We start from the raw sequence: 57,671 nt of genomic DNA, 5'->3' as shown, positions 1-57,671 counted from the left end.
GTCGCCGTCTTCGAGGACGAACTCGCTGTCGGGGTAGAACGCGTACCACGCGAAGAACATCGCGTCGAAGCTCGGGAGCCGCTGGAGTGAGAGGTCGCCGGCAGCGACTCGCTCGCCGCCGTCGACGCGGTAGCGGTCGCCGTCGGCCTCGACGCTCGCGCCGTCGGGGTTCGCGTACGCGACGCCCGCGGCGAACGCCGGGTCGTACACCATCACGACGTCGAGCGACCCGGCGGTCCCCGCCGCGACGCGCTGCCGGCGGAGCACGGCCTCGGACGCCGCGAACGCACCGTCGCTGGAGCGGACGCCGTGCACGACCGCCTTGGGCTCCAGCCGGTCGCTCTCCCGGATGGGCGCGAACAGGAAGTTCGTGGACTCGTAGTACCCGCGCGTCGGGTTGTAGTCGCCGTACGGGTCGCGACCGTAGTTCCGGACCGAACCGGTGTCCTCGGTGAGCACCAGGCCGTCGGGGTTCGCGACCTTCCACCGTTTCCACGTCGTCCACGTCGTCGGTACCTGCCGGAGGCTCGCACCCTGGAAGTCGCCCTCGATGGCGGTCCCGACGACCTGCGGCCACCGCGAGTCGGTCGCCCGGTCGTACATCACGAGGTTCGAGTTCACGAGCTTCCCGCTCACGCCGAACTCGACGTCACCGCGCTCGAACGCCATCGCGGTCCCGGTGAGCGGACAGTACGTCACCGCGAGCGGGACGCCGCCGACGACGTCGTTCGCGATCTCGTGCCAGACGAGGACGTACTGCGGGTACGCCTTCGCCTCGTCGTCCACCTCGACGCCGAAGACGGGCATGCCGGGGTTGATCCGATCTCCAACGTCGCGGACTGGCTCGAACTGGGGGTCGTCGACGCTCGGGATGCCGTCCTTCCCGGGGCCGCCGCCGACGACGTTCTCGCGGAGGCGCTTCGCGGAATCGGGAACGTGGAAGGGCGTGTCGCGCGTCGGGAGGCCGACGTCCGTCGGGGTCGTGGACGGCTCGGAGCCGCCGGACGCGGTGGCTCCGTCGCCGCCGGTGGTCCCGCCGCCGCGGGTCGAGGTGCCGCCGTCGCTCGAATCGAGACAGCCCGCGAGCCCACCCGCGGCGAGGCTCGCGGTCGCGGCGAGCACCGACCGTCGGGATATCGGTTCCATGCCACTCAGTACCATCCGGACCTGAAAAGCTCTACGCGGCTCGTGCGCGCCTCGCGCACGACACCGTCGTTCTGCCCGGTCCCGTGGCCGCCGACCCATCGCCATCGCGCCCCTGGCGCGTGAAGAGCACGAACGGGACGTCGGGGTCGCGCTCGCGAACGCGCTCGAGGAACGCCAGGCCGTCCATCCCGGCATCTGGTAGTCGCTCACGATGCAGTCCACGCGCCCGGCGTCGAGGGTCTCGAGCGCCGCCGCGGCACTCGTCTCGCAGTCGACGGAGACGCCTTCGATGCGGTCGCCGAGGGACCGCGCGACGAGGTCGCCGTACCCCGGTTCGTCGTCGACGTGAGGGACGCAGATCGGGTCGTCGATGCCGAGCGGCTCGGCGGACGTTCGCTTCACCGCGCCGACCAGCCCCTCAGGTATCGTGGTCGATACCGCGACGGAGGACGATGCAGTCGCAGTCGCGGACCGTCACCTCGAACCCCTCGTACTCGAAGCGAACCACCGGTCGCGTCCGCTGGCGGTCCCGGGGCGCGCAGAGCGCGTCGAGCGCGTCCGGGTCGACCGCATCGAACAGCGGCGTCAGGTCGGTCTGTGTCGTGTTCGTGACCGCACTCACTATCTCGGTGACGGCGACGCTCGTCGACCGACACCCGGGGTTGAGGTGGCCGTGGTACGTCCCGTCGTGCTCGTGGTACGTCAGGTCGTCGAGCGCCACCTTCTGGAACGGGACGGCCACGTGGCCCCCGTCGGAACCGTCCCCACGGATCGAATCGGCCATACTACGAATCATCGATGCGTTGGTCGGATAGCGACAAGCCACTTCCTACTGCACGCGCAGGGGTTTTAAGTACGAACGGGGGCGTGTCGTCCTCACTCCTCGACGAGCGTCTCCTCGACGAGGTGCTGGAGGCCGCGCTGCAGACGCGAGGACAGCGACTGGTGCGTGATACCGAGTTCGCTCGCGATCGCCGCGAGCGACGTCTCGTGGGGCGTCTCGAAGTAGCCGTGCTCGTACGCGAGGACGATCGCCTCGCGCTGCGCGTCGGTCATCCCGTACCCCTCGTCGCTGCTCGGGAGCAACCGATGGATGTTCGTCAGCTCCATCGCGACGTCCGACGCCGCGAGCTCGCCCAGGAACCCCGAGAGCTCCTCGTGCGTGTCGCTACGCACCTCGAACGCCCAGCCGTCGCACGTCCCGACCGCGGAGAGCAACGTCACGGCCCAATCCATGAGCGAACCGACCAGCGCGGACGCGGAGTCGCGATTCCACTGCACGCGCAACAGGTACGCGTCGTTCACGTGATCGACGACCTCGGCGTCGACGCGCTCGTCGTCCGCCACCGCGACGACCTGCTCCTCGTCGATGTCGGTCACCCAGAAGTACTGGACGACGTAGTCGTGCGTGGGGACGACGCGCTCGAACTCGACCGTCGCCGAGGGCGCCACCTCGAAGATACCGTCCAGGTGCAACTGGCCGGGAGCGAGCCTGAACGTCGCGACAGTCGTCATGACGACGGGTACGATGGCCAGTGGTGTAACTCTCGCGCGGACCATCCAGGGGCCTCGTCGGCCCAGACGAAGGAATCGTCGCCGCCCAGAACAGTATTGGGGCCGCACGCGAGACAACCCGGTAATGTTCGGTCACCAGGAGCAGGTGACGGTCCGCGAACTCATGACGCGGAACCCGGACGCGGCGGGCGCCGGCGCGAGCGTCGCGGACGTCCACGACTGGCTCGTCGAGAACGGGTACACCGCCGCCCCGCTACGGCGCGACGACCCGCCGTACCTCTACGTGACCCGCGACGACCTCGCGGCCGTCCGCGAGGACGCACCCGACGACAGGGTCTACGAGCACGCCGACCGCATCGACCTCTCGAACCTCCTCTCCCCGGACCTCGGGTTCGAGGACCTCCTCGTCGAACTCGAGGCCGAGCCGTTCTACTTCGTCGGCTGGCACGGCCGGGTCGCGGGCATCGTCACGCGCTCGGACCTGAACAAGCCCGCGGCGCACGCGTTCCTCTACACGCGCATCGGCGAACTCGAGATGCGACTCCGGGACCTCGTCGACGCGGCGGCGAACTGGCAGGGGACGCTCTCGATGCTGCAACGCGAGGGCGCCGGCGAGGACACCGAGTACGACGCGGTCCTCGAGGAGTTCGAGTCGTACGCGGACGCGGACCTCCAGCTCCGCGAGATAGACTACACGACGTTCTGGCAGCTCCAGCAGGCCGCCGTCGAGAGCGAGGCGGTCGTCGACTGCCTCGGGTACGACGACGGCGACGCGCTCGGGGACGCGCTCACGGACGTCCGCGACCTCCGGAATCAGGTCGCGCACTACGGGAACGTCGTCCACCACATGGGGACCGAGCTCCTGGATTCCGGGCGGAACGTCCACGAACTCGAGGAGACGTACGCGGCGGTCGCCGGGATGCTCGACGCGCTCAGCGAGTGGGCCGACGACGCGGGCGTCGACACGACGCGGCGCGCGCACGCCGCGCTCGAAGAGTGACCGCACCCTGACTGCCAAAGGACATTACTGCCGTCGGCCCGTCCCGACGGACGTGCCACCGACGCGTCCGCCGGCCGTACCGAACCGACCTCGCCGCGCGTCGCCGCGCGAACGACGCCCGACGAGCCGTCACGCGACGGAGGAGGGCGTGCAGCCGTGAGCGTCGACTACGCGGTCGAGACGGGACAGCCAGCGGTCGTCCTGGCGTCGGCGGACCTCGCGGACGCGCTCTACGACGCCGCGGTCCCCGAAGCCGAACAGCCACTGGACGCACGGCTCGTCGACTCGGAGACGCTCGCGGCCGCCGTCGCGGACACGACCGCGGAGTGCGTCGTCCTCACACCAGCGGACCCGCTCGACCCGCTCGAGGCCGCGGAAACCATCCCCGTCGTCTACTACGCGTCACGCGAGGAACTCTCCGGCGACCGCGTCCGCGCGCTCGCCGCGAACCCCGACGTCGACTACGTGCCGGCGAACGGCGACGTCGGCGACAACGCGCTCCTGCGGAGTCGCGTCAGCGAACGCGTCGCCGCGGAACGCGTCCGCGACGACCGCGACATCCGCGCCGAAGCGATGGACCAGGCGGGCGTCGGCATCACCGTCGCGGACGCCGACGACCCCGACGAAGCCCTCGTCTACGTCAACCACGGGTTCGAGACCGTCACGGGCTATCCGGCCGCGGACGCGCTCGGGCGGAACTGTCGGTTCCTCCAGGGCGACGACACCGACCCCGAGGCGGTCGCGCTCCTCCGCGAAGCCATCGCCGAGGACCACTCGGCGACCGTCGAACTCCGGAACTACCGCGCGGACGGGACGCCGTTCTGGAATCGCGTGACGGTCGCGCCCGTGTACGACGACGGCGACGTCACGCACTACGTCGGCATCCAGGACGACGTCACCGACGAGGTCGCGACGCAGCGAGCACAACGCCGGATGGTCGAACTCACGTCCAACCCCGAGATGGACTTCGAGGCGAAGGTCGAAGCGCTCCTGGAACTCGGCTGCGAGCGCTTCGACGTCGACGTCGGGTTCCTGTCGGCGATCGACGACGACTTCGAGGTCGTCGCCGCGGACAGCGCGCACCCGGGACTCCAGGCGGGGGCGACCGAGCCGATGTCGACGACGTACTGTCGACGCACCATCGCCGCCGACGAGCCGCTCGCGGTCGAGGACGCCGCCGAGGAGTGGGCCGAGGACCCGGCCTACGAGCGCTGGGAGCTCGCGTGCTACGTCGGCGCGAACGTCGAGGTCGACGGCGAGCTGTACGGGACGCTGTGCTTCGCGGACACCGAGCGCGCCCGGGAGTTCACGGAGAGCGAGAAGACGTTCGTGAAGCTGCTCGCGACGTGGGTTCGCTACGAGCTGGAGCGCCGCGAGCGCGAACGGCGACTGGAGCGCGAGAACGAGCGGCTCTCGGAGTTCGCGAGCGTCGTCAGCCACGACCTCCGGAACCCGCTCGGCGTCGCCCAGGGGCACCTCCAGGTGCTCGCCGCGGGCGACGCGAACGACAGAACGGTCGAGGAGATCGCAACGTCGCTCGACCGCATGGAGGCGCTCATCGAGGACGTCCTGACGCTCGCTCGCGACGGCGAGGTCGTCGACGACCCGGAACCGACCTCGCTGCCCGCGACCGCGACGGAGGCGTGGCGCGTCGTCGACGCCCCCGACGCCACGCTCGACGTCGACCAGGACGCCCCGTACCTGCTCGCGGACCCGGAACGACTCCGCACCGTCCTCGAGAACCTGTTCCGGAACAGCGTCGAGCACGGCGACGCCACGACCCTGAGCGTCGGCGTCGACGCCGACGCCAGCGTTCTCTACGTCGGGGACGACGGGGTCGGCATCCCCGAGAGCGAACGCGACGACGTCTTCGAGCACGGGTTCACGACGAACGACGAGGGCACCGGGTTCGGGCTCGCCATCGTCCGCGAGATAGCCGACGCTCACGGCTGGACGGTCTCCCTCACCGAGAGCGAATCCGGTGGTGCGCGCTTCGAGTTCGCGGGTGTCGACGTCGTCGACGACTGAGGACGCCATCAGTCGGTTCTCCGGGCGAACCTCGGCACCCGACGCGGCCCAACCACACCGACGCGCTTCCTCGGCAAGCGGACCGCCGATCCGGGTGGTCGAGACAGCGGACGTATCCAGCACGCCACCTGTCAGTCAACTGTCTGCCTTTCCGGGGCTGTTCACCCGAATCGGGAGCGTTCACCTCTCGGGATGAATGAGATGGGCGATGGGTTCGAACTCCTCCCATTCTTTGCCTACGAGCGTCTCCGCCAGGACCTCGTGGTGATCCGCGTCTATTCGATGCTCTTCGGCATGAGCGGTTCGTGGTTCGTCTGCGTCCGTCGTCTCCATCATCACGTAGAGATGCGACGGCCCGTTCTCGCTCGTCTGGATGAACGCCGACTCGGTGAGCGTGCCTTCGCTGATCAACGTCGCCGCTGTCTCCTCGAACCGTTCGTGTTCGAGCGTCTCATACCACTCCCGGAGCTCGTCTTCCTTCCCCGGCTTTATCTCGCACCTGGCCAGTTGGACGTCGGCCATCGATGCAGGGACGTTTGGTAATGGAGTTGAAGAGTCATTCGATGACTGAACTGGACAGTCGAGTCCCGTCCGATTCGGTGGCGTGTCAGCGACCGATCGGCGGGTGCGCGTACTGATTCGTTCGTCACCGCCGACCGCGACTGCCAGTCGGGGATTCGTCTCCTGCTCGGTCGGCACTCCTAGCGAGCGGTTGCGGCAGAAGCGTGGTGGCATGGGGCCGACCCGTGGCGGGGTCGACCGCGTGTGGTTCGCGGCCGCGGGCCGACGCGACGTCGGGGGTGGGCCGCGTGCGATGCGGTCGTGTTCGTTCGCGACGCGGTTCGGTGGCGTGGAAGGCCTCAGCCTTCGACGCCGCCGAAGCTCAGTCCGTCCTCGATGTACCGCTGCGCGCCGAGGTAGACGAGCATGATCGGGAGCGCGAACGTCAGTGCGAACGCCGAGAACTTCGGCCACGGCGTCGAGTACTCGCTCACCAGCAGGAACAACCCGACGGGGAGCGTGTACTGGTCGGTCGCCAGGATGGTCTGGGCGACGATGAACTCCGTCCAGCCCGCGAGGAACGTGAAGATGAACACCGTCGCGAGTCCCGCCTTCGACAGCGGGAGGACGACCTCCCAGACGACGCGGAGCGGGCTGGCGCCGTCGACGTACGCCGCCTCCTCGTAGGACTTCGGGATGCCGTCCATGTACGTCTTCAGCAGCCACGTGTTGAACGGGACCGCCGTGGCGGCGTAGTACACGCTGAGTGCGAGCTTGTTCGCGTCCAGCCCGACCTGCACGAACAGGGCGTAGAGCGCGATGAGGCTCGCGATACCGATGCCGCCGCCGACCTGCGTGAACAGGACGTACCCGTAGAGGAGCTTCCCGCGACCGATGAACTGGCGCCGCGAGAGCGCGTACGCGCCCGGGACGATGAGGCTCATCGCGAGCAACACCGTGGGGACGGCGACGGTCATCGAGTTCCAGAGGTAGCGCTTGAACTCGCTGGGGTACTCGACGCCGTGCGCGCTCGCGTCCAGGAAGACGAGTTCGGGCGTCCTGACGAAGACGTCGTACCCGACGCCCGGTATCGTCAGCGAGAGCTTGTACCCGGGGAGGATGAGGTCGCCGAGCACCCAGACGAACGTCTGGAGGCTCGGGTCCGTCGGGAGCAGGTTGATGTTCGTCGCGAACAGCGACGCGCTCCCGCCACTCAGCGCGAGCTTCAGCACCCAGTAGATGGGGAACAGGAGGAGCGTGACGACCGCGAGCGCGGTTATCGTCGACACGACCGACATCGCGACGTCCGCCGGGTCGACGTCACCGGTCCGCATCCCCGTCACCGTGTACCGCGTGTGCTCGTACGCCGCTATCGGCGAGTACGCGACCGTCTTCACGTCGCCCGCCACCGACCGCGCTATCCGGGAGAGGAGGCTCATCGGTCACCCACCCCGTCCGCGAGCTTGCCCTTCTTCACGTTCAACCACATGAACGCGCCGATGAACAGGAGCGTGAGCATCATGATGGATGCCGCCTTCCCGTACGCGGGCGACGTGTTCCCGAACGCCTCCGTGTACCCGTAGTGGATGAGGAGCGAGTTCGCCTCGCCGGGGCCGCCGTCGTTGAAGATGAACGGGATGAGGAACTGCTGGAAGGACGCGGCCGCGGTCAGGATGCCGCCGAACATCACGGGGCGCTTGATCGCGGGTAGCGTGACGTGCCGGAACCGTGCGAGGTAGCCGGCGCCGTCGACCTTCGCCGCGTCGTGCAGTGCGTCCGGGACGTCCTGGAGCGCGCTCACCGTGATGATGACGATGAAGGGGTACGCGAGCCACACCTCCGTGACGTTGTACGTGAGGAAGGCGAGCCAGCGTTCGGTCATCCAGGAGACCTTCTCGAACCCGAGGTTCAGCAGGACCTTGTTCGCGAGACTGTACCGGGCGTTGTCGAAGATCTTCGACCAGACCGTGATCGAGAAGACCGCCGGCAATCCCATCGGGAGGATGACGAGCGACCGCATGAAGCGCTTCCCGCGAGCGCGGTCGCTCGTGAGGACGAGCGCCACCGCGATACCGAACGCGAGCTTGAGTGCGACGCTCGTGGCGACGAACAGCCACGTGACGCCCATGCTGTTCCAGAAGCTCGGGTCCGCGAGGATGGTGACGTAGTTCTCGAGCCCGATGAACTGCTCGTTGCCCGCGTGGATGCTCGTCGGCGGGGCGTTCGTCGCCCGCATGAACGAGAGGTAAAGCAGGTACAGGATCGGGTAGAACATGAACGCCGAGAACAGGAACAGGCCCGGGAGGACCAGGAACAGCCCGGCGTTCTCGCGCACCCAGCGCTGGACGCTACTGGTGCGTTCTCGGAGGTCGGTGCGGTTGGCGTTCTCCATCCCTCTAGCTGTTCCAGTTCTCGCGGACTTCCTTCTCGGCCTGCTCCAGGGCCTTCTTCGGGGTCTGCTGGCCGTTGAACGCGCGCTTGAGCGCGCCGTCGGTCGGCCCCCAGACGCCCTGCATCTTCGGGTTCGTCGGCATCGGGATGCCCTGGGCGACGGCGCTCGCGTACCCGCTCACGGTCGGGGAGAGGTCGTCGCTCTCCGCGAGCTCCTTGTGGACGGGGATGTACGCGTGCTCGTCGGCGAGGCCCTTGAGGACGTCGGGGTTCGTGGTGTACCACTCGATGAACTCGCGGCTCGCGACCGCGTTCGCCTCCTTGCCGTCACCCATCTGCTTGGAGAAGAACAGGAGCTTGACGCCCGTGTACGGCGACGGTTCGTCGCCGTCGACGGTCGGGAACGACGTGACGTCCAGGCTGACGCCGGCGTCGCGCGCGCCGCCGAGGAACCACGGGCCGTTGATCGCGAACGGTGCGCGACCCTGCTTGAACGCCTCGGCTTGCGCGCCGTAGTCCGGCGAGTCCGGCATGTACGGCGCGAGCTGGTTCACGATGAACTCGAGGCCCTCGACGGTCTCGCTGTTCGTGAGGCCGAGTTCGTCGTTGGCGTCGTCGTAGTAGAACCCGCCGAAGGCGTGCATCCACGCGCTCTGGAAGTACGAGTTCACGGGGTAGCTGAGGCCGTACTTGCCGTCGCTCGGTGCGTGGTACTCGTCCATGATGGCCTTCATGTCCTCGAAGGTCTCCGGTGGTTCGTCGACCATGTCGGTGTTGTAGACGAGGCCGACGGTCTCGGCGGCGTAGGGGAGGCCGACGGTCGCGCCGTCGAACTGCGTCGCGTCCGCGCCGGTCGAGGTGAAGTACTCGTCGGGGTCGACGCGGAGTTCGTCGCTACGGTCGACGACCCAGCCGTTCTGGTAGTACTTGCCCGCCCAGTCGTGGGCGTGGTCGAACGAGTGCGGGCCCTTGCCGGCGGGGATGGCGGTCTCGGTCTTCGTGCCGAGTTCCGCGATCTCGCTGGGGTTGACCTGCTGGTCGTACTCGCCGTTGAACGTCTCTAACTGGGACTCGAGGCTGCGCTTCTCGGCTTCGCGGCGGGCGTGCCAGAGTTCGGCGGTGCCACCGGAGTTCTCGGGTTCGACGACGCTGAGGCCGTCGTCCTCGGTGGTCGTGGTGGACTCGTCGCCGGAGCCTCCGTCGTCGGCGCCGCCGTCGCCGTCGCTCTCGGTCGGTGCGCTCGTCTCGGTCGTCTCGGAGACGCCCACGCAGCCCGCAACGCCGGTGAGCGCGGTCAGTGCTGCCGTCTTCTTCAGGAACTCCCGTCTCTGGTCACTCATGCCTGAATCTATGATGAAATATGTGTTCGCGTATTTAGTCCTTTGGGTGCGAACGTCTCACAACCTCGCGGTCCCTTCCCCTGGCTGTCAGCAACGCTAGAAACCGCCCGGCTCGACCCTCGATACTGGGGGTTCGCTGGCAACGGCGTCTGCCGCGGTCACACGTCGCGCTCTCACGCGCGCATCGACGCCCCGAAGGCGACGGCCACGCGGACGACGGCCGCGGCGGTGACGGACGCGACGCTACCGGACTCGAACGGCAAGGACACGCGAGCGAGGAACTCGCTATCGGGTGCGAGCTACTCGACGTAGGATATCGTCCGCTGGGCGGCTGCCAGGCCACGCTCGCGCGACGCCCCGTCGGCCGCGGCGACGACCGTGATGGGGTTGCGGCCGCTCTCCAGCGGTATCGTCGCCGCGAACGAACCGTCGCCCGGGTCGACACGTACCGTCTCCTGGGGAGTCCGGACCAAGAGCGTCACGGCTTCGGTCTCACCCGCGAGCTCGACCTCGGCGGTGTCGACGACGCTGTCGGGCCAGTCGACCGAGAGCGCGGGCGGTTCCGGCGCGCCACCGTCGTCGACGTACCGGCTCGCGGTCGCCCGCGGTCGCTCCACTGGCGTTCCCGCGTCGAGCGAGCGTGCGAGCCGCACGAACCCGGCCATGCTCCACGCGAGCGGCGTCGCGCTCGCGGTCCCCTCGCCGAACGCCCAGCCGTACGCGGTCGAGTCCTCGCGGTCCCAGACCTGCTCGGGTATCATCCGGCCGTCGTTCGCGAACGCGGCCATCGCGTCCAGGAGACGCTCCGGCGCGAGGTCCCCGGACTCGGTGCCGGCGAGCAGCTCGTACTCCGCGCGCTCGCCGGTGAGGATCGGCCAGAGACGCCCGCGGCCGGCGTGGGTCACCGACCACGGCGTCCCGGCGTCGACGCTGTCACCGTCGACCCCTACCTCGCCGTAGCCGTCGCCGTTGTACCGGTACCACGCGGGGCCGTTCGGCGTGTCGACGCGGATGGTGTCGTCGACGACCGACAGCGAGTTCTCGACGACGGAGTGGTCGTGCGGGAGGACGCCGAGGCGAACGAGTTCGAGGAACCCGGCGTCGACGATACCGCGCTCGTCGAGCGTCGGCCCGCCGTTCGCGAGCGACCGCCCCGCGCCGTCGTCCGGGTCCGCGTCGTCCGTGACCCGGAGGAAGTACGGCGTCGCCGCCTCCGGCGACGGTGCGCGTCCGGAGCCGCCGTGCTCGCGGTCGGCGGCGGCGAGGTCGCCGTCGGGGTCGACGCCGGTCGTGGTCGCGGTCCAGTCGACGACCGACCGCTGCCAGTGGTCCGCGACCGCGCGGTAGACGAGCGCGTCGTCCGCGCGCCCCTCGCTCTCGGCGAGGCGCGCCGCGGCCGCGAGGCCCGCGACGGTCGCGGCGACCGTGCTCGGCGAGAACCCGTCCTCCTCCTCCCAGCGCTCCTGCTCGGTGCGCGGGCCACCGTGCACGAGGTACTCCGCCATCGCGCGCGGCGCCGCGTAGTCGTAGCCGGCGTCCGCGAGCCCGTAGTCGTGCCGGCGGCGGAGCTGGTCGACCATCACGAGCGGGAACGCGATCTCGTCGAGTTGCTCGCCACCCCACCTGGTGCGGCCGTCGATCCACGTGTTCTGCGGGAGGAACCCGTCGCCGTCGTGCTGGTACGCGAAGACGTACTCGAGGTGCTCGGCGGCGCTCTCGGGGTCGCCGAGCGCGTCGAACGCCGTGAACACCTGGTAGAGGTCCCGCGCCCACACGAAGTTGTAGCCGTGGTCGCCCGCGTCGCGAGCGCTGACCCGCGACCCCCATGGAACGCTGGGGCTGGCGATGCTCGCGCCGCGGTACGTCTTGTCCTCGACGGCCTTCAGGACCATCGCAGCCGCGTTGTACTGCGCGGCGAGGTCGTCGTCGCCGGCGACGGAGTCGGGAACGACGACGTCTGCGAGGTACTCGCGCCACGACGCGACGTACCCCTCGCGAGCGCGCTCGAACCCGCTCGCGGCGGCTGCGGCCGCGACGTCGCTCGCCGCGACAGCGTCGCCGTCCTCGGCGAACCCGAGCGCGACGGTACGCGACGCGGCGGTTGCGTCCGCGGCGAGTTCCCCGACGAGTTCGAGCACGCCCTCCGCTGCGTCTGTTCCGGGGCTCTGGTCGTCGTCGGTGTCGGGGAGGACGCCGGATCCGGCGAAGTCCTCGCTCGCCTCGCTCGCTGCTTCGAGTACCGCGGCGTCGGCGAACCCGCCCGCGTCGGCGGCGAGCGCGAGCGAGACCACGACTGGTTCGTCGTCGCTATCGCGGACCGCGACCCCGTCCGCGCCCGTCTCCGTGGCGGTCAGAACGCTCCCATCGGTGGCTCCTTCGGGGTGCGCTCGCCGCTGGCCTGCGGTGTGGGCGGCCCGCCCCGAGGGCGTCGGCGTGGCGAGGACGAACAGCGAGAGCGCGTCGCTCGCTTCGAACTCGACGTCGAGGACGAGTGCGTCCCGGTCGGGGTCGGCGACGTGCTCGACCGCGAGCCTCCAGTCGTAGGCGTCGTCGGTCTCGGTGGCGGTCTGGCGCCACGCGAGCGCTTCGGCGGTGGTCGGTTCGACCGCGCGCTCGACGGTATCGTCGACCTCGGGCGGGACGTGCGTGTGGGCGACGTACCCCTCCTGGTCGGTGACGACGAACGAGACGTGCCCGGCGTTCAGGCAGTCGACGCGCGGGAAGCGCGGTTCGGTGAGCGCGCCGTCGGTGAGCGTGAACCACGTCCGCGAGGCGGTCGCGCCGTGGTCCGCGACGGTGCCGACGCCGTACTTCGTGCCCGTCGTCCACGTCGGCGTCGCCGGTTCGCGGTCGGACTGGTCCTCGCTGTCCTCGGCCTCGGTCGTCGTCTCGTCGATGTCGGTGGTGGCTGTGTCCGTCATGGTGGCTGTGGCCGCGGTGTCCTCGCCGTCGTCCGTGTCGGCGCAGCCGGCGAGTCCGGCGAGCGCGCCGGCGGAGAGCGCCGACAGTACGGTGCGTCGGCGCGCCCCTGGGCGTGGCGGTCGAGTCATGGCATGCGAAACGACTGCACGCTCTAAAAAGACTACGAAATAATCAATCACAAATTCACGAAGTTGCACAAGTCTTTTGTATTGTGACGCACCCACACAGTGTAATGGCTCGCCTTCGCATCGAGAACCTCCGAAAGGAGTACGACACCGGCTCCATCGTCGCCGTCGACGACCTCTCGCTCACCATCGACGACGGCGAGTTCGTCACCGTCGTCGGCCCGTCGGGGTGCGGAAAGACCACCACGCTCCGCATGATCGCCGGCCTCGAGAAACCGACCTCGGGGAGCATCTACATCGGCGACGAGGACGTCACCGCCCAGACCGCGCGCCACCGCGACGTCGCGATGGTGTTCCAGAACTACGCGCTCTACCCCCACAAGAGCGTCGCCCAGAACATGGGCTTCGGCCTCCGGATGAGCACGGACCTCGACGCCGACGAACGCCGCGAGAAGGTCGAGTGGGCCGCGGACATGATGGACATCACCGAACTTCTCGAGAAGACGCCCGACGAGCTCTCCGGTGGGCAGAAGCAGCGGGTCGCGCTCGGCCGCGCCATCGTCCGCGAACCCGCCGTGTTCCTGTTCGACGAACCGCTCAGTAACCTCGACGCGAAGCTCCGCACGACGATGCGCACCGAGATACAGCGCCTCCAGAACGAACTGGACATCACCGCCGTGTACGTCACGCACGACCAGGAGGAGGCGATGACGATGGGCGACCGGATGGTCATCCTCGACGAGGGCGAACTCCAGCAGGTCGGCGCGCCAACGGACGTCTACGAGAGCCCTGCGAACGCGTTCGTCGGCGGGTTCGTCGGCAGTCCGAGCATGAACTTCGCGGAGATAACCGTGGACCGCGACGGCGGCCGGACGACGCTCGCCGGCGACGGCTTCGAGTACCCCGTCAGCGACGCGTTCGCGAGCGCGATGCCGGACGGCGACCGGTTCGAGCTCGGCATCCGCCCGGAGAACGTCGCGGTCGACCCCGCGGACGACGACCAGAGCGGCATCACCGCGACCGTCGAGGTCGTCGAGCCCGTCGGCGCGGACAACTACCTCACGCTCGACGTCGCCGAGCACTTCGTCGCACGCGTCGACTCGAGCGTCGAACCCGCACCCGGCGACGACGTCACCGTCCGCTTCGACGAGGACAGCGTCCAGCTGTTCGACGTCGACAGCGGCGAGACCCACTCGCGCGAGGAACGCCGGAAGCAGACCCACGCGGCCCAGTAGGGTCGACGTCGTCCACCCGGCACGCGACCGCTCGCGGTCGACGCGTCGCTCGCGAAGCGAGCCCATCGATCCCGTTCTCCAGAAGCAGTCCACGAACAGCCCTCGACAGCGGCGCGAACAGCCCTCGATAGCCGCCAGCGCGTCAGTCGTCCTCGGCGACGGCGACCGCGGCCTCGGTCTCGCGGCGCTTCGTCGCGGTCGCGAGCCGGATGGCGTGGGGCCACCCGAGCGGCGTGGCGCTGTCGGCGGTGCCGTCGTCGAAGAACTGCTCGGGGAGGTAGTCGCCGTTCCGCGAGAGGCTGCCCTCCGCGTCGAGTTCCGCGAGGAGTGCGTCCGCGCGCTCGCCGAAGTCCTCGGCGTTCCAGTCCGTGCTCGCACTCTCGGCGGCGGAGGCGTCCTCGACGCGTTCGAGGAGCGCGGCGAGTTCGGCGGCGGCGACCGCGCCCCACGCCGTCGACACCGTCCAGACCTTCGGCGCGTCCTGTTCGCGCTGGCGCCAGTCGTCGCCCTCGTAGCGCACCAGGCCCCGTACCGCGTCGGTCTCGCGCTCCAGGCCGTCGAGCGTCGTCGCGGTGTGCGAGACGAGCCGCGGCACGTGCTCGTCGACGTCGATGCCGGCGGCGTCGGCGGTGCTGACGGCGTCGGCGAGCGCGAACGTGCTCGCGTCCAGGCGGTCGTCGCGGTCGCCGTCGGCGAGCCGGAGCGCGTACGCGCCGCGGTCGGCGACCCAGAGCGCGTCGAGGCCGTCGAGGACGGCCTCGGCTTGCGCGGCGGCGTGCTCGGAGTCCACCGGCGAATCGTCGGGTGCGTCGAGGCGAGCGACGCTCGCGTACGCAGCGAGGTACGTCGCCGCGGTGTGCGCGAACCGCCCGGTCATGTCCTCCCACGCGTTCTGGCACGCGCTCGGGAGCCCGTCCGCGCCGAGGGTGTCGTCGAGCGCGTCGACGCCCGCGGCGATGGCTTCGGCGACCGCGTCCAGCGCCGGTCCCTCGGCAACCTCGCTGGCGCTGGCGTCCTCGCTCGCCTGCCGGTACCGGTGGTAGTCCGCGAGCGCGGCGACGACGCTCGCGGTCTGGTCGGCCTGGTAGTCGTCGCCGTCGCCCTCGACGCGACTGTTCGCCCAGCCCGGGGCGAGCGAGCCGTCGCTCGGCCAGACGCGATGCGGCCACGAGCCGTCCGCGAGCTGGGTGTCGACGTACAGCGCCGCACTCCGGTGATGCCAGTCGGCGAGCCCGAGGTCGCGCTCGCGGTCGACCGCGAGCAGGTACCGCGTTATCTCGGCATCGTCCCGGAACCACGTGTAGCCGTAGCCGCCGGAGTTCGCGTACAGCGGGTCGAAGTCCGGACCGGCGACGCGAGCACCCGTCGGGCCGGAGAGCAGCGCGAGCGCGCGAACGTCGGCGGCGGCGTCCGTGGGAACGCTCGACGCCTGTTCGCGTGCGCTCTCCCTGAGCGTCGACGCGTCCACGCCAGCGACGCGCTCGCGGACCGCGTCGACTGCGGCGTCGCGGTCGTCGACGTCTCGTTCGAGCGCGGTCGCGACGGTCCCGGTCCCGCGCTCGAGCGGGACGGTCGCGACGACGTCACCGCCGAGTCGACTCTCCTCGTAGGCGTCCAGGTCGACGTCACGCGGGCGCTCCCGCGGGCCGCGCTCGAGGACGTCCCCGGCGTCGGCCGGCCGACGCCCGTCGAGGTGCGCGAACCCGGTGGCGGAGGCGAGGTAGTCGTGCTCGTGGCGGTGATACGTCTCGACGACGCCGCGGTCGCCGTAGACGAGCTTGCCGACGCGGGCCTCGTGGCCGTCCGGGCGGAACGAACAGTAGACGACGAGCGCGTCCGCGGGCCCGGTGACGTCGACGTGCGTGAGGTGCGTGCTGTCGAGCGTGAGGTCGAGGCGGGTGACCTCGACGTCGCCGTCGACGTACGTCGACTCGACGAGCGCGGTGTCGTCGACGTACCGCTGGGTGCGGGCGTCGAAGGCGTCGAGCCAGCGGACGTCGCCGTCGACGCGGACGCCGACGCGCGCGGTCGCCAGGCCCGCGCAGTCGAGGAGAGGAGCGGAGAAGTCCCGGAGCCGGCCGTCCCGTCCGACGTGCACGAGGCGGCCGTCGAGGCCGGAGAACAGGCCGGACGTGGTCCGGCGTTCGCCGGGGAACCGCGTCGGGTGGCCACGGTTCCGAGCGTGGTCGTGGAGCGAGTCTCGCAGGTTCATCGTCTCAACGTCCGCCCGACGAATCATAAAACTTGGTGTAATATTCGTTCATAGATTCAGATTCGGCGTCGGGTGGTGGACGGAAGCGACGTCCCGGCCGCGAGCCAGCACCGACGACCTCGCGGAAAGCGGTCGTCACGAAAGCGGTAAGGCACGGGTCGCCGTGGATGACGGTAGAAACCCACGGGGTATCATGGAGGACACGTCACTCACGGACCGACTCGAACGCCTCGGCCTCTCCGAGAAGGAGATAGACACCTACCTCTCGATCCTCGACCACGGCGAAGCGAAGGCGAGCACCATCGCCGACGACGCCGGCGTCTCCAAGCGCTACGTCTACAGCGTCAGCGAACAACTCGAGGACCGCGGGTTCGTCGACGTCAACGACCACGCCGTCCCGACGCTCATCCGCGCCAACCCACCGGAGGAGGTCGTCGAACGCCTGAGCGCCGAACTCTCCTCGCTCGGCCCCGACCTCGCCGCGCGCTGGAACCGCGTCACCGAGGAACGCCGCGAGTTCGAGATCATCAAAGCCCAGTCCACGGTCGTCAAACGCATCCGCGAGTTCCTCGCGAGCGCCGAGGACGAGGTGACGCTATCGGTCCCCGCGAAACTCCTCCCCGAGATCGAGGACGAACTCCGCGAGACCGTCGACCGGAACGTCCTCGTCTTCCTCCTGCTCACCGGCGACGAATCCACCGCCGTCGACGTCGCCGACGACGTCGCACCCGCGAGCGTCGTCCGCGTCTGGACCGAGCGCGCACCCGTCCTCTTCTCCGTCGACACCCAACTCGGACTGTTCGCGCCGTACGAACTCCTCGCGCGCTCGAACGCCGGCCAGCAAGCCGTCGCCATCGCCCAGGAGCAACTCGTCCCCATCCTCACCGGGAGCTTCTTCGGGAACTACTGGCCGATCGCCGAGGAAGCCCACGTCGCCGACCCCGAACCCCTGCTGACGGACTACCAGAGCTTCCGGCACGCCGTCTTCGCCGCCACCAGATACCAGAACCAGGACGAACCCATCGTCGCCACCGTCGACGCCCGGCCCGTCCAGAGGGACGGCGACTACCGCGAACTCACCGGTCGCGTCGTCGACGTCCGCCAGGGCCTCGTCGACCCACCGAACAGTCGCTTCGCGGTCGAGAACGCGCTCGTCCTCGACCTCGACGGCGACCGCGTCACCGTCGGCGGCCCCGGCGCGTTCCTCGAGGACTACGAGGCCCGCGGCGTCACGCTCGAACACGCCGACGACTGACGTTCTCGCGCCAGGCGACGAACCAGGGAGCGAGTCCGCCAGGATTACTTGCACTCGACTGATTGATGGTTTTATGAGTTCGCGTATCGAGTCGTCGCTCCGCCGTCGGATGCTCGCGACCATCGCCCTGTTCGTCGTCTGCGCCGCGTCGTTCGTCGGCGCGCTCGCCGTCCTCTACGGCTACGTCGTCCCCGCACTGATCGGGTGGTGGGCGGGTCGCTTCGACCTCGCGTCCGAGATCGGGCTCGTCGCCGTCCTCGTGCCCGCGGGCGTCGTCCTCTGGCTCGCCATCGGGACCGTCCGGAACTTCTACGCGTCGCCGCTCGCGGAGACGAACGCCGTCGAGGCCCCCGAAGCCGACCACCCCGAGCTGTACGCGGCCGTGCGACGGCTCGCCCAGCAAGCCGACGTCCCCGCGCCCGACCTGAAGCTCGTCGACTCCGACGTCCCGAACGCGTACACCGTCGGGTTCACGTCGACCAGCTCGACCATCGTCGTCACCAGCGGTCTCCTCGACACCCTCACCGAGGACGAACTGCACGCCGTCCTCGCGCACGAACTCGCGCACGTCACGAACCGCGACGGCGCCGTCATGTCCGTCGGCTACCTCCTCCCCGCGGTCGCGTTCGCGTTCGCGAAAGCCCTCACGTCGCCGTTCGAGAGCGACGACGACGAGCCCGACGAGGACGAGTACTACGACGACAGCTCGGGCTCCTGGATGCCAGTCCCGTTCTTCGGGAGTTCGAGCGGGTCGAGCACCAGCGGCGGGTCCTGGAGCGACGCGGGGGGCGACGACGAGGGCGGCGGCATCATCGTCGCCATCCTCGTCCTCGTCGCCATCATGATACTCACCGCCATCCTCACGCTCGCCATCTCCACGTTCTTCTGGGTGTTCTCCTCGCTCACCCTCCTCCTGCTCGCCCGCACCCGCGAGTACGCCGCCGACTACGGCGCGGTCGAACTCACCGGCGACCCCGACGCGCTCGCGAGCGCCCTCTCGAAACTCGACGACGAACTCCAGCAGGCACCCCTTCGGGACATCCGCGAGATAGACGGCGCCGTCGAGACCCTGTACGTGATGCCACTCCGCAGGGGCCTGCACGGGTTCAGCGACGTCGTCCTCCTCAGCGACGACTTCTTCCCGAACACGCACCCCGACACCCAGTCGCGCATCGACCGCATCTTCGAGGCCGCCGACGACGCCTGACCTGACCGCGGGCTGGGTCGGCCGCGCTCGACCTCACACCACGACCTCGACGGTCGTCTCGCCATCGGGCGTCGTCACGGTCACCTCGAACGCGACCGCGAGCACGGTCGTCTCGCCGGCGCGCTCCTGGACGACGACGCCCTCGATGGCCTCGCAGTCACCGAACGCGCGACCGTCCCCGCCAGGGCAGTGCTCGCTCGCGTACGCCGACGCCGCCGCCTGGTCGTAATCGACCGCGTACGCCGTCCCGCGGGCGACCCGTGCGGTCTCCAGGGAATCGAGTGCCGTCGCGAGGTCGCTCCTGACGGCGTCGACGACGGTCTCGCGGTCGCCCCACGCCTCCCCGGTGTGCGTGACGCGAGCGTCGTCGACCGCCCGCGAGAGGACGCCGACCGCGCGATCGATAGCTTCTCGCGGGCCGACGTCTCGCTCCGCGGCGACGTCCGGGTGCGCGCCGAGCTGGAGGTACGCCGCCGTCATCGCGAGGAGTGCGACCGCGACGACGCCAGCCGCGGCGAGCACGAGCTGCCCGCGGTCGCGGCCCGCGTCGACCCCACCACTACTGGCGTGGAGTCGTCTCACGCGTACCACACCCGTATCGTGACGTCGCCGTACCGCGTCGGCACGGTCGCGACCCCGACTTCGACGTCCTCGGGTGGGTCGAACCCGACCGTGCCGTGGGGCGTCCGCACCTCGAACAGGACGTTCTCGGGGAGGACCGCGGCGACGCGCCGCCGGAGGGCGTCGCGCTCGCGCTCGAACGCGTCGGGCGACCGCGCCACCTCCGCGAGCCGCGTCGCACCGGCGTGCCGCGGGTTCTCGACGGAGAGGACGGTCGCCGCGTCCGACGCGGTCGCGTCCAGTGCCGCTCGCTCGTCGGCGGGCGCCGGGACGCCCGCGAGGAACGACGCAAGTGCACCGAGGACGAGCAGGACGCCGACCGCCGCCTCGACCGCCGACAGCGACAACTGGCCGCGTGCTCGCGGCCCGGGCGACGGCGGGGACCCACCGGCGCTGAACGCCTCAGGCATCGACGGTCACCTCGACGACGACCTTCCGGGAGTCCGCTGGCGCGTACGTCAACTCGACCGCGCCGGTGGCGAGGTCCTCGCCCGCGAACGACAGCGCGGGCGTGACGCGACGGGAGACGTTCACGCGGTAGCGTCCAGGAGCGAGCCCGTCGGGGTCGTGGAGGACGACGCGACCGTTCGCGCGGACCGTCGTCACCTCGCCCGCGGTCGGCGCGACCGTAATCGCGACCCAGGGCGTGCGTCGCGGGAGCGTCACGCGGTCGCGGCCGTCGAGTCCGGGCGTCACCGTCCGCGGGTCGCGGTCGACGACGAGCGCGACCCGCCGTACCGTCGTCCCACCGGCCACGTCGCCGGTCTGGACGACGGTCTCGCCGTCGACGCGCACCCGGACGTCGGCGCTCTCCGGGAGGCCGGCGAGGCCGCGGACGGCGTCGGCGTCGAGCGCGTCGACGCGGGACTCGTTCAGGACGTTCTCGCGCACGGCAACGGGGCCGTCGGCGGCGACCAGGCGGTCCGCGAGCGCGGTCGCACCCTGGCGCTCGACCGGCTCGCGGGTCGCGTCCGCGAGCGCACCGTTGGCGACCACGACCGCGACCGTCGACACCGTCGTCAGTGCGACGAGCGCCGCGACGAGTGCGGCCAGGTTCGCCTGCGCGCGCCGACCCGACTCGTCGCCGTCGACTCGGACGGTCGCATCGCGCATTCAGCGGCCCTCCAGTCGAACGACCAGTCCTTCGGGCGTCGACTCGACGACGACCACGACCGTCTCCCCGCTGCGCGCCGCGCCCTCGACGCGTGCGACCGACGCCGGGAGTGCGAGCGGTATCGTCCGCGACAACGCCGCTCGCGGGTGCTCGAGGACGAGCGAGTCGTCGTCGAGCCGGAGCCGGTACGCGTCCCCGCGGATGGTCCCGGGGACGTCGAGTTCGCGCTCGACGGTGACCGACTGCACGCCCGCGTCGGCGGGGACGCCGACGTCCGCGGTCGACGGCACCGCCGCCTCCACGTCCGTCGCGACCGCGGCGCCGGTACGGTCCGCGACAGACCCCGCGGCACCGAGACGGTACTCCGGGAGCACGCCCCCGTAGAACGTCGACACGAGGAGGCCGACGTAGAGCGCGAGCAACCCGAGTTCGAGCGTCTTCCCGACGACCGACGACAGCGCGCGGTCGTCGCCCAGGAGCGAGCGCCGGCCCGCGCCAGCGCCGGCTCGTCCTGGCGTTCGCTCGCGGTCGGGTCGTTCCCGGGTCGTCCCGGAGTCGAGGAGCGTCACGCGTCCACCTCCAGGTCGAGCGCGTGCACGACCAGGTGGAGTCGTCGACCGCCCGGGAACGACGCGACGACGCTCTCGACGCCGTCGCCGTCGAGGTCGCGCGTCTCGACGGTCGCGCCGAGCGCCTCGAAGTACGCCCGCCACGGTCGCGGCGTCGCGGTCTCGACCGCCAGCCGGTACGCGCCCGCGGGGAGCGTCTCTCGGTCGTGGGAGACGTCGACGTCGAGGTCGACGCGGCCGCGGCCGCCGACCGCGACCGACTCGCTCGCGCCGACCGTCGGCGCGCCCACGAGGACGCTCTCCTCGCCGGCCGCGACCGGCGGGTCGGCGACGAACCACGCGTTCCCCACGTCCCCGCGGACGACCGCGCCGGCGAGGTACGCGACGCGGCGGTCGCCCGCCTCGAACACGAGCGCGTTCGCGTCCACCGCACGCACCACGTCGCCCGCGTCGTCGAGCACGCGGACGTCGCGTTCGACCGTCGACAGCCGGCCGTCCGCGAACTCGACGCGAACCGACCCCGGGCCCGACCTGGAGACCGCGTCGAGGCTCGCGAACGCGTCCGCGGCCCGGTCGGCGTCCGCGCGAGCGACCCCCGAGTCGACCGTCGACCCGACGCCCGCGGTCACCGCCGCCATCGCGACCACGGTGACGCCGAGCAGGAGCGCCACGCCGACGACGTGACTCTGCGCGCGAGCCGGGTCGCGCGCGCCGATACCGGCGAGCGAACTGTCGCGAGTCATAGCAACCCTCCGAGGGTGAACACGACGTACGCGAACGCGACCAGGAGCCCGGAGTGCAGGAGCGCGTCGTACTTCCCGCGACTCGCCGCGCCCGCGAACCACCCGGAGGCGAGCATCGTCGCCTGCGTCACGACGTAGAACCGCCGGTGTTCGCGCGAGACGTTCACCGCGTCCGGGTCGAGCACGAACCCCGTCCCGGGCGTCGACACCGCCGATAGCTGCGCGAACGAGTCCAGCACGTAGAGGTTCACGGCGACGACGATGCCGACGACCAGGATGGCGGTCGTCCACCCGACGGCGGCGTACACGAGCATCTCGTCGCGCAACGACTGCTTCTCGTGGTGGAGGCGCCCGACCTCCGTCTGGAGCGTCTCGAACACCGTCTCGGTGTCGCTCCCAGCGTCGAGCGCACCCGTGACCAACCGCATCGTCTGCTCGCTGAGTGGCGTGCCGACGCGGGCGACGAACCGGTCGAGCGCGGCGGTCCGGAGGTCGCCGTCCGTGCTCGTGAGGCCCGCGGCGAACGCCAGGTCGGCGACGTCCGCGTCGAGCGGCCCGAGGTCGACCTCGTCGGCGACGCGCGCGACCGCGTCCGGGAACGGCCGGCCGAGCGAGACGTGCCCGGAGACGGCGTGCACGAAGTCCTTCAGTTCGCGGTCCTTCGCGTCGTCGCGGCGCGCGCGACGGGTGGCGACGACGCCGACGGGGACGGCGTACGCGACGTACCCGACCGTGAGTGCGGCGAGTGCGCTCGCGCCGGTCGCCCACGCGATGACGACCACGCCGGCAGCGAGGGCGACCGCGACGACGCTCGCGCTCGCCGGGTTCGAGAGCGCGGACGCGAACGTCGCCCCCACGCCGTGCGGGCGCTCGTACTCGGGGGTCGCCGCGACCGGCCGGAGCGAGACGACGACCGCCGCCGAGAGCGCGCCGACGGCCGCGACGAACACCGCCGCGCCGTACACGATGATTGCTCGCGGCGTCACCGCCCCCAGCCCCGCGCCGAGGGGTTCGTTCAGGCTCGGCGTCAGGACGCTCATCACGGAGAGGACGACGACGAGGAGCGCGGGGAGGACGAGCAGGACGACGAACAGCTCCGCGACGAGTTCGAGGAACCCGCTCGCGCGCTCGCGCTCCCGGGCCTGCCGGTGCCCGAGCATCCGGCTCTCCATCCGGAGGTATCTGGACAGCTCCTCGGGACCCTGCGTGGCGTGCTCGCGGAACTTCATCAGGAACGGCGCGAGCGTGTCCTGACTCGGCGTGTCGCGTGCGACCAGGCGGAGGCCCTCGTTGAGACTCCCCGTCAACTCGGCCTTCGCGAGGACGGCGCCGGCGGCGTCGGCGGTCGCGCCGTACGCGTCCCGGTTCTCGGCGACCTTCGCGAGCATCGTCCGGCGGTCGTCGGTCCCCGTCGAGAGCGCGCGCAGGTACCGGACCGCGCCGGGGAGCGTCCGCTGGATGCCGATGCGGCGGGCGCGAGCGCGCCACGCCAGGTACCGGCCGCCGAGCGCCGTCGTCCCGCGATGGCCGACGAACGCGCCGACCGCGAACGCACCGGCGCGGAACGCGAGCATCGACACGCCACCAGCACCGACTGCGGTGGCCTCACCGCCAGCCCCAGCGCTGCCGGGGCCGAGCGCGACCCCGGGAAGCGCCGCGACCGCGAGCGGCGCGAGCGCCGCCGCGGCCGGTCCGGCGAGCGCCGCGATCAGCCACGCGAGCGCGTGGAGGCGCGCGACGAACACGTCGAACGGCACCTGGACGCCCGACCCGCGGTACCGCTCGCGGTTCCGGTCGTGGCGCGACGCGTCCGCGCGGCGCGAGAACAGCGCGTACGCCGCCCGGTCGAGCGCCGACACCGGCCGCGTCACGACCCACCACCCTCGTCGTCGGTCGCGTTCGCAGCCGCGTCCTCGTCGCCGACCGCGTCCGTGGTGGCGGCAGCGCCGTCGTCGTCCGTGCTCGTTCGCGACGCGACGGTCGCGGCCTCGTCCGTCCGGAGGTCCGCGACGACGGAGAACAGCTCGTCGACGTCCCGGACGCCGTCGCGCACGAAGTGCTCGACGTACCGGTGCTTGCGGTGGAACTCGTCCTCGACCGCGTCGACGGTCCGGTCGGTGCGGTCGGCGATGGTCTCGAACACCGCGTGCTCGCAGCGACGGGACGCGGCCGTGTCGTGGAGGTCGGGATGCTCGTACGCGCGCTCGAACTCCCCGTCGGGCGTCCGCGACAGCACCTCGTCGTAGTACACCGTCGTGCCGTCCTTCTCGACGCGGCCCTTCGGGCCGGAGCACGCCTCGTAGGTCGCTTCGTCGACGAACTCGACGACGCGCCCGACGTACCGCTCGCCGTCCGTGTGCCGCGGGAACACCACGAGGTCCAGTTCCGCGAGCAGGTAGCTCGGGAGGCCCTGTTCGACGACGCGGTTCACGAGCTTCTCCACCGACTCGGCGTGCGTCGTCCCGACGACGCCGTGACCCGTGTTCAGGGTCTCCGCGAACGTCGCGAACGACTCCGGCGTATTGACCTCCGCGATGACCTCGACGTCGGGGTTGAGGTAGTTCGTCTCGGTCATGAGGTCCGCCATCGTCACGCGCTTGTACGGCGTCTGGTGGTCGCGCGTGGTGAGCGAGACGCCGGTCTCGTGGGGGAGGGCGACCTCCCGGGACCCCTCGTCGATGCTGACGGGGCGGTGGTCGAAGGGCACGAACGGCATGTGGGCGTTCATCAGCGTCGTCTTCCCGACGCCCGTGGGGCCGGAGAAGAGGACGACGCCGCGGTGCTCGTAGAGCATCCACAGCAGGGCAACGAGGTCGACGGGGAGCGCCCCGGCTTCGAGGAGGTCCACGGGCGAGAGGGGGTCAGCGGCCTGCTTGCGGATGGAGACGTGCGGGCCGCCCTCGCTGACGACGGGGAGCGCGACCGCGCACCGCACGGTCTCGTCGGTGCCGACGTCGAGGTTCACCTTCGCGCTCGGGTTGCTCGCGGTGAGTTCGACGCCGTCGCTCGCCGCGAGCTGGGTGACGACGTTCACGAACGACGACTCGTCGTCGAATGCGAGGTTGGTGGGGACGCGGCCGTCGTGCAGGTCGCTGCGGGGGACGACCTTCACGCGTTCGCCGACGCGGTTCGCCTCGACGTCCTCGAGGTTCGGGTCGCGGATCGGGACGGTGAGTTCGCCGTGCCCGACGTAGTCCCGGAGGACGTAGTAGACGAGGTCGTCGAGGCGGTCGCGGCCGTGGCGGTCGTCCACGGGCGGCAGTGCGAGGTCGAGGTCGGCGAGGAGTTCGCGGGCGCGATGCCGCGCGGCGCCGAGCCACGCCTTCGCGGAGCGTGCGTTCAGGGCGCGTTCGAGGTACCGTTCGGCGCGGTCGCGGACGAGCGCGACGCGGTCGACGTCGGGCGTGGTGACGGCGTGCTCCCAGACGCGCTCGGTCGCGTCGGCGACGAGCTCGCGGTCGCCGGGGAGGAGGTCGGGTTCGAGGACCGCGTACCGCGTGTTGAACGCGTCCCCGCCGATGGCGTGCTCGCGGTAGAGCACGACGGGTATCTCGTAGTGCTCGAAGCTGACGGTGTAGCGCGCGAGGCGTTCGCTGGCGAACCGACCGAGGTCGTCGACGTCCGCGTCGATGCGCGTGGAGGCTGGTGCGAACCGGTCGGTGTGGACGCGGAGGACGTCGTCGTCGACGTCCGCGACCTCGACGTGGTCGTCGAGTGCGAGCGGCGTCAGGTCGCCGAGCCCGTGGAGTTCGCGCAGGAGGTGGTAGCGGACGCGGCGTTCGCTCGCGGGCGACCGGTCGACGAGCCGGGAGACGACGCGCTCGTGCTTCCCAGAGAAGCCCTCGCGGAGGCGGTCTCGGACCGCTTCTCTCGTCCGGGGTGCGCGGAGGTTCGCGTCCGCGAAGTAGTCGACGACGCGGTCGACGACGGGGTTCTCGTCCGGTGAGAGCCCGGGTTCGCGGACGTCGTAGGCGAACCCGTCGGTGGTCTCGCGGACGGTCGCGACCACGTCGGGCGCGACGGCGTACTGGGCGCGGACGTCGGGTGCGTACCAGGCGTCGGGGTCGTCGGGCGGTATCGGGGGTGGGACGTCGCTCGAAGGCCCCGGGTCGCTGGCGCGCTCGCCGTCGTCGGGGAGTTCGAGCGTCGGCGGGTCGGGCATACCCGTCTGTTCCGTCGGTATAGGATTTAAATTAAGTGAATGATGACGAGGGTGTTGGCTGGGTTCCGTCGTCGCGTTCGGCTGTGTGACAGTCGTGCACGCGCCGGTCACGGTTATGCGCGGACTCGACGTTCGTCCGTCGACGTCACGTGGTTCGCGTGGAACGCGTTCTACCCGACGAGCGACGCGCACACCTGACCGGGTCGTGGACGTCGGTCACCGGCTGGTTCGCCACTGCCAGAGCGCGACGTTCAGGACGACGCCACCGACGAGCAGTCCGTAGTTCACGAGCGGGTCGTCGTAGTAGACGACGTCGATGCCGAGCGGGTGCGGGTAGAGCGGCCAGAACGGTTCGAGCGCCTCCGCCTTGTCGGGGGCGGAGAGCGTGTCCGCGAACACGTGCGCGAGCCCGGCGACGAGGACGGCGACGCCCGCGAACCGGGTTGCGTCGTCGCGGACGCGCTCGGGGAGTGCGAGGTCGTCGACGCGGGCGTCGAGCGCGCGGAGCGCGAACGCGACGACGGGTGCGAGCACGACCGCGAACGCGACGACGGCGAGGACCGTGTGGAAGACGCCGTGGTGCTTCACGGTCGGCAGCACGTACCGCAGGTAGAGGTCGACGTCCGGGAGCATCCCGAACGGGACCCCGACCAGGACGAACGTCGCCGCGGTCCGCGCGTCCTCCACGACGACCCACGCTCCTGCGAGCCACAGCAACGCCATGCCGAGGTGGCCGGATACGTCGACCATACGCGCTCGTCTCTCGCAACGCCCCTTCAGTGTGGAGTCTAGATGTCGAACCGACGACTGTCGAGTTCAGATGTCGACCCGACGACCGTCGACTGGCACCGACGTCACCTGGTGACGCCAGCGCCCGCGAGGGCTTATGCGGGCTCGGAACCTATCACGAGACATGACAGACGACGCTGAGAGCCAGACGGAGATCCCCACGAGCGCGGACCGACCCGACAGCCCCATCCACACCACTGGAACCGACCACGTCACCGTGTGGGGGTCGAACGCCGAGGACACCATCGCGTTCTACCGCGACCTGCTGGGGATGCCCCTCGTGCTCCGACAGCCGAACCTCGACGACCCGAGTCAGACGCACCTGTTCTTCGACACTGGCGACGGCCGCATCCTCACGTTCTTCGTGAGTCCGGACCGCGAGAGCCCGCGCGGCCAGCGCACGCAGGTCGGTGGCGTCCACCACCTCTGCTTCTCCATCGCGCCCGAGGACTTCGAGGACACCATGGCGGCGCTCGACGAGGACGGCCGCGGCTACAACGTCTTCGACCGCGGCATCTTCTTCTCGCTGTACACGCGCGACAACAGCGGGCTCGTCATCGAACTGACGACGGACAAGTACGAGTTCCCCGACGACCGGAAGGCGGAGGTGCTCGCGACCGCCCAGCGCATCCGCGAGGAGGCGGGCGCGGACTACGCGGAGGACGAGCACATGCGTGCGGCGCTGGAGGAACTCGGGATTCCGGTCGAGCAGAACGACCTCCCGGACGCAGCCAGTGGCGTCGGTGGACTCGACTGAGAGTGTGCGACCGACCTGGCGAGCGGCGGTGGCCTCTGAACGCCGCCACCGAAACCCTCACCAGCGTCAATTGCTAACGTGACTGTATGGATTCGGAGCGTGCGCGCGTCGTCGTCGTCGGCGTGCTGTGCGTGCTCGCGGTCGCTGCCGCAGCAGCGACGCTCGCTGCGCCCGCACCGACCGACGACGCACCCGGCGGTGGGTCGCTCCAGGACGACGGACCCGCGGACGAACAGGGCGAGGGCGGAGATTCGACCGCGGACCCCATCGGGAGTCCCGGCGAACTCGACCTCGAGATCGGGGCGTGCGTCCCGTGGCTGTACTCGGTGTCGTTCTGGGCCATCGTCGGCGGCGTGACGGTCGCGGGGTGGCTGTACGCGCGCCACAGGCAGGACGCGCTCGCGGCGACCGCGTACGTCAGCGTGCTCGCCCTCCCGTTCGCGTTCGTCTGGTTGCTCCTCAGCAAGTGCGGGACCGACGAGGACGCGCCCCAGAGCTTCGTCCCGAGCGACGTCGTCGCCACCCCCAGGGGTGGTGACGCGACGTTCGGCGTCCTCGGCGACGCCAGCCAGTTCGCGTCGCCGACGTGGCTCGTCGCCGCCCTCGCGGTCGTCGGCGTCGGCGCGCTCGCGGTCGCGCTCGCTCGCGACGCCCAGGACGCCGAGGACCCCGACGAGCGCAGGCCGGACGCGGTCGAACCACCAGAAGCGCACGACGTCGACGAACTCCGGGAGGCCGCGGGGCGAGCGGCGGACCGCATCGAGCGGTCGGCGGGCGTCGACAACGAGATCTACCGGGCGTGGGTCGAGATGACCGAGCACCTGGACGTCGACCATCCGGACGCGAGCACGCCCGGCGAGTTCCGGCGTGCAGCCGTCGACGCCGGCGTCGACCCCGGGACCGTCGGCGAACTCACCGAACTGTTCGAGCGCGTCCGGTACGGCGACGAACCGCCGACGGAGCGGACCGAGGCGCGCGCGGTCGACGCGCTCCGACGGATGGAGGCGTCCGCGAGCGACCTCGACGACTTCTGGAACGAGGACGGATCGCCGTGACACCGAAGACCGACGCCTTTGAGGTGTGTAAACACGTGACGTAAGTGGTTCTTTGACGTTCCACAACCCCTTTAGTTACTACTCTGAAACACTGGACCGATGAATCGCTCCACCCTCCAGGTCGCGGTCGTCGCACTGCTCGCGGCGACCGCCATCGTCGCCGTCGCCGGGAGCGTCGACGACGCGCAGACCACCGGGGGCGGAGCGGCCCCCAGCGCCCCCAACACCATGACGGAGACCGAGGTCGAGCAGACGACGTCGGACCCCACCGACTACACGAACACCCCAGTCGACCGCTCCGGACGGGACCGCGAGTGCGTCGACGGCTCCGAACGCCCGCTGCTGTGGTTCGGCGTCCTCGTCGGCCTCACCGGCATCGTCGGCGCCGTCTACTGGAAGCGCGGGCAGATGGAAGCGATCTCGCTCGCGATGCTCCTCCTCGTGCTCCTGTTCTTCGTGTACTCGCTGTTCGGGATGTGTTACACCGGCCAGATTCCGCAACCGGATAACCGCTCGGGCGCCGAAGAGATGAACGAGACGCGCACCGACTTCGCGCCCGGCGGCTCCGGTGGCGGCGCCGGCGAGGGCGAGCAGGCTCGCGACCTCCCGCTCGCGCTCGTCGCCATCGTCGCCGTCATCGCCGTCGCCGCGGTCGGCGCGGTCCTCGTCACGCGCGGGAAAACCGACGACGACGACCCGTTCGACGCGCTCGAAGAACCCGACGAAGCCGTCGAGGACGGCCTCGTCGACGTCGACGAGTTCGCCGCCGCTGCCGGTCGCGCCGCCGACCGCATCGAGGACACCGACGACGTCGACAACGAGATCTACCGGGCGTGGGTCGAGATGACCGAGCACCTGGACGTCGACCACCCCGAGTCGAGTACGCCCGGCGAGTTCGCCGCCGCCGCCGTCGACGCCGGCATCGACCGCGACGACGTCGTCGAACTCACCGAGCTGTTCGAGCGCGTCCGGTACGGCCACACCGCGGCGACGAGCGACCGCGAGGCCCGCGCGCTCGACGCACTCCGCCGCATCGAATCCCAGTACGGAGGTGCGGACGCGTGAACTCGAAGACCGCGGTGTCCACGCTCGGCGTCGTGTTCGTCGTCGTCGGGTTCGCGATGCTGTTCGTCCCCGGACTCGCCGGGCTGTTCGACGCGAACGAACTGTTCCTGAGCCTCATCGGGCTCGGGTTCGCGCTCCAGACCGTCCGCGTCGTGAACGCACGCCGGCGAACGCCCTACGAGCAAGCGACGACCGCGGACCCCGAGATCGCCCAGGAACTCCCGACGCCCGGCGACGACTTCGACGAGCTCATGGACCAGGCCGCGGCCGTCCGGTACAGCGGCGCGCAACGCGACACCGTCCGCGAACGCCTCCGCGCCGCCGCGGTCGCCGTCGTCGTCCGCACCGAAGGGCTCTCTCGCGAGCAAGCGATCGAACGCATCGACGACGGCACGTGGACCGACGACCCCTACGCCGCCGCGTTCTTCACCGGCGAGATTCAGGGCACGTCCATCCTGCAACGCGTGTCGTTGTTCGACCGGTCGCGCTCGCAGTTCGAACGCTGGGCGACCCACGCCGCGAAGGAGATCGTCGACATGAGCGAGGGCGAGAACGCATGAGTGCAACGACCACGACGACCGACGCCGCCGACACCGACGACGACACCGCGAGCACCGACGCCGAGACGGACGTCACGCCGTCGGCCGACGCGACCGTCGAACTCGACGGCGAGACCGTCGGCGCTCGCATCATCAAGCACCACGAGACGGCGACGCATCACTGGGAGGGCGTCGCCGCCGTCACGACCTTGCTGGGCGGCACCGGCATCATCTTCCGGTCGCCCGCACTCCTGCTGGCTGCCGTCGTCGGCATCGCGTTCGCCGCGTACGCGAAGGTGGCCGAACCGGTTCGCGTGGAACTCGCCGTCGACCGCGAGCTCTCGGACGCCGACCCCGACCTCGGCGACGAGGTGGAGGTCACCGTGCACGTCAAGAACACCGGCGAGTCGACGCTCCCGGACCTCAGGCTCGTCGACGGCGTCCCCGAGAGCCTCGAGGTCATCGACGGGACCGCGCGCACTGCGACGTTCCTCCGACCGGGCGAACGGACGTCGTTCTCGTACACGGTCGCCGCGAAACGCGGCACGCACGAGTTCCGGACGCTCTCCGTGTACGCGAGAGGGTTCACGGGCGCCGTCGAGACCGAACTCGACCTCGCTGCGGGGACGGAGATGGTGGCGACGCCGTCGCTCGAAGCGACCGCCGAGGTCCCGCTCCGCCAGCAGACGTCGCGGTACGCCGGCCGCGTCGACACGAACACGGGCGGCGAGGGCCTGGAGTTCTACCAGACCCGCGAGTACCGTCGCGGCGACTCGCTGTCACGCATCGACTGGAACCGGCACGCGCGAACGGGCGAGTTGACGACCGTCGAGTTCCGCGAGGAGAAGGCCGCGACGGTCGTGTGCGTCCTCGACCTCCGACAGGCCGCGTACGTGCACGGCGAGGGCGACAACTTCCACGCCGCCGACCACGGCATCGACGCCGCCGGTCAGGTGTTCGCGACCCTCCTCGAGACCGGGGACCGCGTCGGCATCGGCGCGCTGTCGGCGAGCGACGTCTGGCTCGCGCCCGGTCTCGGGAACGAGCACCGCATCCGCGCCGAGGAACTGTTCGCCAGGCATCCCGCGCTCTCGCCCGAACGCCCCGACGATTACTTCTCGCTCGGTATCGGCCTCCGGAACCTCCGTAAGCGCCTGCCGAACGACGCGCAAGTCATCATGTTCTCGCCACTCGCCGACGACGAAGCCGCGAAGGCCGCGCGCCTCCTGCACGCTCACGGCCACGCCGTCACGATAATCAGCCCGGACCCGACCGACGGTGCGACGCTCGGGCATCGCGTCGCACGCGTCGAACGACTCGCTCGCATCAGCGCACTCCGCGAGGTCGGCGTGCGTGCCGTCGACTGGAACGTCGACGACACGCTCGCCACGACGCTCGCGCGCGCCAGACGGCGGTGGTCCGCATGAGCGCGACCGCCGCGGACGACGCCGCGGGTGCCGGTGGGACCGACGACGCCGACGCCGCGAGCGCGGACGCCGAGGACGAGCTGACGGGCCGCGAGGTCGACCGACGACCGACGCCGCTGTCGGCGGTCGTCGCACTCGCCGCCGCGAGCGTCGTCGCCATCGCCGCGAGCGTCGGCAGCACCGCCGGTGGTGCACTCGCCGCCCTCGGCATCGTCGCCCTCGCCCCCGGCGTCCTCTCCGGGTACCCGAAGCTCGTCGACGGCGCGGGCCTCGCCCTCCTCGGCGGCGTCGCACTCGGCGGCTCCGGCGACGCCCCACCGCTCTGGATCCTCGTCGCGACCGTCGCCGCCGTCGTCGCGTGGGACGCCGGCCAGAACGCCATCAGCCTCGGCAAACAACTCGGGCGGGACGCCGACACCGCGCGCGCCGAGGTCGCACACTCCGCCGCCACCGTCGCGATCGGGACCACGACCGCCGGCCTCGCGTACGTCGTCTTCCTGTTCGCGGGCGGCTCCAGGCCGCTCTCCGGCGTCATCTTCCTCCTCGTCGCCGTCGGCATCCTCCTCCAGGCGCTCCGGTGACCGCCTGCACACCCTCCCCGGGTCGAGTGCGACGGCGCGTTGCCGACCGTGGTCGGGTGGGGGGTTACGAGTGAACGGACGTAAGATTCGAGCAACCGATGGCCCAGTCACAGCAGCCACGCGACCCGACCGACCGCCAGCCGCGAGGCACCGAGAAGTACTGCGCGTACTGCGGGACGAAACTGTTCGAGAACCCGCCGACCGACCGCGAGGCGGACGTCGGCGTCCGCCTCCTCGACCGCACGTTCTGCGACGACGCCTGCGAGAGCGCGTGGAACATCGACGCGACCAGCACGGACACCGGTCGCTGAACGCGACACGACGAGCAGGAACGAACAGCCGACCGCGCGGAAGAACGCACCGACGGAGGAAGCGAGTGCGCTGTCAGTGACGCGTCACTCGACGGTCGGCACTGGAACGGATTCGAGGACGGCGTCGACGACCTGGGACTTCTCGACGTTGTTCACCATCGCGTCCGGCGTCAGCACGAGCCGGTGCGCGAGGACGGGCTGGGCGACGCGCTTGATGTCGTCCGGCGTGACGTAATCACGGCCGACGAGCGTCGCGTACGCCCGCGACGCCTCGAACAACCGCTGGGTGCCCCGCGGCGACACGCCGACCTCGACGCGACCGTCCTCGCGCGTCAACCGCGTCAACTGCGCCATGTACGAGAGCAGGTCCTCGTCGACGGTGACGTCCTCGGGCACCTTCCGGAGGTCGGTGACCTCCTGGTCGGTGAGTACGCGGTCGACGCTCGGGGACTGCTCGACGCGGCCCGCGCGCCGGTGCAGGAGCTCGGTCTCGCCGGCTTCGTCCGGATACCCGATACTGGACTTCACCATGAACCGGTCGACCTGCGCCTCCGGGAGCGGGAACGTCCCCTCCTGCTCGACGGGGTTCTGCGTCGCGATGACGAAGAACGGCTGCGGGAGCTGACGGGTCTCGCCGTCGACGGTGACCTGCGCCTCCTCCATCGCCTCCAGGAGCGCGGCCTGGGTCTTCGGCGGCGCACGATTGATCTCGTCGGCGAGCACGATGTTCGCGAAGATCGGGCCTTCCTGGAACTCGAACTCGCGCGTCTCCTCGTTGAACACGTGCGTTCCCGTCACGTCAGCGGGGAGCAGGTCGGGCGTGAACTGGACGCGGGAGAACTCGAGGCCGAGCGCGCTCGCCATGGCGCGTGCGGTGAGGGTCTTCCCGGTGCCGGGGACGTCCTCGAGGAGGACGTGTCCGCGGGCGACGCCTCCCAGGAGGACGGTCTCGAGGAACTCTCGGTCGGCGATGACGGCGTTACTGATCTCGTCGAGGACGGCGGCACAGTCCTCGCTCGCTTGAGCGACGTCCATGTTCCACCTGAAACACATACTACAATTTAGTGGTGGCGATAACTCACACGACCACCGAACGAATCGAAACCCATAAAATCATCAGCCGCGAATCGCAGGGTGTAGCCGAGGTAGCCTAGCCCGGCCAAGGCGGTTGCTTCGAGAGCAACTGTCCGCAAGGACTCAGGAGTTCAAATCTCCTCCTCGGCGCTTCTCGCAAGACAACGACGACGAGCGTAGCGAGTCGTCCGTCCTGCGAGAACCGTGAACGTGGAATTCGAACCCTGCCAGTCGCGCGCAGCGAACGAACGTGAGCGAGCACGTCTGGCTTCGGTTCAAATCTCCTCCTCGGCGCTTCTTCGACTTCAAACCGTGAGCTGCGAGCTTGCTCGCCGCGAACAGGTCGGAGTCGAAGAACGCCAGCAGCGTGATCTGAACCAGGAAGCGGCTCGCTGCGACCGTGGTTCAAATCTCCTTCTCGGCGTCCTTAGGCACGAAGACGCCGAACGACGGCGAGGGCGCTCTTGGCGTGCGGTTACTGCGAAAAATCGCGGGGTTAGTTGGTGGGGCCGACGCGTTCGGTGTCGGTGGTGGGTTCCGTGTCGTCGGTCGTCTTCGGCTTGAACGTGTCGAAGCCGAGGACGCTGTTGAGCGGGCACTTCTGGGTGCTGGCGGTCACGAGGAACACCGCACCGACGAGGATGGCGGCGACGGCGATGCCGAGGCCGAGTGTACCGCTCGCTATCGCGAAGACCTCGAGGACGTGTGCGAGGCCGACGATGACGAGGATTGGGCCGAGGACGAAACGGGCGATGCGGTCGTAGCCGCCGACGTTCTTTTGCATGGTGTAAGCACCTGTCCTTCTAGACGCGTCGGGTGACGTTAAGGCGCGAGCTCGTTTCTCTGCGGGTGAGAATCACTCTCGAGGTGGTGGTCGTCGGTGCCGTCTGCTCGACGGATGGCCTGGGGCGGTGAGCGCGACCGGGCCGACCGCCGGCTGGTCGCGTCGACACCATCTTCTTGCCGCTGGTGAGCGAACGCGGTGTCGTGTCCGGGTACTGGGTCGTGCTGGCGTTCGTCGTCGCGTGCTGGAGCGCGGCGTATCTCGGGACGCGAGCGGTCGCGCGATGGCTCGACGAGGCCCTCGACGGGCCGGAGCTGGCGGGGGCGCTTCGCGGACTTCGACGCGTCGGGTACGCGGTCGTCACGGCCGCGGTCCTCGCTGGCTGGCGCGTGGTCGACGGTGACGCGGTCGTCGCGGACGCGCTCACGGCGGCGGGCACGACGGCGGTTCTCGGGTCCGCGTCGACCGTCGCCTCGGTGCGCGCCGCTGCGGTCGTCGTCGCGCTCGGAGGCGTGTGGCTCGGGGGCGTGCTCGCGGTCGCGCTCGCGACGGTCTCGTACCGGCGTCGCGCCCGCGAGTACGACCTCACGCATCGGTTCGTCGTCCGCTGGCTGCTCTCGCGGGGCGGCGGGTCCGTCGCCGTCGTCGGCGTCGCGGTACTCGTCGTCTCGACGGTTCCACCGGGCGTTCCCCGTCTCGCCGCCGTTCTCGCGCTCGCGGCCGGCACGATGCTCGTGCTTCCCTACACGCTCGCGGTCGCGTTGCGCGCCCGTCCCGCGACGTCGGCCGAACGGCGCGTGGTCGCGGACGTCCTCCCCGACGACGTCACGCTCCGCGTCGTCGACGACCGGACGCGTATCGGGCCCGCGTTCGCGGCCGGCACGCCGCCGGGCCCCGAGTACGTGTTCGTCACCGCGGCCGTCTTCGACGTCTGCACCGACGCCGGAGTCCGCGCGGTCGTCGCGCACGAGGTCGCACATCATCGTCACCGGCACGTCGCCGTCCGGTTCGGGGCCGTCGTCGCGGGCGTCCTTCCGGTGCTCGCCGCGGTCGAGTTCGGGCTCGACCTCCCCGCGTGGGGGGTCCTCGTGAGCGTTCCGTACGTGCTCGCCGTGGCGTGGGTGTTCCGTCGGACGGAGTTCACCGCGGACGCCGCTGCAGCGCGAGCGGTCGGCGCGGACGCGCTCGTCGCGGCGTTCGACGCGCTCGTCGAGCAACGACTCGTCCTCACCGGCACCACGCGGATGACTTCCTTGTTCGCGGTTCATCCAACGATAGAAGCCAGGAAGCGACGTTTGGTAGCGTTCTCCCGATAGAAACGGTACTTGTAGCGAACTCATACGGTATAAAACTAGGCGTTGTATTTAAATGCCTGGAGCGATTACAATTGGTTACTGAACGACGGCCGAGTCCAGTGTCGAAACCACGCGACCCGGTCCGCCCCTCCCCCCATACGATGTCAGGTTCCCGTACACGAACGAACGACGACCGTACAGCCGAACGCAACACCGTCGACCGAACGGTACAGCACGACGAACGAGAGGAAGAGCGAACCGCCGAACGGACGTGTCCCGAATGCGGCGGTCGCCTCGATAGCGACAAGTCCCACGGCGAGACGGTCTGCGCCGACTGCGGACTGGTCGTCGAAGAGGACGCCGTCGACCGCGGCCCCGAGTGGCGCGCGTTCGACGCCGGTGAACGCGACGAGAAGTCCCGCGTCGGCGCCCCGACGACGAAGATGATGCACGACCAGGGGCTGTCGACGAACATCGGCTGGCAGAACAAGGACGCCTACGGCCGCCAGCTCAGCTCCAGCCAGCGCCAGAAGATGCAGCGGTTGCGCACCTGGAACGAGCGCTTCCGTACCCGCGACTCGAAGGAACGCAACCTCAAGCAGGCCCTCGGCGAGATCGACCGCATGGCCAGCTCGCTCGGCCTTCCGGACGACGTCCGGGAGACCGCGAGCGTCATCTACCGCCGCGCGCTCAACGAGGACCTGCTCCCGGGCCGTAGCATCGAGGGCGTCGCCACAGCCGCGCTCTACGCCGCCGCGCGCCAGGCCGGCACCCCCCGCAGTCTCGACGAGGTCGCCGCGGTCTCCCGGGTCGACGCGATGGAGTTCAAGCGCGCGTACCGGTACGTCGTCCGCGAACTCAACCTCGAGGTCGAACCCGCGGACCCGCTCCAGTACGTGCCGCGGTTCGCGAGCGAACTCGGCCTCAGCGACGAGGGCGAACGCACCGCGCGCGAGCTCCTCGAATCCGCGAAACGCGAAGGCCTGCACTCGGGGAAGTCGCCCGTCGGGCTCGCCGCAGCCGCCGTCTACGCTGCGAGCCTGCTCGTGAACGAGAAGGTCACGCAGAGCCAGGTGAGCGACGTCGCGAACGTCAGCGAGGTCACCATCCGGAACCGCTACAAGGAACTCCTCGAGAACGCCGACCAGAGCGGCGCGCTCGCGTAAGCACCGCGCTCCCGTTCTCCGGCGTGAACGACTCCGGTCTGGACCCGAGACTTTTCCCGTGAACTCGCAGCTAACAGCGGCGTGCGCTGACCAGCGCGAGCGTCGGTCACGACGGGAGTCCCACCCGCCGACGCACACCGCCGCACGGGTGGGCTGCCCGCCACAATTCCGATAGCGACGGCGTCGAACGAATCGGCTCTCGGTCAGGAGGCGTTGTCGACGAACGAATCGGCTCTCGGTCAGGAGGCGTTGTCGACGAACGAATCGGCTCTCGGTCAGGAGGCGTTCTCGACGCGAATCTCGTCCCCGACGTCGACGTCGGCGGCCGCACCGGCCGGGAGTTCCACGAGCGTGTCCGCTCTCGCGCGCCCCAGTCCCAGCCACGGCCGCAGTCGCTTGACGTGGGTCACCTCTTCGTCGACGAGCCACACCGCGTCGATGGGGAACGGCACGAACACCATGTGGACGTCACGAGCGGCCGCGTCGTCGAACGCAAACACGAGCGCGTACTCGTCGGGGATAGACCGCCGGAACATCAGGCCGCGAGCGCGCGAGAGCGTCGACGCGGCGACGTCGACGTCGCTGGCGAGGATGCGCTCGGTGTCACCGTCGTCGTGGAGAACTCGCATACAGCGTGCTGTCGACAGCAGCACGCAAGAGCGTTCCGGCGACGCGTCGGCACACGGTCGCGGTCGTTCGGCGTGGCTCGCGTCGGCGGTGCGTATTTGTCTGCACCATCCCTAGCGGCGCGCATGAGACGGAGCGAACGGTGGTCGCTGTGAGTCGCGTCGCGGTTCTCGGTGGCGGCGTCGCCGGATTGAGTGCCGCGCACGAGCTCGCGACGCGGGGCGTGGACGTGACCGTGTACGAGGCGCGCGACCGGTTCGGCGGGAAGGCGCGGTCGTTCCCGGGGCCGACCGACGGTGCGGCGTTGCCCGCCGAGCACGGCTTCCGGTTCTTCCCGGGGTTCTACCGCCATCTCACCGAGACGATGACGCGCATCCCGGACGGCGACGGCGGATCGGTCGCCGACCACCTCGTCGCCGTCCCCGAGATGCGGCAGGCACTCGTCGGCGGTGGGCGGACCGTCCCCACGAGTGCGCCCACGACGCTCGCGGGGTGGCGCGAGCGCGTCGCCGACCTCTTCGGCGGCCAGGACGTGCCCGCGGACGAGACCGCGTTCTTCACCGGCCGCCTCCTCCAGTTGTTGACGTCGAGCGAGGACCGCTGGGAGGCGTACGACGACGTCCCCTGGTGGGAGTTCGTGCGCGCGGAGGAGATGAGCGAAGCGTACCGCACGCACCTCGCGTACGGTATCACGCAGACGCTCGTCGCGATGCGACCCGAGCGAGCGAGCACGCGGACCATCGGCCGCATCTACCTCCAGCTCCTCCAGGACATCTTCGCGCCCGACCGGGACGCCGACCGCATCCTCGACGGGCCGACGAGCGACGTCTGGATCGACCCGTGGGTCGCGTTCCTCGAACGCCAGGGCGTCGAGTTCCGACCGTCGACGCCGGTCCGAGCGCTCGAGAGCGACGGCGAACGCGTCACGGGCGTCCGCGTCGCGGGCGCCGACGACGACCGCCGCGTCGCGTTCGACCAGTACGTGCTCGCGGTCCCGCTCGGGGTCGCACGGCGACTGCGGACGGACGCGCTCGACGCGGCCGCGCCGTCGCTCCGCGGACTCGACGACCTCGACACCGCGTGGATGAACGGCGTCCAGTTCTACCTCTCCCGCGACGTGAGCCCGGCCGGCGGGCACGTCGCGCTCCTGGATTCACCGTGGGCGCTCACCGCCATCAGTCAGCGCGAGTTCTGGACGGACTACGACTTCGACGCGCACCCGTCCGTCGACGGCGTGCTCTCGGTCGCCATCTCGAACTTCGACGCGCCCGGTCCGGACGGTCGATCGGCGCGCGAACACTCGCGGGAGGACCTCGCCGACGCGGTCTGGCGGATGGTCCGCGACCACGTCCCCGAGCTCGGCGACGACGACCTCGTGGACTCGCAGGTCGACCCGGCGCTCTCGTGGGACGCGGACGCCGGGGAACTCCGGAACGCCGACCCGTTGCTCATCAACACCGTCGGGTCGCGCCGCAACCGACCGGACGCCGAGACGACGTGCGCGAACCTCGCGCTCGCCGCGGACTACGTCCGCACGCACTCGGACCTGGCGAGCATGGAGAACGCGAACGAGGCCGGTCGGCGGGCGGCGAACGTCGTCCTCGATCGGCTCGACGTCCGCTCTGCGCGCGCGGGCGTCTGGCCGTTCGACTGGCCCGAGTTCGTCGAACCGCTCCGTGCACAGGACGAACTCGCAACCCAGTTCGGCCTCCCGCATCTCGGCCAGGGCAGCGACGTCGTCTGGTCGGGGTACCGGCGGCTCACGAACGGGCTCCGGTGAACGTCGAGAACGAGCGCGAGCGCGACGATTACGCCGCCGGCGTTACTTGAAGCGGAACGTCTCCAGGTTCTTCGGGGCGAACGTCCGCATGTTGAAGTCGTGGTAGAGCGACGACGACAGGTCCTGCACGCTGGATTCGTCGCCGTGCACGCACAGCACCTTCTCCGGGCGCGGGTTCATCGTGCGCACGAAGTTCTCGAGGCCCTGGCGGTCGGCGTGCCCGGAGAACCCGTCGACGGTCTCGACGTGCATCTGCATCGTCATCGTGTTCCCGCGGCCGCCGTCGCGACTCACGGGGATCTCGTCCCAGCCGTTCTGGATGCGGCGACCGAGCGTCCCCTGTGCCTGGTAGCCGACGAACGTGAGCGTGGACTCCTCCTCGGGGCCGAGGTGGCGGAGCCAGGACATGATGGGGCCGCCGGTGACCATCCCGCTCGTGGAGAGGATGATGCACGGGCCGCCGTCGGCGACCTCCTGGCGTTCCTCCTCGCCGCCGTCGATGTGGTTGAACTGGTCGGCGAGGAACGGGTTCTCGTCGTCGTGGAAGATGCGGTCGCGGAGCTCGTCCCGGAGGTACTCGGGGTACGTGGTGTGGATCGCGGTCGCTTCCCACATCATCCCGTCGAGGTGCACGGGCATCTCGGGGATGTCGCCCTCGCGCATCGCCTCCTCGAGGACGAGCATGAGTTCCTGGCTGCGGCCCACGGCGAACGCGGGGATGAGGACCTTCCCGCCGCGGTCGTGGGCCGTGTTGATGACCTCCTTGAGCTTGCGTTCGGAGTCCTCCTGGTCCGTCTGGTAGTCGTTCCGACCGCCGTACGTTGATTCGAGGACGAGCGTCTCGACGCGCGGGAAGTCGTTCACCGCGCCGTTGAACAGGCGCGTGTCGCTGTAGTGGATGTCGCCGGAGAACGCGACGTTGTACAGGCCGTCGCCGATGTGGAAGTGACTGACTGCGCTCCCGAGGATGTGCCCGGCGTTGTGGAACGTGAGCTTGACGTCCGGCGCGATGTCGGTGACGTCGCCGTACTCCAGGGGGATGCAGTGCTTGATGGCTTCGCGGACCTGCTCGGATTCGTACGGCGGTGCACGCCCCTCCTTCGCGGCGACGTCGAGGTAGTCGAGCGTCAGCAGACCCATCAGGTCGCGCGTCGGCTCCGTGCAGTAGATGGGGCCGTCGTAACCGTACTTGAAGAGCAGTGGGATGAACGCGGAGTGGTCGAGGTGCGCGTGCGTGAGGACGACCGCGTCGAGCGAGTTCGCGCCCGAACCCAGGGCTTCGGGGACCTGGAGGTAGGGGACTTCGCCTTCGGCGCCGGGTTTGTCACCGCAGTCGATGAGGATGCGCGTCTCGGGCGTCGACAGGATGAAGCTCGCGCGACCGACCTCGCGACAGCATCCGAGCGTCGTGATGCGAACCCACTCGTCGTCTTGCATCTCCTCGCGATGGATCTGGCGGCCGACCTTCTCCAGGATGTCGCGACGTTCGTCGCGCTCCTGCTTGAGGAAGCTCCGGACGTTCGACACCGTCGACGATTCGATGGGGGGCGTGCGGACGACTTCGGGCGTCCACCCGACCTCCTGCGTAATCTCGCGGAGCGTCGACCCGTGGCGGCCGATGACCATCCCGGGTTTCTGGGCTTCGATGACGACCTCGCCCGTGTCGGCGTGGAAGTCGAGGTCGGTGACGCCCGCGTCCTCGGGGATGACGTCCATTATTTTCTCCCGTGCCTCGTCGGGGTGACTGAGGACGTCCGGGTCGGGGCGGACGGTGATGCGCTTGCGGAGTTTCGAGGCGAGTTGTCGGATGAGGTCGCCCTGTTGGGCGAACTTCTTCGGGTCGCGCGTGTACACGACCAGTTCCGGGCCCTCGTACTTCACGTCGGAGACGGTGATGTCGTCGGGTATCTCGCTCGTGATCTCTGCCTTCAGGTCGTCGAGTTGTCGGTCTACTGAACTCATGAGTGCTGCAGATGTGGGGTCCAGCGAGCGCGAACGCGTGTTCGTGCTCGCAGGGGGTCCCTGGACGCGCCGCGGGGCTGGTCGTCGCCGTCGCGGCGACGGCGATGGACGCGCGAGCGGAACGTGGACTGTCGATTACAGCAGTAGTTCATCGGTTAGTGTGCCCCGGGCCGGCTGACCGCTCGTACGGTTCGTCGCCCACTGGGGGGAGTCCAGGGAGAACCCGCTTACTCGTCGATTAATCCGCGGAATTATAAAAGCCTTCGCAAACTTGAGGCGCTCTCGTACGGTACCGACAGGTATGGACGTCACGCCGGCGATGGTCGAGTGCGAGTACGAGTGGGTGCGCGAACGCGGGGACGTCGTGGTCCCGCTCGTCAACGCGGTCCGCGGGAACCTCGGGGACGTGTTCGGTATCGACGTCGACCCCGTGACTGCCAGACAGTACCGGGTGGTCGTGGACGAGACGTTCGCGGACGGCGACCGCGCGGTGAACGTCGCTGCGCTCGTCGCGCTCCTCCGGGACCTCGACGTCGACGGCGACTATCCGGGATTCGTCGTCGACGAGGTCCTCGGGCGCGAGCTCGCGGGCACGGTCGCGGGCTCGCAGCCATTGCGGACGCTCGGCGAGGCGACGTTCCACTACGCGGACGTCCACACGCACGGCGAGGACGACGAGGGCGCGGGCGTGGACGACCTGGACGCCGCACTCGCGGCCGGCGTCCAGGAGCGGATCCCCGGCTGGGGGTGGACCGAGGAGCCGAGTCCGTTCGCGGTCGCGGACGCGGTCGAACGCGTGGACCGGTAGCCGGACCCGTTCCGGTCCTTTCGCGGTGAAACCGGCGTTGCGGTCTCGACAAAGCACTTACCGGTCGTGGCCGATGGTCGACGCATGAGACGTGCTTCTCGTCGCCGGGTCCTCGTGAGCACGATTCCGGCGGTCGCCGCGACGGCGGGCTGCCTCGATTCCACCGTCGGGGATGGTCGCGACGACAGCACTGGAACGGAGTCGACGACCATCGAGACGACGACCGACGACGCCGGCAACGGCGACGGCGACAACGACGACGCCGACGAGGGCGACGGGGACGCGAGCCAGTACGACGTCGACGGCCGGTCGGTCGAACTGGTGTCTGCGCGGACGTCGCGCGCCATCGTCACGCTCCTCGCCGGCACGCACCCGAGCGTCAGCGCCGACGCGGACCGCCAGTACGTCGTCGTCGAACTCGACGTCTCCGGGGAGGACGCGCAGGCGGCCGCCGAGACCGCCTGCGAGCTGCGCGTCGACGACGACGCCATCGAACCGATGTCCGAGACGGTCCAGCCGTTCACCGACGGCGTCCACCTCGCGTTCGCGCTCGCGCTCGACGTCGACCCCGGCGAGGTGTCGCTCGCGTGGCGCGGTGCGGCCGAGACCCTCACGTTCACGCTCCCGGCGTCCATCGCGGCGTCGCTCGCCGCCCCGCCGGCGTTCGAGGTGCGGTCGTTCGACGTCCCCGGAACGACCGACGGTGACGAGGTCTCCGTATCGTTCACGGTCGCGAACGTCGGGGAGAGCGACGGCGAGTTCCTCGCCGAACTCGGGACGCGCGCGGTCTCCGACCAGGGCGAACTCCGCGTCGAGGTGCCTGCCGGTGAGACGAAGACCGTGACCCGGTCCGTCGGGCTCGTGCCGAGTGCGGGCGAGCAGACGATACTCCTCGACTGGGGGTCGGACAGCCTGGAACGAACCGTCGCGGCGCCGACGACGACCGAGTGACTTAGTGGGTCGGGGCCGACGTTCCGACCGTGACCGACGACGCGACCGAGTCGGGGGGTCGTGGTCGAGTGTTCGACACGTACGTGGCGGCGCTCCAGCACGACCTCGCGGACGTCGGGGACGCGACGCGCGTTGGCGTCGTCAGGCGGCCGACGAGCTGGTTCTCCGCGAGCGTCGACGAGAACGACCGCGCGCTCGCACCGGTCGAGGGGCTGCTGGACGAGACGAAACGGCTGCAGGAGGACTTCGAGATGCGAGGCGTCTGCGAGGAGGAAGCGCACAACGAGGCGTGGCTGGAGGTCGACTTCGCGGAGCGGTATCGCGCGCATCTGGCGTCGGACGCGGACGCTGCCGTTGCACTGGACGCGCTCGCGGAGCGCGTCCGCGACGGCGAGGACGTCGCGCTCGTCTGCTTCGAGAACACCGACAAGAAGCGCTGTCACCGGACCATCCTCCGCGACGTCCTCGAAGCGCGGCTCGACGGCGACTGACGCGACCGTCGATGCGGCCGTGCGGGATACAGTCGCGTTCGCGTCCGAACGCTTGATTGTCCCCGCGCGCTCACGGTCCGGTATGGAAGAGGGGTCGACCGCGAGCGGCGAACCAGTCGAGCGCGACGGTGATGGGGACGGAATCTGGACCGAGCACGCTGACGTCGACGTCGCCGATGGCGTCCCGAGTGCGGCGTTCGCGAGCGAGCGCGACGACGCGACCATCTGCTATCCGCTCCGCGGCACGTTGCCGCTCGCGGCCGACGACGAACTCCTCATGATACGGAAGCGCCGCGGGCTCGGCGCGGACCTCTACAACGGCCCCGGCGGGAAGGTCGAACCGGGCGAGACGACGCGCGAGGCCGCGGCGCGCGAGACGAGAGAGGAGACGGGCGTCGCGGTCGCGGACCTCGACAAGCGCGGCGAGTTCGACTTCTACTTCGGCCGCGAGCACGTGTTCTGCTGTCACGTCTACGTCGCGTGCTCGGTGTCCGGCGAACCGGAGGAGACGCCGGAGGCGTCCCCCGAGTGGCGCGCTCGCGAGGACGTCCCCTACGACGAGATGTGGGAGGACGACGAACTGTGGCTCCCACACGTGCTCGACGGCGACACCATCCGCGGCGCGTTCTACTTCGACGCGGACGGCGACGAGATGCTCGAACACGACGTCGCCGTCGGCGTCGACCTCGACGACGACGCCTGAACGCCTCGTCCCGCGTCGGGCGAGGCGTCGCCGCGGCCCGGCACCCTTCAATGGCCTTATGGTCGCGGTGGGCGTCGGTCAGTGCAATGAGTGGCGAGCAGGAACTCGGTGTGACGGAGAGCAAGAACCACAACACGGGCGAGTGGTACGCGGAGGTCGTCCAGAAGGCGAAGCTCGCGGACTACGCGCCGATGGGTGGCTTCATCGTCACCCGACCGCGCGGGTACGAGCTCTGGGAGCGCCTCCAGAACCACCTCGACGGCTGGTTCAAGGAGACGGGCGCGCGGAACGCGTACTTCCCCGTGCTCATCCCGGAGTCGTTCCTCGAGCGCGAGGCCGACATCGTCGAAGGGTTCGATCCGGAGGTCGCGTGGGTGACCCACGGCGGCTACGAGGAACTCGAGGAGCGGCTCGCGGTTCGGCCGACGAGTGAGTCCATCATCACGCCGTTCATGAGCGAGTGGACGCGCAGTCACCGCGACCTCCCGATGCGGCTCAACCAGTGGTGTTCGGTCATCCGGTGGGAGGCGACGGAGACGAAGCCGTTCTTCCGGACGAAGGAGTTCCTCTGGCAGGAGGGCCACACGGCGCACGCGACCGAGGACGGCGCGCTCGACGAGGTCATGATGCGGCTCGGCCAGTACGAGCGCCTCTACGAGGACGTGCTCGCCATCCCGGTGCTGCGCGGGAAGAAGCCCGAGCACGACAAGTTCCCGGGCGCGGACATGACGACGACCGTCGAGGCGCTGATGCCCGACGGGAAGTCCGTGCAGGGTGGGACGAGTCACGCGCTCGGGCAGTCGTTCGCGGAGGCGTACGACGTGACGTACACGGACGAGGACGAGGAGGAGCGGACGGCGTGGACGACGTCGTGGGGGCTGTCGTGGCGCGCGCTCGGCGCGCTCATCATGACCCACAGCGACGACCAGGGGCTCGTGCTGCCGCCGGCGGTGGCGCCCGAGCAGGTCGTCGTCGTCCCCATCTGGCAGGAGGACACGAAGGACGACGTCCTCCAGTACGCGACCGAGGTCGCGGCGGAACTCGAGGACGCGGGCGACGTCCGCGTGCATCTCGACGACCGCGACCAGCGCAACCCCGGGTTCAAGTTCAACGAGTGGGAGCTCAAGGGCGTCCCGCTCCGCATCGAGATCGGCCCGAACGAGGTCGAGGACGAGGTCGTCACCGCGGTCCGTCGGTCGGACAACGAGAACACGAAGCGCGAGCTCGACCGGACCGAGCTCGTCGACGAGGTCGACGACCAGCTCGACACCGTGTTCGACGAGCTGTACGCGAAGGCCGCCGAGAACCTCGTGGAGAACGTCCGAACGGCGAACGAACCGACGGAGATCATGGGCACCATCGGCCAGCACGGCGGGTTCGTGAAGACGCCGTGGTGCGGCGACGAGGCGTGCGAGGAGGTCATCAAGGAGAAGGTCGCGGCGGAGATCGCGATGCTCCCCCTGGAGGACGGTGAGGCGCCGGAGGCCGCCGTCGAAGGTGGCGAGGCGGTCGAGGTCGAGGGCGACGAGTGCACGATGTGCGGCGAGGACGCGACCGAGGTCGCGTACTTCGCGAAGACGTACTGAGGCGTCGCACGACGGGCGAACGCGTCACGCGCGCCGTGCGTCCGCGACCCGTCGACGGGTCGCGGCCGTGGTCGAGTTTCGAGTGCCGAATCTGCCGATACGCTCTTGTCGGAGCGGCCGAAAGTGTCGAACGATTACTGGTTCGTCCTTCATGTTCGACGATGCGACGTCCTCCGTACTGGAGTCGTTCCCCGGGGCCGTGTTCGTGGTGACGCGCGACGGCCGCGTCTCCATGGGGAACGACCGGTGTTCGGTCCTGTTCGGCCGGGACTTCGACGACCTCGTCGGCGATCATCTCCGCGACCTCGTCGAGGACGGGTTGCTGGCGAACCGGACGTTCGAGGCGTACCAGGACGCGGCGGCGTCGCTGTCGGCGGCGTCCGCGTCCGAGGTGACGTTCGAGGCGCGCGCTCGACGCGCCGGCGAGGGGTCGTGGTACCTCTACGAGGCGACGGTGACGCCGTTCCGGCGGGACGGGGAGACGCGCGGGTTCGTCTGGTCGTTGACGGACCTGGGGACGAGCGAGCGGTACGACGAGACCGTCGAGGCGCTGCACGACGCGACCCGCGGGTTGATGGCGGCGGATTCGCCCGCGGAGGCGTACGAGCTCTGCGGGGAAGCGGCGAACGACGTGCTCGGGTTCCCGGGGACTGCCGTCCGCGAGTACGACGCCGACGAGGAGGTGCTGCGGCACGTGACGTTCGGGGGGCGCGTCGACGACATCGATTCCCGGCCGCCGTACCTGGTGGACGATTCGCCCCACGGGCGTGCGTTCCGGAACCGGACGACGGTCGTCGACGAGATCGGGCCGAACGACCCGTACGACCGGGACGCGTTCGCGTTCGCGATGTACGTCCCGATCGGCGAGTTCGGCGTGCTGTCGCTCGGGAAGTTCGGCGACCAGTTCGACGATTCCGACCGGCGGTTCGCGGAGATCCTCGCCGAGAACACGGCGGCGGCGATCAAGCAGGCGCGTCAGCGCGCGCAACTGCACGAGCAGCGGGAGGCGTTGGAGCGCCAGAACGAGCGGCTCGACGAGTTCGCGAGCGTGGTCGCGCACGACTTGCGGAATCCGTTGAGTCTCGGCCGTGGGTCGTTCGAGCTGTACAAGGAGACGGGTGACTCGGAGACGGCCGCGGACGTGGAGTACGCGTTCGAGCGCATGGAGTCGATCATCGACGAGGTGTTGACGCTCGCTCGCGAGGGCGAGGACGTGGACGAGACGACGGACGTGGACGTTGGGTCGGTCGCGCGGGAGGCGTGGGCGAGCATGAGTGCGTCCACGTCCTCGCTCGTGGTTCGGGAGCCGGGCGTGGTGGCGGCGGACCGCGACCGGCTCCTGCAGGTGTTCGAGAACCTGTTCCGGAACGCGCAGGAGCACGCGATGCCCGAGAGCGAGGTTGATGGGGCGGTGTCGGGCGAGACGGACGGTGGGGAGGCGGGCGTGACGGTGGTGGTGGATGCGCTCGCGGACGGTGACGGGTTCTTCGTCTCGGACGACGGCGTCGGCATCCCGCCTGACGAGCGCGAGAAGGTGTTCGAGGCGGGGTACTCGACGAGCGACGACGGGACGGGTCTCGGGCTCGGTATCGTCTCTCGGATCGCGCGAGCGCACGGCTGGGAGCCGGTGGTCGCGACGAGCGAGCAGGGCGGGGCGCGCTTCGAGTTCCACGTGGACTGACGCGGGTCGCGGTCGGTGGCGGTGCGTCGCGTCCGGTGGGCCTGTGCTCGCCCGAGAACGTTCCGCTTCTACTGGCTCTGAAATAATGCATTTCTCGACCGTTCGTCCAGGATTTACCGAACCTGGTTTGCGAACGTGTGGCGCACTCCAGAACCCCTTCGTGTATGGGAATCGCCGCCGAATCCCTTATATCTCCTAGTGGGGGATTAAGAGACCCTTAGTGATTCAGGAATAGCCTCTTGTAGGTGCTCGTGTGAGGGCATGCCATGACTCAGCCACACGACCAGCCCGGAGACCCCGGACTGGACGACGGGACGGACTCCCAGCGAACGAGCGGGCTCGCTGACCCTGCCGATGCGCGTGCGAACTGCGGGGTCGGCGTCGTCATGGACTTCGACGCCGAACCCAGTCACGACGTCGTCAGCGACGGCCTCGACCTGCTCGTGAACCTCGAACATCGCGGCACCACCGGCGCGGAACCCGACACCGGCGACGGTGCCGGCGTCCTCCTCCGTCGGCCGGACGCGTTCTTCGACGCCGTCCTCGACGCGACCCTCCCCGACGTGTACGCCGTCGGGTCGCTGTACTTCCCGCAGGACGACGCCGCACGCGAGGCACTCCAGGGCCTCGTCGCCGAGGAACTGGGCGCTCGCGGCGTCGACGTTCTCGAATGGCGGGACGTCCCGACCGACGCGAGCGACCTCGGCGCGACCGCTCGCGAGGCGGAACCCGACGTCTGGCAGGTCGCGGTCGCGCCCGCCGACGGCCAGGACAGAGCGGCCTTCGACACCGACCTCTTCGTCGCCCGGAAGCGCATCGAGCACCGGGTCGACGGCGTCGCCGAAGCCGACGACGCGCCCGACTTCTCTCATCCCGACGTCGACGACGCGGACGCCGAGCGGTTCTACGTGTGCTCGCTCGACCGACAGACGCTCGTCTACAAGGGCTTGCTGAAGGGCGAACAGGTCCGGTCGTACTACGAGGACCTCACCGACGAACGCATCCGGTCGACGTTCGTGATGGTGCACGAGCGCTTCTCGACGAACACGCTCGGCGCGTGGCACCTCGCACACCCGTACCGGAACATCATCCACAACGGCGAGTTCAACACGCTCCGCGGGAACGTCAACTGGATGCGCGCTCGCGAGACCGAGATGGAAGCGGAGGCGTTCGACGTCGCCGACGTCCGCCCGGTCATCGACGACCCCGAGCAATCCGACACCGCGAGCATCGACAACACGCTCGAACTCCTGCTCGAATCCGGCCGCGACCTCCCGCACGCGCTCCGCACGCTGGTACCGGAAGCGTGGCGGGGCGACGACGCGATGTCGCCCGAACGCCGCGAGTTCTACGACTACCACGCGAGCCTCGTCGAACCGTGGGACGGCCCCGCGCTCGTCGCCGCGACCGACGGCGAACGCGTCGGCGCGGTCCTCGACCGGAACGGGCTCCGGCCGTGCCGGTACGACGTCACGACCGACGGCCGGCTCGTGATGGCGAGCGAGGCGGGCGCGCTCGACGTCGACGAGAGCGAGGTCGAGGAACGCGGCCGTCTCGAACCCGGGCAGTGCTTCGTCGCCGACCCCGAGCAGGGCGTGCTCACCGACGACGAGGTGTTCGACGACCTCACCGACTCGAAGTACGGCGAGTGGGTCGCCGACGAACAGGTCGCGCTCGAGGACGTCACCGACGACGACGCCGAGGCGGACGTAGCGGGCGGTGTGGACGTCGAGGACGAACGCGAGGTCGACGCCGACGGCCACGGCATCGTGGACGCGGTCGACGACCTCCGCGCGCAGCAGGCCGCGTTCGGGTACACGCACGACGAGATCGACAACCTCGTCGAGCCGATGAGTCAGAAAGGCAAGGACCCCGTCGGGTCGATGGGCGACGACACGCCGCTGTCGGTGCTCTCGGACCACGACCGCCCGCTCGCGTCGTACTTCAAGCAGCTGTTCGCGCAGGTGACGAACCCGCCGCTCGACTACATCCGCGAGGAGCGCGTCACGAGCCTGGAGACCCGGATGGGGTTCCAGCGGAACCTCCTCGACGAGACGCCCGCGCACGCCCGTCAACTCGTCGCGGACTCGCCGGTGCTCTCGCTCTCCGAGGTCGACGCCATACGCGCGCTCGACGGTGACGCGGCCGCGAACGGGCTCGAGTCGGCCGTGGTCGACACGACGTACGACCCCGACGACGCGACGCTCGAGGACGCCGTCGAGGCGGTCCGCGAGGACGCGCTCGCGGCCATCGAGGACGGCGCTGACGTCGTCGTGCTCTCGGACCGCGCGAGCGGCCCGGAGCGCGCCGCCGTGCCGAGCCTCCTCGCGACCGGCGGCGTCCACCACCACCTCGTCCGCACCGGCGCGCGGAATCGTGCGGGCCTGGTCGTCGACTCCGCGGACCCCCGTACCGTCCACCAGCACGCGACGCTCGTCGGGTACGGCGCGGACGCGGTCTGCCCGTACCTCGCGTACGAGACGCTCGCGGACCTGACCGCGGGGAGCGACGGCGCGAACACCGCGAGAGCGTGCGCGGCGTACCGCGAGGCGCTCGAAGGCGGGCTCCTGAAGATCATGGCGAAGATGGGTATCTCCACGGTGGAGTCCTACCAGGGCGCGCAGGTGTTCGAGGCGGTCGGGCTCGCGCCCGCGTTCGTCGACGAATACTTCGAGGGCACCGAGAACCGCACGGGCGGTATCGGCGTCGACGAGGTCGGCGCGGACGTCGCGAAGCGCCACGCGTTCGCGTTCGGCGACGACCCCGAGCTCGAGCGCCAGGGCGAGTTCGAGCACCGCAACGGCGGCCGCCGGCACTCCTGGAACCCCGAGACGGTCGGCGCGCTCCAGCGCTCCGTGCGTACCGGGGACTACGAGGAGTACCGGAACTTCGCGAGCGCGACGAACGACACGCCCGACGAGGCGGCCCCGGAGACGCTCCGGGGCCTGCTCGACTTCGACGCGGACTCGCGGGAGTCCATCCCCATCGAGGACGTGGAGCCAGTGCACGAGATCGTCGAGCGGTTCTCGACGGCCGCGATGAGCCTCGGGAGCCTCAGTCCGGAGGCGCACGAGAACAACGCGGTGGCGATGAACCGCATCGGCGGGAAGGCGAACACGGGCGAGGGCGGGGAGCCGCCCGAGCGGTTCGACACGGAGAAGGAATGCAACGTCAAGCAGGTCGCGTCCGGTCGGTTCGGCGTCACCTCCACCTACCTCTCGAACGCCGACGAGATCCAGATCAAGATGGCGCAGGGGTCCAAGCCCGGGGAGGGCGGCCACCTGCCGGGTGAGAAGGTGAACGAGATGATCGCGCACGTCCGGAAGTCGACGCCGGGCGTCGGCCTCATCTCGCCGCCGCCGCTGCACGACATCTACAGCATCGAGGACCTGAAGCAGCTCATCCACGACCTGAAGGCGGCGAGCCCCGAGGCGGACATCAACGTGAAGCTCGTCTCCGAGGCGGGCATCGGGACGGTCGCCGCTGGGGTGGCGAAGGCGAACGCGGACGTCGTCCACATCAGCGGGCACTCCGGCGGGACCGGCGCGAGTCCGAAGACGAGCATCAAGCACGCGGGCCTGCCGTGGGAGCTCGGGCTCGCCGAGGCCGTCCAGACGCTGCGGCGGACGGGGCTCCGCGACCGCATCCGCGTCACCGTCGACGGCGGCATGAAGACCGGGCGCGACGTCGCGGTCGCCGCGCTCCTCGGTGGCGAGGAGTACGTGTTCGGGACGGCGAGCCTCGTCTCCTCTGGGTGCGTGATGGCGCGCCAGTGTCACAAGAACACCTGTCCCGTGGGCGTCGCGACCCAGCGCGAGGACCTCCGGAAGCGCTTCCCGGGCGAGCCCGAGCACGTCATCAACTACATGACGTTCCTCGCGCAGGACCTCCGCGAGTACATGGCCGAACTCGGGTTCGAGACGGTCGAGGACATGATCGGGCGCGTCGACTGCCTCGAACAGCGCGAGGTCGCCCACGAGCGTGCGAGCAAGCTCGACCTCTCGGGCGTCCTCGCGGAGGTCGGCGACGGCCCGCACACGAAGGTCCGCGAGCAGACGCACGAGGTCGACGCGCAACTCGACTGGGCGATCTTGGAGGACGCCGAGACGGCGATCGAGGACCGCCAGCCCGTCGGCGTCTCCACCACGATCTCGAACACCGACCGCGCGGTCGGCGCGACGCTCAGTCACGAGGTCACGAAGCGTCACGGCGAGGCCGGGCTACCCGCGGGCACCCTCACCGTGGACCTCGAGGGGACCGCGGGGCAGTCCTTCGGTGCGTTCCTCGCCGCGGGCGTCGCGCTCCACCTGCGCGGTGGCGCGAACGACTACGTCGGCAAGGGTCTCAGCGGCGGGCGCGTCGTCGTCGACACGCCCGACCGCGCGGGCTTCGAGCCGACCGAGAACGTCGTCGCCGGGAACGTCGCGCTCTACGGCGCGACCGACGGCGAGGCGTACGTGAACGGGCGCGCCGGCGAGCGGTTCGCGGTCAGGAACTCCGGCGCGCACGCGGTCGTCGAGGGCGTCGGCGACCACGGCTGCGAGTACATGACCGGCGGCGTCGTCGCCGTCCTCGGCGACACGGGCGCGAACTTCGCCGCCGGGATGAGCGGCGGGCTCGCGTACGTCCTCGACGAGAGCGCGTTCTTCGACGACGTCGACGCCCACGGGCCCGCGTTCGAGGACCGCGTCAACGAGGGGATGGTGCACGTCGAGCACGACCTCGACGAGCGCGACGCGACCGTCCTCCGGCGGCTCGTCGAGAACCACCACGCGTACACCGGGAGCGAGCGCGCCGCCGCGCTCCTCGAGAACTGGGAGGCCGCGCTCGCCGCGTTCGCGAAGGTCCTCCCCGACGCGTACGAGAAGGTCCTCAACGAACGCGAGGGCTTCGACGTCCGCGACTCGCCGCCGGCGAGCGCGACCGCCGACAACGCCGGGAGCGCACAGGGCTACGCGAGCAGCGACGACTGACTGCGGTCAGTCCCAGTGGTTGCCTGCGACGTCGTCGCGCCCCCGGCGGTCGTCGCGTCCGTTCTCGTCGTTGCGCTCCCTTCGGTCGTCGTCGCGGTCGCCGCGGTCGCGTCGACCGCCACCGAAGGTATCCCGGCTCGCGCGGTCCTGGGCCTCGTTCCAGGACGACGTCTGGCCGGGGTCGGGGTCCTCGGCCTTCACGAACCAGTAGAGCGCGAGCGGCAGGACGAAGGCGAACACGACGAACAGGAACGCGAAGCCGACGGCGGCCATCTACCCGAAGAAGATGTCCGCGAGGTCGCTGCCGCTCCGGCGGTCCGACCGGTAGAGCTCGGAGTACCCGCAGTTCGCGCACGAGATGACCTCGAAGTTCTTCGACTGGATGTCGAACATCTTCGAGAGACCGCCGCCGGTGGTCGAGATACTGTCCGTGATGGCGTCCGTGTGCCCGCACTTCGGGCAGCCGCTGTCTGTGGAGGGCGACATATCCCGACCGACGTCTCGATTACTTGAGTATTTTTCGTCGGCGGAACTGGCTGGCGCCTTTCGTCGGCGGAACTGGCTGGCGCCTTTCGTCGGCGGAACTGGCTGGCGCCTTTCGTCGGCGGAACTGGCTGGCGCCTTTCGTCGGCGGAACTGGCTGGTGCCTTTCGTCGGCGGAACGGGCTGGTACCGCGAACGCCACGCTCTTTTCGGCTCGTCGAGTCGCTACTGGCATGGACAGCGCATTCGTCATCGGTGGGACGCGATTCATCGGGCGACACCTCGTCGAGGACCTGCTCGCACACGACTACGAGGTCACGATCTTCAACCGCGGGAACCACGAGAACCCGTTCGCGGACGACGACCGCGTCACGCACGTCGAGGGTGACCGCACGGACGACGCGGACCTCGCGAGCGCGGCACGGGAGAGCGCGTACGACGCCGTCTTCGACATGGTCGCGTACCAGCCCCGGGCGGTCCGGACCGCGACGCGGGTGTTCGACGACGCCGACGCGTACGTGTACGTCTCCTCGGGCGCCGCGTACGGCGCGGAGGAGATACCGAAGCGCGAGGGCGCGCTCCAGGGGCGCGACGAGGCGACCGCGCTGGCGTCGTGCACGGGCGACCAGGCGGTCGACGACAGCCACGAGACGTACGGGAACCGGAAAGCGGAGGGCGACCGTGCGGTGTTCGCCGCCGCCGAGGAACGCGGCCTGCGCGCGATGGCGGTCCGCCCGTGCATCGTGTACGGGCCCGACGACTACACCGAACGCCTGGACTTCTGGATCGACCGCGTCGCCGAGTACGACCGCGTCGTCGTCCCCGGCGACGGGACGAACGTCTGGCATCGCGCGTACGTCGAGGATGTCGCGAGCGCGCTCCGCGTCGTCGCCGAGAACGGCGCTGCGGGCGAAGCGTACAACGTCGGCGACCGCCGGCTCGTGACGCTCGAGGAGATGATCGACCTCATCGCGGACTGTCTCGGCGACGCCGCGGACGCCCCCGCGAGCGCGCCCGACGACGCCGGCGACGTCGAGGTCGTGCACGCGAGCGAACGCGAGCTCTCCATCGCGGACCTCTCCGCGGACGACTACGTCCTCTACCGGGACTACCCGCACGTCCTCGACACCGAGAAGCTCGCCGCGCTCGGCTGGGAGGCGACGCCGCTGCGGGAGGCGATGCAGCGAAGCGTCGACGACCACCTCGCGACCGACCGCGACGGCAGCGACCACGACCCCGGCCGCGACGCCGAGACCGCCGTCCTCGACGTCCTCGACACGCTGTAGGCCGTCGCACGAACCCCCTCTCACGAACCCCCTCCCCCTTCGGTCCGGCTTCACCACCAGACGGCGTAGAGCACGAGGAAGGTCGCGTACGCGCCGGCGGTCGCCAGGACGGGGACGACGTTCTGCATCGCGAGCACGCGACCGGTCGTCTCGGGGTCGAAGAGGTCCGCGGCCGAGGGGATGTCCTCGGCCGACTCCTCGCCGATTTCGGGCGGCTCCTCGTCGGGGTCGTCCGCGGCGAGCGCGCCGACGGACACCGCCGGCGACTCCTCGCCCTGGACGGCACCGGACACGGTCGCGGTCCGGGTGGCGCGCCCCCAGCCGAGGCCGACGATGGACGTGGTCGCGATGATGACGAACGACGCCGGGATGCCGATCGCGGAGAGGCCGACGACGATCGTCGAGGAGACGACCGCGACGATGATGGCGGCGGTCAGCGGGAGGTCGGTGATGTCGTTCCCGAGCGTGTCGAGCGTCCGGCGTGCGATGGTGAACGCGCCGACCGCGACCGCGACGCCACCGAGGACGATCATCGCGTCCAGGTCGACGCCCGCGCCGACGAGCGGTGCGATGGCGTTCGCGATGTTCGACGTCCCGGAGGAGAACCCCATCAGGCACCCGATGGCGACGACGACGACGCCGCCGGTGAGTTCGCGCCGCGTCGTGTTCGGGCCGGCGGCCGGCCGCGGGATCAGGCCGTCGCGGTTCACCTCGAACAGCGACCCGGGCGTGCTCTCGATGGCGACCCAGGCGTCGATGCGCGGGTACCAGTACCGGCCGATGACTGCGGACGTCCAGAAGCCGATGACGGGCGCGACGATCCACCAGACCGCGATCTCGCCCATCACCGTCCAGTCGAGCGCGCCGCTGGCGACGCCCAGGCCCGCGATGGCGCCGACGGCCGTCATCGACGTGGACGCGGGCACGCCGAAGTAGTTCCCGACGAACAACGCGCCGCCGATGAAGAACAGGACGACGATGCTGGACTCGATCGTGAACACGCCCGGGTCGGTGACGAGCTCGGACCCGAGCGTCGCGACGACGCGTCGTCCGAGCGTCCACGCGCCGACGAAGAAGAACCCCGACATGAGGGCGGCCGCGACGGTCTTCGAGATGGCGTTCGCGCCGACGGCGGGGCCGAACGCTGGCCCCGTCGTCGACCCGCCGATGTTGAACCCGACGAACAGCGCGACTGCGATGCCGACGAGAAGGAGCACTTCGACCATACCGGGGAAAGCGGCGCGAACGCAATAAGTGAGTGCGTCGCGGGTGCGCGGCGACCGTCGGCGACCTGAACTCAGCGACAGCGGTCGTCGCCGGTGACGTTCCCGCTGTGACGGGCTGCGGTCGCTCGCAGGTCCGCCGCGACGCGCTCGTGGTGGAACTCGCAGGATTCGACCGCGCAGCCGACGGCGTCCGCGTCAGCGCTCCCCACGGGGACCTCGTGAACGGTCGCCCGCATCGCGCACGCCGAGTCGATGTCGTCGGGACCGTCGACGTCCGCGCCCACCGCGAACCCGACCTCGTACGCGACAGCCGGGTCGTGCCCGCACTCGGGCGCACCCGCCGCGTCGTCGCTCGAAGCGTCCGGCATCGTCACCCACGGAAGAGGTTCATCACTTCGTCGGCGACCTGGCCCTCGACCGCGACGACGTACGTGTGCCCGGGCTGGAGGACGGTGTCCGCGCTCGCGACCGTGTCGCCGTCCTCGTCGCTGACGACGAGACTCCCGTGGGGGAGCGACACCTTCGAGAGCGTCTTCCCCGCGACCGGCGCGCCCTCGGCGACGCGGAGCTCGTACACCTCCAGGTCGCCCGACAGTCCCGTGAGCGCACCGAAGTCCTCCTCGATGGCGGTCACCGCGACGCGGCCGCCGGCGCGCTCCGGGAACACCACCTGGTCGGCGTACGGCGCGAACTCCTCGACGTCCGGGTACGTCGACCGGAGTATCGTCCGCGTCGACGGGTCGATTCGCTTCGCGGTCGTGCACACCGCGACGTTCGTCCCCATCGTGTCCGTGAGCGCCGCGACGACGTCCGCGCGCTCGACGTCCGCTTGCGCGAGCACGCTCGGTCGCGTCGCGTCGCCCTCTATCGCCGTCGCGACGTACGCCGCCTCCAGCTCCGCGAGTTGTTTCGGGTCTCGCTCCACCACCACGAGGTCGTGCCCGTGGTCGTCGAGTTGCTTGATCGCGCGGAGCGCGACCGGGCCACTCCCAACGACGACCACCCGCAGCGGTCCGTTCGTCATCGTTCACCCCTCGACTCGCCATCGCCTTCACGTTCCGGGTCGGTTCCCGTCTCCTCGGAATCACGCGACCCACGCACGTCACCCTGGTCGTAGCCGGCAGCGTCCCGCGTCGCGAGCTCGGCGTTCGCGTCGACGTGGTCGAGCGACCGATGCGCGGTGGCGTCGCCCGACGTCGTCCCGCTCATCCCGCTTCCGACGTCGTCGCCCGCGACGTCGGCCTCCCCACCGGTGTCGACGTCGATCCCCTCGCTCGCGCCGCCGGCGGGGTCGCGCCGCAGGCCGACGCGACCGAGTGCGAGGTACGCGACCCCGCCGAGGACGAGCCATCCGAACGCGAGCGCCGCCGTCGTGGGGTCCGCCGTGACGAGATAGTACCCGAGGACGAGGTTCCCGAGGATGCCCGCGACCGCCGGCAGCGGATACGCCGGCATCTCGTAGGGGCGACGCATGTCGGGGCGCTCCCGGCGGAGCTTGATGACGCTCGCGTTCACGACGACGAACGACAGCAGGAAGAACAGGCTCGACAGCGACCCGACCTGGCGGATCGGGACGAACGTGACGGAGACGAGCATCACGACCGCGCTCGCCACCACCGCGATGAGTGGCGTCCCGAAGCGATGATGGATGCGGCCGATTCCCGCGGGCAACAACCGGTCGCGTCCCATCGCGAACGCCACCCGGCTGGACGCGAGCACGACCGCGTTCAGTGCCGACACCGTCGAGAACACCGCACCGAACGCGATGACCGAGGCCCCGTTCTGGAGTATCGGGATGTCCGCCGGCATGAATCCCTTCGCCGCCTCCGCGATCCCGCGCTCCCCGGCGCCGGCGAGTCCACCCGCGCCGAGCGTCCCGATGGCGACGAGAACGACGACGAGGTAGATGACGATGGTCGCCGCGAGCGACAGGAAGATCGCTCGCGGGATGTTCTTCCGCGGGTTCTTCACCTCCTCGGTGACGGTCGCGATGAGGTCGTACCCCTCGAACGCGATGAACGTCAACCCCATCGCGGGCAGGATCGCGTTCACCGTCCCGTTCGTGAAGAACGGCTCGAACTCCGAGAGGTCGACGGCGTTCGCGCCGTACGCGGAGAACACGACGAGGATGATGATCTTGATGATGGTCACGACGGTCTCCGCACCGCCGCTGGCGGCGGTCGAT

The 57,671-nt window shown here is 70.1% G+C and carries 50 protein-coding genes and 1 tRNA gene (2 of these 51 running past the window's edge); 24 read left to right on the top strand and 27 right to left on the bottom strand.

The window, feature by feature from the left end:
* From LI336_RS06415 to LI336_RS06400, 3 genes are all read right to left on the bottom strand, one after another.
* Nucleotides 1–1,548 carry the 5' portion of a DUF3179 domain-containing protein gene (locus LI336_RS06415; protein ID WP_368408350.1) on the bottom strand. It extends 33 nt beyond the left edge of the window, so the window shows 1,548 of its 1,581 coding nt (coding positions 1–1,548); it begins with the start codon at nt 1,546–1,548; the stop codon falls past the left edge of the window.
* Between the two features lie 16 nt (nt 1,549–1,564).
* Complete coding sequence (locus LI336_RS06405) at nt 1,565–1,888, bottom strand: HalOD1 output domain-containing protein (RefSeq protein ID WP_227132018.1); 324 nt, start codon at nt 1,886–1,888, stop codon at nt 1,565–1,567.
* 134 nt (nt 1,889–2,022) lie between these two features.
* Nucleotides 2,023–2,661, bottom strand: a complete 639-nt coding sequence (locus tag LI336_RS06400) for a helix-turn-helix domain-containing protein (RefSeq protein WP_227132016.1) — start codon at nt 2,659–2,661, stop codon at nt 2,023–2,025.
* Nucleotides 2,662–2,785: 124 nt separating this feature from the next.
* Between LI336_RS06400 and LI336_RS06395 the strand changes: the two genes are divergently transcribed.
* The gene (locus LI336_RS06395) at nt 2,786–3,661 is read left to right on the top strand and encodes a CBS domain-containing protein (protein ID WP_227132015.1); all 876 of its coding nucleotides are present in this window, start codon (nt 2,786–2,788) and stop codon (nt 3,659–3,661) included.
* A 156-nt stretch (nt 3,662–3,817) separates the two neighbouring features.
* Nucleotides 3,818–5,689 carry an ATP-binding protein gene (locus LI336_RS06390; RefSeq protein WP_227132013.1) on the top strand — a complete coding sequence of 624 codons (1,872 nt, stop codon included), beginning with the start codon at nt 3,818–3,820 and terminating at the stop codon, nt 5,687–5,689.
* A 180-nt stretch (nt 5,690–5,869) separates the two neighbouring features.
* Here LI336_RS06390 and LI336_RS06385 read toward each other — a convergent pair whose 3' ends face one another.
* From LI336_RS06385 to LI336_RS06365, 5 genes are all read right to left on the bottom strand, one after another.
* Nucleotides 5,870–6,211, bottom strand: coding sequence for a DUF6176 family protein (locus tag LI336_RS06385; protein ID WP_227132011.1), 342 nt, complete (start codon nt 6,209–6,211; stop codon nt 5,870–5,872).
* Between the two features lie 338 nt (nt 6,212–6,549).
* The gene (locus tag LI336_RS06380; RefSeq protein WP_227132010.1) at nt 6,550–7,629 is read right to left on the bottom strand and encodes a sugar ABC transporter permease; all 1,080 of its coding nucleotides are present in this window, start codon (nt 7,627–7,629) and stop codon (nt 6,550–6,552) included.
* On the bottom strand, nt 7,626–8,582 hold the full coding sequence (locus LI336_RS06375) for a carbohydrate ABC transporter permease (RefSeq protein WP_227132009.1): 957 nt from the start codon (nt 8,580–8,582) through the stop codon (nt 7,626–7,628). The genes LI336_RS06380 and LI336_RS06375 overlap by 4 nt, the downstream gene beginning before the upstream one ends.
* A 4-nt stretch (nt 8,583–8,586) precedes the next feature.
* Nucleotides 8,587–9,921: a substrate-binding domain-containing protein gene (locus LI336_RS06370; protein WP_227132007.1), complete on the bottom strand. Its 1,335-nt coding sequence runs from the start codon at nt 9,919–9,921 to the stop codon at nt 8,587–8,589.
* A gap of 299 nt (nt 9,922–10,220) precedes the next feature.
* Nucleotides 10,221–12,971, bottom strand: coding sequence for a glycoside hydrolase family 15 protein (locus LI336_RS06365; RefSeq protein ID WP_227132005.1), 2,751 nt, complete (start codon nt 12,969–12,971; stop codon nt 10,221–10,223).
* A gap of 104 nt (nt 12,972–13,075) precedes the next feature.
* Between LI336_RS06365 and LI336_RS06360 the strand changes: the two genes are divergently transcribed.
* Complete coding sequence (locus tag LI336_RS06360; RefSeq protein ID WP_227132003.1) at nt 13,076–14,203, top strand: ABC transporter ATP-binding protein; 1,128 nt, start codon at nt 13,076–13,078, stop codon at nt 14,201–14,203.
* 142 nt (nt 14,204–14,345) lie between these two features.
* Here LI336_RS06360 and LI336_RS06355 read toward each other — a convergent pair whose 3' ends face one another.
* Entirely contained in the window at nt 14,346–16,415 is a 2,070-nt protein-coding gene (locus LI336_RS06355) for a DUF7997 domain-containing protein (protein ID WP_227132001.1), read from the bottom strand.
* A 193-nt stretch (nt 16,416–16,608) separates the two neighbouring features.
* Between LI336_RS06355 and LI336_RS06350 the strand changes: the two genes are divergently transcribed.
* Both LI336_RS06350 and LI336_RS06345 read left to right on the top strand, forming a co-directional pair.
* Complete coding sequence (locus LI336_RS06350; protein WP_227131999.1) at nt 16,609–17,670, top strand: TrmB family transcriptional regulator; 1,062 nt, start codon at nt 16,609–16,611, stop codon at nt 17,668–17,670.
* Between the two features lie 73 nt (nt 17,671–17,743).
* Nucleotides 17,744–18,877, top strand: coding sequence for a M48 family metalloprotease (locus LI336_RS06345; RefSeq protein WP_227131997.1), 1,134 nt, complete (start codon nt 17,744–17,746; stop codon nt 18,875–18,877).
* 33 nt (nt 18,878–18,910) lie between these two features.
* Here LI336_RS06345 and LI336_RS06340 read toward each other — a convergent pair whose 3' ends face one another.
* From LI336_RS06340 to LI336_RS06305, 8 genes are all read right to left on the bottom strand, one after another.
* Nucleotides 18,911–19,459 carry a DUF7261 family protein gene (locus LI336_RS06340; RefSeq protein WP_227131995.1) on the bottom strand — a complete coding sequence of 183 codons (549 nt, stop codon included), beginning with the start codon at nt 19,457–19,459 and terminating at the stop codon, nt 18,911–18,913.
* The gene (locus LI336_RS06335; protein WP_227131993.1) at nt 19,456–19,908 is read right to left on the bottom strand and encodes a DUF7262 family protein; all 453 of its coding nucleotides are present in this window, start codon (nt 19,906–19,908) and stop codon (nt 19,456–19,458) included. The genes LI336_RS06340 and LI336_RS06335 overlap by 4 nt, the downstream gene beginning before the upstream one ends.
* Nucleotides 19,901–20,611 (bottom strand): DUF7263 family protein, encoded by a 711-nt coding sequence (locus LI336_RS06330; RefSeq protein ID WP_227131991.1) that lies wholly within the window; start codon nt 20,609–20,611, stop codon nt 19,901–19,903. The genes LI336_RS06335 and LI336_RS06330 overlap by 8 nt, the downstream gene beginning before the upstream one ends.
* Nucleotides 20,612–21,181, bottom strand: a complete 570-nt coding sequence (locus LI336_RS06325) for a DUF7266 family protein (RefSeq protein WP_227131990.1) — start codon at nt 21,179–21,181, stop codon at nt 20,612–20,614.
* Entirely contained in the window at nt 21,178–21,924 is a 747-nt protein-coding gene (locus LI336_RS06320) for a DUF7289 family protein (protein WP_227131988.1), read from the bottom strand. The genes LI336_RS06325 and LI336_RS06320 overlap by 4 nt, the downstream gene beginning before the upstream one ends.
* Nucleotides 21,921–23,795 (bottom strand): type II secretion system F family protein, encoded by a 1,875-nt coding sequence (locus tag LI336_RS06315; RefSeq protein WP_227131987.1) that lies wholly within the window; start codon nt 23,793–23,795, stop codon nt 21,921–21,923. Before LI336_RS06315 ends, LI336_RS06320 begins: the two co-directional genes overlap by 4 nt.
* A complete protein-coding gene (locus tag LI336_RS06310) occupies nt 23,792–26,086 on the bottom strand; it encodes a type II/IV secretion system ATPase subunit (RefSeq protein ID WP_227131985.1) in 2,295 nt (764 codons plus the stop codon). The genes LI336_RS06315 and LI336_RS06310 overlap by 4 nt, the downstream gene beginning before the upstream one ends.
* 216 nt (nt 26,087–26,302) lie before the next feature.
* Nucleotides 26,303–26,836, bottom strand: a complete 534-nt coding sequence (locus LI336_RS06305) for a metal-dependent hydrolase (protein ID WP_227131983.1) — start codon at nt 26,834–26,836, stop codon at nt 26,303–26,305.
* Nucleotides 26,837–26,999: 163 nt separating this feature from the next.
* On the opposite strand from LI336_RS06305, the gene LI336_RS06300 reads away from it, so the two are divergent.
* From LI336_RS06300 to LI336_RS06270, 7 genes are all read left to right on the top strand, one after another.
* Nucleotides 27,000–27,632 carry a VOC family protein gene (locus tag LI336_RS06300; protein ID WP_227131981.1) on the top strand — a complete coding sequence of 211 codons (633 nt, stop codon included), beginning with the start codon at nt 27,000–27,002 and terminating at the stop codon, nt 27,630–27,632.
* An 86-nt stretch (nt 27,633–27,718) separates the two neighbouring features.
* A complete protein-coding gene (locus LI336_RS06295; RefSeq protein ID WP_227131979.1) occupies nt 27,719–28,687 on the top strand; it encodes a DUF4129 domain-containing protein in 969 nt (322 codons plus the stop codon).
* Between the two features lie 99 nt (nt 28,688–28,786).
* A complete protein-coding gene (locus tag LI336_RS06290; RefSeq protein ID WP_227131977.1) occupies nt 28,787–29,752 on the top strand; it encodes a DUF4129 domain-containing protein in 966 nt (321 codons plus the stop codon).
* Nucleotides 29,749–30,312 carry a DUF7269 family protein gene (locus LI336_RS06285; protein WP_227131975.1) on the top strand — a complete coding sequence of 188 codons (564 nt, stop codon included), beginning with the start codon at nt 29,749–29,751 and terminating at the stop codon, nt 30,310–30,312. The genes LI336_RS06290 and LI336_RS06285 overlap by 4 nt, the downstream gene beginning before the upstream one ends.
* Nucleotides 30,309–31,718, top strand: a complete 1,410-nt coding sequence (locus LI336_RS06280; protein WP_227131974.1) for a DUF58 domain-containing protein — start codon at nt 30,309–30,311, stop codon at nt 31,716–31,718. The genes LI336_RS06285 and LI336_RS06280 overlap by 4 nt, the downstream gene beginning before the upstream one ends.
* A complete protein-coding gene (locus LI336_RS06275) occupies nt 31,715–32,299 on the top strand; it encodes a DUF7519 family protein (RefSeq protein WP_227131972.1) in 585 nt (194 codons plus the stop codon). The genes LI336_RS06280 and LI336_RS06275 overlap by 4 nt, the downstream gene beginning before the upstream one ends.
* Before the next feature lie 98 nt (nt 32,300–32,397).
* Nucleotides 32,398–32,610 carry a hypothetical protein gene (locus tag LI336_RS06270; protein ID WP_227131970.1) on the top strand — a complete coding sequence of 71 codons (213 nt, stop codon included), beginning with the start codon at nt 32,398–32,400 and terminating at the stop codon, nt 32,608–32,610.
* Between the two features lie 84 nt (nt 32,611–32,694).
* Here the strand turns inward: LI336_RS06270 and LI336_RS06265 are convergent, their stop codons facing one another.
* Nucleotides 32,695–33,645 carry an AAA family ATPase gene (locus LI336_RS06265; protein WP_227131968.1) on the bottom strand — a complete coding sequence of 317 codons (951 nt, stop codon included), beginning with the start codon at nt 33,643–33,645 and terminating at the stop codon, nt 32,695–32,697.
* A gap of 104 nt (nt 33,646–33,749) precedes the next feature.
* Here LI336_RS06265 and LI336_RS06260 point away from each other — a divergent pair.
* A tRNA-Ser gene (locus tag LI336_RS06260) sits at nt 33,750–33,834 on the top strand.
* 346 nt (nt 33,835–34,180) lie between these two features.
* Here the strand turns inward: LI336_RS06260 and LI336_RS06255 are convergent.
* The gene (locus LI336_RS06255) at nt 34,181–34,468 is read right to left on the bottom strand and encodes a YgaP family membrane protein (RefSeq protein WP_227131966.1); all 288 of its coding nucleotides are present in this window, start codon (nt 34,466–34,468) and stop codon (nt 34,181–34,183) included.
* A 203-nt stretch (nt 34,469–34,671) separates the two neighbouring features.
* Here LI336_RS06255 and LI336_RS20345 point away from each other — a divergent pair, with 203 nt between their 5' ends.
* Nucleotides 34,672–35,784 carry a M48 family metalloprotease gene (locus tag LI336_RS20345; RefSeq protein ID WP_227131965.1) on the top strand — a complete coding sequence of 371 codons (1,113 nt, stop codon included), beginning with the start codon at nt 34,672–34,674 and terminating at the stop codon, nt 35,782–35,784.
* 140 nt (nt 35,785–35,924) lie between these two features.
* Nucleotides 35,925–36,929, top strand: a complete 1,005-nt coding sequence (locus tag LI336_RS06245; RefSeq protein WP_227131963.1) for a transcription initiation factor IIB — start codon at nt 35,925–35,927, stop codon at nt 36,927–36,929.
* Nucleotides 36,930–37,204: 275 nt separating this feature from the next.
* On the opposite strand, the gene LI336_RS06240 is transcribed toward LI336_RS06245, so the two are convergent.
* Entirely contained in the window at nt 37,205–37,558 is a 354-nt protein-coding gene (locus LI336_RS06240; RefSeq protein WP_227131961.1) for a DUF192 domain-containing protein, read from the bottom strand.
* A 149-nt stretch (nt 37,559–37,707) separates the two neighbouring features.
* Here LI336_RS06240 and LI336_RS06235 point away from each other — a divergent pair, with 149 nt between their 5' ends.
* Nucleotides 37,708–39,336: a hydroxysqualene dehydroxylase gene (locus LI336_RS06235; protein WP_227131959.1), complete on the top strand. Its 1,629-nt coding sequence runs from the start codon at nt 37,708–37,710 to the stop codon at nt 39,334–39,336.
* Between the two features lie 42 nt (nt 39,337–39,378).
* On the opposite strand, the gene LI336_RS06230 is transcribed toward LI336_RS06235, so the two are convergent.
* On the bottom strand, nt 39,379–41,298 hold the full coding sequence (locus LI336_RS06230) for a beta-CASP ribonuclease aCPSF1 (protein WP_227131957.1): 1,920 nt from the start codon (nt 41,296–41,298) through the stop codon (nt 39,379–39,381).
* Between the two features lie 301 nt (nt 41,299–41,599).
* On the opposite strand from LI336_RS06230, the gene LI336_RS06225 reads away from it, so the two are divergent.
* The 7 genes from LI336_RS06225 to gltB all read left to right on the top strand — a co-directional run bounded on the left by LI336_RS06225 (nt 41,600) and on the right by gltB (nt 52,491).
* Nucleotides 41,600–42,106, top strand: coding sequence for a DUF7984 family protein (locus tag LI336_RS06225; protein WP_227131955.1), 507 nt, complete (start codon nt 41,600–41,602; stop codon nt 42,104–42,106).
* A gap of 84 nt (nt 42,107–42,190) precedes the next feature.
* Nucleotides 42,191–43,057, top strand: coding sequence for a hypothetical protein (locus LI336_RS06220; protein ID WP_227131952.1), 867 nt, complete (start codon nt 42,191–42,193; stop codon nt 43,055–43,057).
* A gap of 29 nt (nt 43,058–43,086) precedes the next feature.
* Nucleotides 43,087–43,548, top strand: coding sequence for a DUF488 family protein, N3 subclade (locus tag LI336_RS20340; RefSeq protein WP_227131950.1), 462 nt, complete (start codon nt 43,087–43,089; stop codon nt 43,546–43,548).
* An 82-nt stretch (nt 43,549–43,630) separates the two neighbouring features.
* Nucleotides 43,631–44,251 carry an 8-oxo-dGTP diphosphatase gene (locus tag LI336_RS06210; protein ID WP_227131948.1) on the top strand — a complete coding sequence of 207 codons (621 nt, stop codon included), beginning with the start codon at nt 43,631–43,633 and terminating at the stop codon, nt 44,249–44,251.
* An 86-nt stretch (nt 44,252–44,337) separates the two neighbouring features.
* Nucleotides 44,338–45,837, top strand: a complete 1,500-nt coding sequence (gene proS, locus LI336_RS06205; RefSeq protein ID WP_227131946.1) for a proline--tRNA ligase — start codon at nt 44,338–44,340, stop codon at nt 45,835–45,837.
* A 151-nt stretch (nt 45,838–45,988) separates the two neighbouring features.
* The gene (locus LI336_RS06200; RefSeq protein ID WP_227131944.1) at nt 45,989–47,518 is read left to right on the top strand and encodes an ATP-binding protein; all 1,530 of its coding nucleotides are present in this window, start codon (nt 45,989–45,991) and stop codon (nt 47,516–47,518) included.
* Between the two features lie 266 nt (nt 47,519–47,784).
* Entirely contained in the window at nt 47,785–52,491 is a 4,707-nt protein-coding gene (gene gltB, locus LI336_RS06195) for a glutamate synthase large subunit (protein WP_227131942.1), read from the top strand.
* A gap of 6 nt (nt 52,492–52,497) precedes the next feature.
* Here gltB and LI336_RS06190 read toward each other — a convergent pair whose 3' ends face one another.
* The gene (locus tag LI336_RS06190) at nt 52,498–52,764 is read right to left on the bottom strand and encodes a DUF8143 family protein (RefSeq protein WP_227131940.1); all 267 of its coding nucleotides are present in this window, start codon (nt 52,762–52,764) and stop codon (nt 52,498–52,500) included.
* On the bottom strand, nt 52,765–52,977 hold the full coding sequence (locus tag LI336_RS06185; protein WP_227131938.1) for a zinc ribbon domain-containing protein: 213 nt from the start codon (nt 52,975–52,977) through the stop codon (nt 52,765–52,767).
* 230 nt (nt 52,978–53,207) lie between these two features.
* Here LI336_RS06185 and LI336_RS06180 point away from each other — a divergent pair, with 230 nt between their 5' ends.
* Nucleotides 53,208–54,260, top strand: coding sequence for an NAD-dependent epimerase/dehydratase family protein (locus tag LI336_RS06180; RefSeq protein WP_227131936.1), 1,053 nt, complete (start codon nt 53,208–53,210; stop codon nt 54,258–54,260).
* Between the two features lie 50 nt (nt 54,261–54,310).
* Here the strand turns inward: LI336_RS06180 and LI336_RS06175 are convergent, their stop codons facing one another.
* The 4 genes from LI336_RS06175 to LI336_RS06160 all read right to left on the bottom strand — a co-directional run.
* Nucleotides 54,311–55,486 (bottom strand): inorganic phosphate transporter, encoded by a 1,176-nt coding sequence (locus LI336_RS06175; RefSeq protein ID WP_227131934.1) that lies wholly within the window; start codon nt 55,484–55,486, stop codon nt 54,311–54,313.
* Nucleotides 55,487–55,557: 71 nt separating this feature from the next.
* Nucleotides 55,558–55,854: a hypothetical protein gene (locus LI336_RS06170; RefSeq protein WP_227131932.1), complete on the bottom strand. Its 297-nt coding sequence runs from the start codon at nt 55,852–55,854 to the stop codon at nt 55,558–55,560.
* A 2-nt stretch (nt 55,855–55,856) separates the two neighbouring features.
* Nucleotides 55,857–56,510, bottom strand: coding sequence for a potassium channel family protein (locus LI336_RS06165; RefSeq protein WP_227131930.1), 654 nt, complete (start codon nt 56,508–56,510; stop codon nt 55,857–55,859).
* Nucleotides 56,507–57,671, bottom strand: the 3' portion of a protein-coding gene (locus tag LI336_RS06160) for an APC family permease (protein ID WP_227131928.1). It continues 467 nt past the right edge of the window; 1,165 of the gene's 1,632 nt are visible here — the last part of the coding sequence; its start codon lies beyond the right edge, outside the window; its stop codon occupies nt 56,507–56,509. Before LI336_RS06160 ends, LI336_RS06165 begins: the two co-directional genes overlap by 4 nt.

Source organism: Halorubellus salinus, assembly GCF_020567525.1.
Lineage (GTDB): Archaea > Halobacteriota > Halobacteria > Halobacteriales > Natrialbaceae > Halorubellus > Halorubellus salinus.
This window is presented reverse-complemented; position numbering and strand designations above follow the sequence as displayed.

Bases quoted from the DNA above. Each gene is read 5' to 3' on its own strand.
- LI336_RS06230 (WP_227131957.1), bottom strand. From the start codon at position 41,298: ATGAGTTCAGTAGACCGACAACTCGACGACCTGAAGGCAGAGATCACG.
- LI336_RS06165 (WP_227131930.1), bottom strand. From the start codon at position 56,510: ATGACGAACGGACCGCTGCGGGTGGTCGTCGTTGGGAGTGGCCCGGTC.
- LI336_RS06385 (WP_227132011.1), bottom strand. From the start codon at position 6,211: ATGGCCGACGTCCAACTGGCCAGGTGCGAGATAAAGCCGGGGAAGGAA.
- LI336_RS06180 (WP_227131936.1), top strand. From the start codon at position 53,208: ATGGACAGCGCATTCGTCATCGGTGGGACGCGATTCATCGGGCGACAC.
- LI336_RS06355 (WP_227132001.1), bottom strand. From the start codon at position 16,415: ATGAACCTGCGAGACTCGCTCCACGACCACGCTCGGAACCGTGGCCAC.
- LI336_RS06320 (WP_227131988.1), bottom strand. From the start codon at position 21,924: ATGACTCGCGACAGTTCGCTCGCCGGTATCGGCGCGCGCGACCCGGCT.
- LI336_RS06300 (WP_227131981.1), top strand. From the start codon at position 27,000: ATGACAGACGACGCTGAGAGCCAGACGGAGATCCCCACGAGCGCGGAC.
- LI336_RS06200 (WP_227131944.1), top strand. From the start codon at position 45,989: ATGTTCGACGATGCGACGTCCTCCGTACTGGAGTCGTTCCCCGGGGCC.
- LI336_RS06350 (WP_227131999.1), top strand. From the start codon at position 16,609: ATGGAGGACACGTCACTCACGGACCGACTCGAACGCCTCGGCCTCTCC.
- LI336_RS06305 (WP_227131983.1), bottom strand. From the start codon at position 26,836: ATGGTCGACGTATCCGGCCACCTCGGCATGGCGTTGCTGTGGCTCGCA.
- gltB (WP_227131942.1), top strand. From the start codon at position 47,785: ATGACTCAGCCACACGACCAGCCCGGAGACCCCGGACTGGACGACGGG.
- LI336_RS06185 (WP_227131938.1), bottom strand. From the start codon at position 52,977: ATGTCGCCCTCCACAGACAGCGGCTGCCCGAAGTGCGGGCACACGGAC.
- LI336_RS06370 (WP_227132007.1), bottom strand. From the start codon at position 9,921: ATGAGTGACCAGAGACGGGAGTTCCTGAAGAAGACGGCAGCACTGACC.
- LI336_RS06210 (WP_227131948.1), top strand. From the start codon at position 43,631: ATGGAAGAGGGGTCGACCGCGAGCGGCGAACCAGTCGAGCGCGACGGT.
- LI336_RS06295 (WP_227131979.1), top strand. From the start codon at position 27,719: ATGGATTCGGAGCGTGCGCGCGTCGTCGTCGTCGGCGTGCTGTGCGTG.
- proS (WP_227131946.1), top strand. From the start codon at position 44,338: ATGAGTGGCGAGCAGGAACTCGGTGTGACGGAGAGCAAGAACCACAAC.
- LI336_RS06275 (WP_227131972.1), top strand. From the start codon at position 31,715: ATGAGCGCGACCGCCGCGGACGACGCCGCGGGTGCCGGTGGGACCGAC.
- LI336_RS06290 (WP_227131977.1), top strand. From the start codon at position 28,787: ATGAATCGCTCCACCCTCCAGGTCGCGGTCGTCGCACTGCTCGCGGCG.
- LI336_RS06395 (WP_227132015.1), top strand. From the start codon at position 2,786: ATGTTCGGTCACCAGGAGCAGGTGACGGTCCGCGAACTCATGACGCGG.
- LI336_RS06190 (WP_227131940.1), bottom strand. From the start codon at position 52,764: ATGGCCGCCGTCGGCTTCGCGTTCCTGTTCGTCGTGTTCGCCTTCGTC.
- LI336_RS06265 (WP_227131968.1), bottom strand. From the start codon at position 33,645: ATGGACGTCGCTCAAGCGAGCGAGGACTGTGCCGCCGTCCTCGACGAG.
- LI336_RS06240 (WP_227131961.1), bottom strand. From the start codon at position 37,558: ATGCGAGTTCTCCACGACGACGGTGACACCGAGCGCATCCTCGCCAGC.
- LI336_RS06220 (WP_227131952.1), top strand. From the start codon at position 42,191: ATGAGACGTGCTTCTCGTCGCCGGGTCCTCGTGAGCACGATTCCGGCG.
- LI336_RS06170 (WP_227131932.1), bottom strand. From the start codon at position 55,854: ATGCCGGACGCTTCGAGCGACGACGCGGCGGGTGCGCCCGAGTGCGGG.
- LI336_RS06375 (WP_227132009.1), bottom strand. From the start codon at position 8,582: ATGGAGAACGCCAACCGCACCGACCTCCGAGAACGCACCAGTAGCGTC.
- LI336_RS06310 (WP_227131985.1), bottom strand. From the start codon at position 26,086: ATGCCCGACCCGCCGACGCTCGAACTCCCCGACGACGGCGAGCGCGCC.
- LI336_RS06175 (WP_227131934.1), bottom strand. From the start codon at position 55,486: ATGGTCGAAGTGCTCCTTCTCGTCGGCATCGCAGTCGCGCTGTTCGTC.
- LI336_RS06380 (WP_227132010.1), bottom strand. From the start codon at position 7,629: ATGAGCCTCCTCTCCCGGATAGCGCGGTCGGTGGCGGGCGACGTGAAG.
- LI336_RS06360 (WP_227132003.1), top strand. From the start codon at position 13,076: ATGGCTCGCCTTCGCATCGAGAACCTCCGAAAGGAGTACGACACCGGC.
- LI336_RS06245 (WP_227131963.1), top strand. From the start codon at position 35,925: ATGTCAGGTTCCCGTACACGAACGAACGACGACCGTACAGCCGAACGC.
- LI336_RS06330 (WP_227131991.1), bottom strand. From the start codon at position 20,611: ATGCGCGATGCGACCGTCCGAGTCGACGGCGACGAGTCGGGTCGGCGC.
- LI336_RS06280 (WP_227131974.1), top strand. From the start codon at position 30,309: ATGAGTGCAACGACCACGACGACCGACGCCGCCGACACCGACGACGAC.
- LI336_RS06225 (WP_227131955.1), top strand. From the start codon at position 41,600: ATGGACGTCACGCCGGCGATGGTCGAGTGCGAGTACGAGTGGGTGCGC.
- LI336_RS06270 (WP_227131970.1), top strand. From the start codon at position 32,398: ATGGCCCAGTCACAGCAGCCACGCGACCCGACCGACCGCCAGCCGCGA.
- LI336_RS06335 (WP_227131993.1), bottom strand. From the start codon at position 19,908: ATGCCTGAGGCGTTCAGCGCCGGTGGGTCCCCGCCGTCGCCCGGGCCG.
- LI336_RS06365 (WP_227132005.1), bottom strand. From the start codon at position 12,971: ATGACTCGACCGCCACGCCCAGGGGCGCGCCGACGCACCGTACTGTCG.
- LI336_RS06345 (WP_227131997.1), top strand. From the start codon at position 17,744: ATGAGTTCGCGTATCGAGTCGTCGCTCCGCCGTCGGATGCTCGCGACC.
- LI336_RS06255 (WP_227131966.1), bottom strand. From the start codon at position 34,468: ATGCAAAAGAACGTCGGCGGCTACGACCGCATCGCCCGTTTCGTCCTC.
- LI336_RS06400 (WP_227132016.1), bottom strand. From the start codon at position 2,661: ATGACGACTGTCGCGACGTTCAGGCTCGCTCCCGGCCAGTTGCACCTG.